Raw genomic sequence first — 57,671 nt, 5'->3', positions numbered from 1 at the left:
GAGAAAAGAAATAAATATGCTTCTGTAATACCGGTTTTGAATGAAGGACAAAAAATCTTAGACCAATTAGATAAAATGAAAAGTAAAAATATATTTAACATATCAGATATTTTTATATGCGATGGCGGCAGCAGTGATTATTCTTCTAATGCTGAAATAATGAAAAATTACGGATGTAAAGGTTTAATAATTAATATAAGTAATATAAAAGGACACGGTACTCAACTAAAACAAGGATATTATGAAGCATTAAAAGAAGGATATGATGGCATCATAACTTTTGATGGAAATAATAAAGATAATATAGAAGATACACTTAATGAATTTATAAAGAAATTTGATGAAGGATATGATGTAATACAAGCTACTAGATTTTCAATGGGAGGTAAAGGAATAAATACTCCATTATCAAGATATTTAGCAATTAAATTTATAGCATCACCTTTAGTAAGTTTATGTTCTGGATATCACTATACTGATCCTACAAATGGATATAAAGCATTTTCAAGAAAATATATGATGGATGATAGGATAGATTGGTTTAGAGAGGAATATTCTAAATATGAATACGGTTATTTTCCACTAGTGCATGCTAAAAAGCTTGGATATAAAATAACTCAAGTTCCAACAATTAGAAAGTACCCTATTGGGGAAGTTCCATCGAAAATAAAGGGATTTAGTTCTAATTTTAAATTATTAAAACAAATATTGAATAGTTTATTTAATAAACCGAAGTAATTTGAGGATTAAAATGAATAATATAAGAATAGGTTTTATAGGTGCTGGGCATGTATCTAATTCCATGTCTAAAGCAATTGATAATATAGAAGGTTTAGAAAAGTATGCTGTTGCTTCTAGGGATATAAATAAAGCAGAAAAGTTTGCAAAAGATCATAATTTTAAAAAGAATTATGGTTCATATAAAGAAATGTTAGAAGATGATAATGTAGAACTAGTTTATATAGCGACACCTGTATCCTATCATTATAAACATGTAAAGATGTCATTAGAATATGGTAAACATGTATTATGTGAAAAAACTTTTACTTCAAATTATCAAGAGGCGAAAGAATTAATTGATATTTCTAAAAATAAAAAACTTTTATTAGCTGATGCTATATGGACTAGATATATGCCATCAAGATATAAAATAGAAGAATTTCTAAATAGCGGCATTATTGGTGTACCTAAAATGTTAGAAGCAAATTTAGGATATATCCTTACGAATAAGGATAGATTATTCAATAAAGAATTATCTGGAGGTGCTTTATATGAAATTGGAATATATCCTATTAATTTAGCTTTATCAGTTCTAGGAAATAATTTTAAAGATGTTAATGTTGTATCTATTATAGATGATAACGGTATAGATTTGCAAAGTTCTGTAATATTAAAATATTATAATGGAACTATCGCCAATTTACTATATTCTATTAATTCAATGACAGACAGTAAAGCGGTTATAGCATGTACTAAAGGCTATATTATTATTGAAAATGTTAATAATCCTCAAAATATATATGTTTATTCACAAGAAAGGAAATTATTAGATAGTTATTCTAAAAATGATGGTATTAGAGGATATGAATATCAATTAAAATCCGTTGTAAAATCTATAAATAATGGGATGATAGAATGCAAAGATATGCCGCATAATGAAATATTAGAAGAAATGAAACTAGTTAATATTATAACAGAACAGAACAGAACAGAACAGAACAGAACAGAACAGAACAGAACAGAACAGAACAGAACAGAACAGAACAGAACAGAAATAATATTTTTTATTATATATTATTATTTAAAAAAGTCAATACATTTTTATGTATTGGCTTTTTTTATTTTAAAAAAATTCAGGAGTAAATTATGAATAATAATTGTTTAATAGGTTATACAGGTTTTGTAGGAAGCAATATATTATTGAAATCTGATTTTCATTTTAAATATAATTCAAAAAATATAAATGATATTAAAAATAATGAATTTGATTTATTAATTTGTTCGTCGATACCAGCTGATATGCAGCTTGCTAATACTAATCCTGAAAAGGATTTATCAAATATTAAAGAATTACTAAATATATTAAGTACCGTAAAAGTCAAAAAAGCTGTTTTAATATCTACTATAGCAGTATATCCGCAACCTGTTGTATATGATGAAATCAATGATAATTTTATTAGTGATTCTGATTATGGAAAAAATAGAAAAATAGCAGAAAATGAATTTGCCAATATTTTTAATAATTCTTACATAATAAGATTACCTGCTTTATTTGGTAAAAATTTAAAAAAGAATTTCATATATGATATAATCAATCCTGAACCAGCATTTTTTACAGAAAGTAAATTTGAAACAATAAAAGATAAAATTGTTTTTTCAAAAAAATATTATAAATTCGATTCAGAAAAAAATAGATATGTATTTGATAAGAATAATGCAATTGTAGACTGTGCCATAGATAAAATAAGAGAAGAATTATTTAATATTAATGAAACTTCTTTACAATTTACTAATTCTGAGAGTACTTTTCAATTTTATAATTTAGAAAATTTGTATAGTGATATATTAAAATCTATAGAATATGATATTCCTGTTCTTAATATATGTTCTGCTCCAATTTCATCAAAAGATATTATGAAAAAAATTTTTAATAGAGAATTTATTTCAAACAATGCAAAGTTATACAATTATAATATGAAAAGTGTATATGCTGATAAATGGGGAAATAATAATGAATATTTATACAGCGAAAAAAATATATATGATGATTTAATATCATTTTTTAAATTAAATGGAGTTTTATAATGAAATTGTGTATATCTTCTTTAGCATGGGATATTAAAAATAGATTAAATATTTACAAATTCTTGTCAAAAAAAGAAATAAAATTTATAGAAATCTTGCCATTTAAAATATCAAATTTGGGACTATATGATAATTATAATAATTATATAAAATTAAAAAGAGAGTGGGAGGATTTTGGATTACAAGCTGTATCTATGCAAAGTTTACATTTTGGATTAAATAATTGTTCATTATTTAATTCTGAAATGGAAAGAAAAAATTTATATGATTATACATTGAAAGCTATAGAAGTAGCATCTATATTAGGTATAAAACATATAGTATTTGGTTCTCCAAAATTAAGAATTGTACCAGAAAATATGATATATAATGAAGCTTATGATATAGCTTTTAAATTTTTTACAAAATTAAATGATGAAGCTGTTAAATACAATGTTGTAATTGGAATAGAACCTAATTCAAAAGAATATGGAACTAATTTTTTGACCAATACTAAAGATACATTCGAATTTGTAAATAAAATAAATTTAAAAAATATAAAAATAAATTTAGATTTAAGTACTATAATTTTAGAAAATGAGAATATATCACAATCTGTAAATTTATTAAATTTATTAGATTATAATTTTCATTGCCATATAAGTATACCTTATTTAAAAAATGATTATATAAATTATAAAAATAATATAATAGAATATTTATACAAATTAAAAACTTCTAAAGTTGCTCATTATTCAATAGAAACAGTAGTAAGCAATAATGATGAAATAGAAAATATTAATATTATAAATGGTATAATTGATTTTATCAAATCATTGTAAAAGGAAATATTGTAATATGTTCAGAGAAGTACCTGATTACAAAATAGAAGAATTTTTCAATAAAAGACATAAATACTGTGTAGGCATTCCTTTACTAAATGAAGGAGAAAAAATAAAAAAAGAACTAAAATCTATGTTAGATAATAACATAGCAAACATAGCTGATATTATCATTTTTGATGGCGGAAGTAATGATGATTCTACTAATATAGATTTTTTAAAAAGTGTAAATGTAAGAACTTTGCTTGTAAAAACAGGGGAAGGAAAACAAGGAGCACAATTTAGAATGGGATTTGATTATATTCTAAATCAAGGATATGAAGGTGTAATTACAATTGATGGAAATAATAAAGATGGAGTAGAATATATAAAAGATTTTATTAAAAAATTGGAAGAAGGATATGATTTTATACAAGGATCAAGATTTATAAGAGGAGGTATTCATAAGAATACTCCTCTATCAAGGTATTTTGCAGTTAAATTAATACATGCTCCTTGGATTAGTTTTATGTCAGGTTTTAAATATACTGATACTACTTCGGCATATAGAGGTATTTCAAAAAAATTATTATTGGGTGAAAATATAAATATATTTAGAAATATATTTTCTGGATATGAATTATTATTTTATATGTCTGTTATGGCACCAAAATTAAATTATAAAGTATGTGAAATACCTGTATCAAGAATATATCCTAAAAATGCGAAGGTACCAACGAAAATAACTTTTTTTGGAAATTTCAATATTATAAAGACTTTATTCAAATTAAATATTGGTTTTTATAATATTAAGAAAAAATAGATTTAATAATGAAGTTGTTATGAAAGTGATATCAAAGAATAGGAGATTTAAGTATAATTTTCTTTAATAATGATATTATAACATTCATTATTATTTTTTGTCATGGAGCCATAGATATTGTACTTTTACTTGCTATAATATTTTTGATTCTTTCTTTGATTGTAATATAACCTAACGAAGAAATCAATCTTTGATTGTTATAAAAATGTGTATATTCTTTTAATTTTTCTCTCAATAATTCTACTGTGATATTTTTATTTAATCGTGAATAAAATTCTCTTTCGTCTATGCCGTGTACTCTTTCTACTACGCCATTGTATCTTGGTGTTGCTATAGGAATATATCTCCTCTCTAATTTATTTTTTAAGCAGTATTCATCAAAAATATTTATTTTAGGAGTATTAATACAGCGATAAGTATATTCTATACCATTGTCCGTTTGTATAGCTTGTATCTTAAAAGGTGAAGTTTTTAAGACATATTTTAAGAAAGATAAAGCACTAGAAGGTGTTTTATCTTCATAGATTTCTCTCCAACTATAACGAGTAGCTAAATCTACAGCAGTGAACTGATAAACTCTTTTTCTGCCTAATTTGATATATTTAGTGTCTATTTGAACTATTTTGCCTTCTTTTTGTATTTTAGAGACAAATTTACGCTTATCATATCGCTTCTTTTTCTTTTTTGTTTTATATCTCCAAAGATTATTTCTTTTTAGTACATTCTCTATAGCTGTAACACCTATCTTAATGCCTTCACGATTTAAATATGCTTTAATATAATGCTTACCTCGATATTCTTTAGTATAGAGTTTAATAATTAAATTAATAGCTTTTTGGTTATTAAAGATATTTGGGGAAGTTTTTGGTCTAGTGCTAAAATTGGCGACAGTTCCAGTGTCTTTATATTTTTTAAGCCAAGCATAAAAAGCAGATTTGGGTATTTCTTCTATCTTTAAAAATCTTTTAATATTTTTAGTTTCTAATGCTTCATCCACTATAAATAATTTAAATTCTGTGCTATAATCTTTTTTCATAGTAGTATCCTTTATTTATTTTCTATATCAAAATATTATAACAAGGATACTGCTTTTTTTATACTAAAAAATGTCCAATATCTCATACTCCTAAACATTCATTATTATTTTTTAACTTGAAATTTATACATTATGTTATATGATATATACAATTATAATTTATAAGGAGTTAATAATATGTCTTTAATAGATGATATAGTAGCCAGAGAGATACTAGATTCAAGAGGAAACCCTACAGTTGAGGTAGATGTTTATTTAGATAGCGGTGTTATGGGTAGAGCAGCAGTTCCATCTGGAGCTTCTACAGGAGAACATGAAGCAGTAGAATTAAGAGATGGAGATAAAAGCAGATATTTAGGTAAAGGCGTTCAAAAAGCAGTTGAGAATGTTAATGAAATTATTTGCAATGAATTAATTGATATGGATGCTTTAGATCAAGTTGAAATAGACAGAACTATGATAGAACTTGATGGAACTGAGAACAAAGGAAAATTAGGTGCTAATGCTATACTTGGTGTATCACTTGCTGTTGCTAAAGCTGCTGCAGAAGAGTTAGGTATGCCTTTATACAGATACATCGGCGGTACTAATGCTAAAACTTTACCAGTACCTATGGCTAATATTTTGAATGGCGGTGCACACTCATCAGCTCCAATAGATTTCCAAGAATATATGGTTATGCCAGTTGGTGCTCCTACTTTCAAAGAAGGTATACGTTATGTAGCTGAAGTATTCCATAACTTAAAAACTATACTTCATGACAGAGGTTTAAGCACTACTGTTGGTGATGAAGGCGGTTTTGCCCCAACTCTTAAAGATAATGAAGAGCCTCTTCAAGTAATTATGCAAGCTATAGAAAAAGCTGGTTATAAACCTGGTGATGATATAATGATTGCTATGGACCCTGCTTCAAGTGAATTCTATGACAAAAACAAAAAGAAATATGTATTTAAAAAATCTGATAACAGAGAATTAACTCCTGCTGAAATGGTTGATTTTTATGTTGATTTATGCAATAAATATCCTATTACCTCTATAGAAGATGGTGTTGCTGAAGATGACTGGGATGGTTGGAAAATATTAACAGAAAAATTAGGTAAAAAAGTTCAATTAGTTGGTGATGACTTGTTTGTTACTAATGTAAAAAGACTTCAAATGGGATTAGATAAAGGTGTAGCTAACTCTATTCTTATTAAAGTTAATCAAATAGGTTCTTTAACTGAAACTTTAGATTCTATTGAACTTGCTAAAACTCATAACTATACTGCAGTAGTTTCTCACAGATCTGGTGAAACAGAGGATACTACTATTGCTGATATAGTTGTAGCTACTAATGCTGGACAAATTAAAACAGGTTCTGCTTCTAGAAGTGATAGGATTGCTAAATACAATCAGTTATTGAGAATAGAAGAAGAATTAGGCGACAGAGCAGTTTACTTAGGTAAAAAAGCTTTCTATAACTTTATAAAATAATTTAGCTTTAAAAAGCGATAATTAATGAGCTGGTAGCAATTATATTTATTGTTGCCAGCTTTTTTTTCTAGTTTATTAATTTTATAATTCTTACGCGTAGAATAAAATTTATTTATATATCTTTATTATATTTTTTTAAATTAAAAGCATCAACAATATTTATTAATTTATTTTTTATTTCATTAAAATCAGAGTTTAAGTCTAATGTATTAACTGCAAAATATCTCTCTTGTATTTTATATTCTTTATTAATATTGTCAGAGCATAATGGATAAAGCAAAACCCCTTTTATAGTTTTAAATTTTTCATTGACATTACTCATATAAGAAAACATTTGGTATAGATGGGAGCTTCTTATTGAAACTTTATTATTGTTTTTTATTAAAATATCTTTATAAAATTTGGTATCTATTATAAGACATTTTTCTCTATTATAAATCATAATATCAGTTTTCATTATAGGTATATATTCATTATTGTTTATTTTCCATTTAATAGATTTATTTTTTACTTTTATATTTTTATTATTTTTAAAATGTATTTTATAAAAGTTTAAAACAAATTTCTCATAAAGTATATGCATTCTTTTCTCTTCATTGAAATCAATAAAAGAATATTCATTACTATTTTTATTAACTATTAAATGTTTATTTATAAATTTACAAATATTAATTATAATTTTGTAATGTATATTATTCCTATTATATTTTAATGATTTGAAAGTGCTGTTATTAACATTTATATTTTTTATTTTTACAAAGTAATGATTTAGTTTAATTAATTTTTCAAGAATATCATTGTCTATATTTTTGTAATTGATAAGTTTGTTTAAAGTAGATTTTATTATTTGGTTAAAAAGTATATCATTAGATAGAATATTATAACTGCATACTAATTTTTTATAATTAATAGTATTTCTTTTTATAGATTTAGAAAAGTTAATTTTTCCTTTTAATATTGATAAATCTTCTTCTAAAGTTATATATCCTCTATAAAAACCTCTTTTAATTAATTTATCTAAAAACATATTTAGAATATAAGCCATAACATTATAAATATTGTCAAATTCTTCATCTCCAAAAATTTCTTTTTTATTATTATATTTATTATCTTCATCAATAATATTCCAAATATTCCAAGCATAAGAAAGCATGTAGTATATATTTTTAATAGGTATTTTTATATTGTTGTTCATTTATATTAAATTAGTTTTATTTCATTCAACTTTTTCCCGCCTTCGCGGTGCGGACTTCGTCAAAGTTGCAAAAAGTGCACATTATTAATATAAAATATTATTAAATTGCTTAAATATTCTATATATAATAAAAATGTAGTTCTTTTGGTTCTTTTATACCAATAAAAGAACTGGGGGGGCAAAGCCACTACAAATAATAAATTGCTAAACATCCAATAATTTTTCTATTTCCTTTTTTGCTTTCTCCTCATTATCAAACCAATATTCTCTTAATGTAGGAGCTATTTCATATTCTATAATATTTTTGTATTCTTTATCATCTAATTTATCACAAAAATAACTATGTCCTATAGTGTAACCTTTGCCGAGAGTTCTGTCTTTTTTTATAATATTATTCAAATCAGTAAATTTTTCAATTATTTTATCTATAAGTTTATCATCTATATTTTGATTTTTTAAATAGTTTTTAAATTTCTCATTTTCAAAAGCAGGCTCAATATCTATAAAACAAAATCTTCTTCGTAATGCATAATCAATAACAGCAATACTTCTGTCAGCAGTGTTCATCATACCAATAATATATAAATTATTAGGTACTGTAAAACTTTCATCATTGTAAGAGAGTGTAATTTCTGCATCTCTGTTATCTGATTCTATAAGCATCAAAAGCTCTCCAAATATTTTAGAGATGTTTCCTCTGTTAATCTCATCTATTATAAAGAAATAATCATTATCCATATCTGAAGCAGCATTCATACAAAAATCATAAAATACCCCATTTTTTAATTCAAAGTTTTTATCAGTAGGTTTATATCCTATAATAAAATCTTCATAAGAATAACTTTCATGAAACTGTACCATTTTTATTTTACTGTCATCAGCTTCGCCTATAATAGAATAAGCAAGTTTTTTAGCCATAAAAGTTTTTCCAACTCCGGGTGAGCCTTGAAAAATAATATTCTTTTTTCTATTTAATAGATTAACAATAGTATCATATTTTTCTTCGGATATAAAAACTTCGTTTAAAAAATCATTTTTTGTGTATGAGTTATCAGATTTATCATTAGTTTGTTGAATTTCTTTTTCGTCTGTTTCTTCATCTTCAAATAAATCATCAAAAGATATGTCTTTAATATTATTTTCTTTAATTATTTCTTTGCATATTTCTACTAAGCCATTAGATTTACTTTTGGTTGCTTTATAAGCATATTCTATATATTGTTTTGTAGATACCAGTGCTTTTTTTGATTCTTCAATTCCATGTGTTTTTCCTATTTTTTCAATAAAAAATTTCATAACAATATTCTTAAAATTTCTTGTAAATTTTCTACCATCTCTCATACATTTGTACATTTCATATAATAAATCATATGAACTAGAGCTATAAACTCCTTCATTATCTATTTTTAAACATTCATTTATACCTTCTATCCTTTTAATTTGAACATTATATATTTTTTCCATCATATCGTATATTGCTTCTAACTGTTCATTACTTAATCTTTCTTTCATTTGCTACTCCAAAAGGATAATAATTTATTTTATATTTTTATTATAAACTATTATGAAAATAATAAAACAATATGTATTTCTTTTTTATATTTTTTAATTTAACTTCTTTTATGAAACCTAATTTAGAATTGATAAAGAAGTTAATATAATAAAAAACATATAATTAATACAAAAAATATCCGAATAAATAAATATTATTAGTATTTTATATAATTTATTTTGTAATTTAAATATAGAAAAAATAAAAATTTTGATTATATTTAAATTAGAATCATATAAGAAGGATATTTATATGGAAGATACTATTCAAGAGATTAAATGGGAAAATAAGTTTAATACAGGTTATAAAAGGGTTGATGACCAGCATAAGGAATTAGTAAATATATTAAATAAATTAAATTTATTAGTTATGAATAAATATATATCAAAAGAAGATGTTGCAGAAGAGTTGAATGGTATTATTAAAGATATGATTGATTATGTTGTTTATCACTTTTCTACAGAGGAGGCTATAATGAAGGCTATAGATTATAGCGGATTTAAGGCTCATGTGGTAAAACATAGAAATTTTACTAATAAAGTTTTAGAAGAGGTAAATAATTATAAAGATGGTAAGCCAATAGATATAAAAGAACTTATTATGTTTTTGAGAGATTGGCTATTTAATCATATTGTAGTTGAGGATAAAGTTTTTATTAATGAGGTAAAATCTACTTTAGAAAGAATGGCTAGAGAAGAGTATAATAGATAATTATTGATAGTAATATTTATTTAAATATTTTTTAAGTTTTCAAATATATTATAGTTTAAAATTTCATTTTAAAAGTTACAGAGTTAATTTTGATTAGATGTTTATTGTTTTGCAATGCAAGAGTTTTATACAGCATAAATTTATAAACTATATATATTATTATTTATATTTTTACCTATCGAAATGATTTTTTATTTGATAAAAAATATATATTAATTAATTTAATTAAAAACATAATAGTTGATAAATATCTTTATTCATATATAATAAAAAACAATATTTAGGAGAATGATAATTTTTATGTCAATGATAGATAAACTTTCATCTGTAGAAAATACATATAATGATATAGTAGACAAATTAAATGATGCAAATATAAAAGACAATAGAATAATACAAGATTTAATGAAAAAAAAGTCAGAAATAGAAGATATAGTAAATGAATATAAAAGATTAAAAATAGTATTAAAAGAGATAGAAGATGCAAATGAGATGCTCAATAATTCTGACACCGATAAAGAATTAAAAAATATGGCATTAGCTGAAATAGAAGAATTAAATCAAAAAAAAGAAAATATTATTAATGATTTAAGGCTTTTACTTCTTCCAAAGGACAAAAATGACGGTAAAAACATAATAGTAGAAATAAGGGTTGGTACTGGAGGAGATGAATCTGCTTTATTTGTAGGGGATTTGTTTAGAATGTATAGCCGTTTTATAGAGAGAGCAAATTTCAAAATGGAGATAATAGATACTAGCCCCACGGAGCTTGGAGGATATAAAGAAGTAATATTTTCTGTTTCTGGAAAGAATGCTTATAGAACTTTAAAATTTGAAAGCGGTACGCATAGAGTTCAGAGAATACCTGCCACAGAATCAGGCGGCAGAATACATACATCAGCTTCAACTGTAGCAATTATGCCTGAAGCAGAAGAAAGCGATGTAATAATAAGAGATGAAGATATAAGAGTAGATATATTTCGTTCAAGCGGTCCGGGAGGTCAATCAGTTAATACAACAGACAGTGCTGTTAGAATTACTCATTTGCCTACTGGTTTAGTGGTGCAGTGTCAAGATGAAAAAAGCCAGCACAAAAATAAAGCAAAAGCATTAAAAGTATTAAGAGCAAGAATATATGAAAAGGAAGAAGCAGAAAGAAAGGCAAAAGAAGCTAAAGAGAGAAGAGATAAAATAGGTTCAGGCGACAGAAGTGAGAGAATAAGAACATATAATTTTCCACAAAACAGAGTTACAGACCATAGAATTAATGTTACATTATACAAATTAGATAGATTTATGGATGGTGAAATAACAGAAATTACAGATGCTTTGTTTAAAAAAGAGCAGGAGGAATTATTAGCTTCTTATTCAGACTAAGAAAAAAATTATGAAATACATAGAAAATATACTTGGCGACGAAAAAATATTACATAATATAAAAGATGATGATACTGCTATCAATTATATAAAAAGTTTTAGCGATGTTTTATATTGTGATTATTCATATAAACATAATGAAATTTCTTTAGCAGGACTTTTTGCTTACTCTAAAGATAATAAATATTGTTTTGGTGAGTTTGGTTTATTTAGAGAAAATAGATATGAATCAAAAATTGTTATAAGCGATTATCCTGAATACGCCACTCTAAACAATTATGAACTTACTAATGATAAGTTTATAGATGTGCTTAATTTACACAATATAACTTTAAACAACCTATTTAGCACAGCAAAAAAAGAATTTAATTCTATAGAAGCCTATCCATTAAAAAAAATATCATTAGATGATTATATAAAAATATTTCCGCATAGATATATTAATAATAGATTTAAAATATATGCTAAAAATAAATATAAAAAAATAAACATTAGAAATATTAATAAAGATTTTGTATATAGATGTCCATATTGTGCTTCTACTAATATCTTAAAAATAATAGATATTAATAATAATTCTTTTGAGAAAATGGATGTTTATGATTTTAATGATATGTATGATGATGTAGAAAATATTGAGCATGATGATTTTTATGTTTGTGCTTTATGTAATTTGGTTATAAGAAGCCCAAGAACTATTTTAGATTATATATGAGGTGCTTTTAATGAAATTTATTATAATTGTTGATGAATCATTTGAAAATGAGTATTCAAAAATATTTTTAAAAGATTTCTACAAAAAAATAGAACTCTTAAAAGAGGAGCTTAATTGCGATGCAAAAAATATAAATTCTGTTTCAAAGAGAGCAGAAGATTATTTGAACAATATATATAAAGAAACAGAAAACTATGACAATATAATATATATTCCAAATAATATGCCAATGTTTAATATAGATGAAACTATAAAGCTCACTAAAATACATGAAGAAAATATCTCATATTTTACATATGGAGAAAATTATCCAGAAGGAATCATACCTTTTATAATAAGAAGAAATGCTTTTGAAAAATTGTTTAATTGCATAAAAACAAAAAATATTAATATAACAGAAAATACTATAAAAGACATTGTATTTATTGACCCTAACTTTTTTGAAATAGAAATATTGGTGTCTGAATATGATATGAGATATTATAGGGTATCATTGTTTGCTAACAGTAAAAGAAATGCTTTAATTATATCAAAACTAATAAACTATAAAGATTATAATGATGTAACTAAAGCTATAAGAGAAGATGCCTCATTAAGGAGAACTTTACCTTCATATATTGAGATAGATATTAACAATAGGCAAAACTTAACAAACAAAAATCTATTATCATCTAATGTTTTTGCAAATGAAGCAAACAAAGAAGAGAAAAATTTAAGCCTAGAAGAGTTTAAAATAATATATGATAAACTCGTAGATTTTTGTGATGATTTTCATTTATCAATAGGAAGCTACTATGAACCTCTTTTAAATAAAGATGTTTTTGATATATTAGAATATGCTCTTTCAAATAAAAATGTAAATGTATATTTAGAGACAAATGCTGTTTTATTAGATGAAGAAAAGGCTAAAAAACTTCTTATGCTTCAAGAGAAAAATAATAATTTACATGTAATAATTCATTTAGATACAGTAGAGCAAAATGTATTTAATACAATATATAAAGAAGATTATTTAAAAACAATACTTTCTAATATAGATTATTATTTTATAAGAGAGCCGAAAAACACATATCTTCAAATTACAAAACAAAAGGATAACTTTGATTATTTAGCTTCATATTATAAATATTTTGATAAGTATAAAATAGAGATTATAATGCAGAAATATTATACTTATAGAGGAATTGTTGAAAACAAAAAAATTGGTGATATGACTCCTTTAATAAATGTTGGATGCTGGCATTTGGCTAGGGATTTATTTATAGATGCTTATGGAGACATTTATATTTGCAGGTTTGATATAAATAAAGAAAAATTTGCAGCATCTATATATAAAGAAACTATGGATAATATTTGGGCAACATTAGAAAACTACTATAAAGAAAATACTTTAAAAAGTTTAGACTTTTGTAAGAATTGTGATGAGTGGTATTTGTTTAATTTTTAATAATAATATTTTTTGAGTTTATGGAAAAATTAATTGTAGAATATTTAGAGCTTTTCTTTACTGCTTATTTAATTAAGTTTTTGTTTATAAGATTTATATCTGAGATTCCATATTTAAAAAAATATTATTATGTAAGAGAAATTTTACCTGGTGTAAAAAATTGGGATAATAGATTAAAAATGATTTATTATTATGAAATATTTTCTATATTTCAGAGTTTATTTTTAGCATTATTCGTAATGTTTTTTCATTATTTTTTATCAATAAATAATTATATAGAAATAATGATAGCTTTTTTAATATATTCCTTTATATCAATCTTTGAAAAGTTCAAATTTACAATAATTATGAGTGACTATCCTATTTCTCTTTTTATAATGAATACAATTCTAAGTACAATAATATTAATGATACAATTTTTTATAATGGCTCTAATAATTATTTAATTTTGTTCTATATCAATAGAAGCCCCCATATCCATAGAATTGGTTTTTCCTTTATAAATAGCATTCTCTGATATTATACAGTTTTCCATTAAAGCATTTGATATATTTACTTCTTCAAACATTATACAGTTTTTTAATATTGAGTTTTCTATGTTTGAGTTTTTACCTATATGCACATAAGGACCTATGACAGATCTATTTATTTTTACATTTTCTTCAATAAAAACAGGAGGTATTATAGCAGTATCTTTTACCCATTTGCTGAGTATGCTATGAGTAATTATAGTTCTATTTGTTTCTATCATAGTATTTTTTTCACCGCAATCATACCAACCATCAAGTTTGAATGTTTTAAATACACTTCCATTTTGTATCATATATTCTAGAGCATCTGTTAATTGATACTCATTTTTTGTTTTTATATCATTTTTAATTATATAATCTATAGCATCAAATAATTCTTTAGAGTTTACAATATTATACATTCCAGTTAAAGCCAAATTACTTATAGGCTCTTTAGGTTTTTCTACAAGCTTTGTGATAACACCATTGCCGTCAAGCAAAGCAACACCAAATCTGCTAGGATTATCAACCTCACATACTCCTAATGCATTTTCATTTTTAGCTACTACTTCTGATAAATTAAGTTTAAATATTGTATCTCCAAGTATAATAAAAATCTTATCATCATCTTTTATATAATCTCTAGTAAGTGAAACAGCATGAGCTAATCCTCTAAACTCTTTTTGCTCTACAAAAGTAAGTTTTACATCTTTATATTTAGAAGTTAAATATTCTGTCATTTTATCTTTTAAATATCCTACTATAAATATAACCTCTTCAAGATTCTCTAACTCTAATACTTCTTTCATAATAAAATCTATAATTGTAGAACCTGCTATAGGAAGTATAGGTTTTGGTTTTGTGATAGTATGCGGTCTTAATCTTGTGCCTTCACCTGCAGCTGGTATTATAACTTTCAATTTATATATCCTTATAAAAAATATCTTATATATTATAATATATTCATAAATGTAAATAAATCAATATATTATTTAATTAATGGTACAAGTAAACCTTTAGAAACTTCTTCATTATTTCCAATTAAATACTTTACTAACTCTAAAGCAAAAAATACTGTAGTAGCAGGACCTTTAGAAGTGATAACATTATCATTAATGACAACTAAATCTTTTTCAACATACTCTCCGCCTTTAACCATACTTTGACAGCTTGGATAGCAAGTATATTTACCTTTAAGAACTGCAGCCTCACCCAATACTACAGGAGAAGCACATATTGCAGATACTAACTTTTTATTTTTATACATTTTTTGAATTTTGTCTATAATTCTTTTATCATTTTTTAAATTATTCATTCCACCCATTCCGCCAGCAAGTGCTATAGCATCAAAATCTTCGTTTATAACTTTATCTAATGTAGTGTCTGCTTTTAATATTATATTATGTGAGCCTTTTACCTCTAAATTATCAGTTAAAGAAGCAGTTGTTACTTCTATATTTGCCCTTCTTAATACGTCTGTAATAGTTACAGCTTCTACTTCTTCAAAACCTTCAGCTAATGGCACTAAAACTTTTTTTGACATAATATTTGCTCTCCTTAATAAGTTGTGTTTTTTTAATAAATCATATTTTAATATTTATTTTGTTTTTTGCAATAAGATAAAGATTCTATGATATTTAACTGTGAATTTGTATATGATTATAAAAGTTTTTATACAAGCTTTTAAAAAATTATTATATTATTTTTATAAAATATATAAGTATATCAATACTAAAGTTTTTGACTAAAATGAATGTTTATTATATAAAAAAATAAAATTTAATATAGACTGTTTTTTTTATTTATATTAATATATAATTATAAAAAATAACGTTTTAAGAGAAATTTATTTATGAAAATTTTATTAGCTATAACAAGTTCTATATCAGCATACAAGATGCCGTTTCTTGTTAGTATGTTAAAAAAACAAGGTCATGAAATAATATGTGCCGTTACAAAAAATGCAGAATATATGGTAGGTGTAAAAGCATTAGAAACAATGAGCGGCAATCATGTTATAAGAGATATGTGGGAAGAAGAAGATCCGCTTACACATATAAATATTAGCAGAAAAACAGATGTATTTTTATTAGCTCCGGCGGATGCAAATACTATATCAAAAATAGCAAACGGCATATGTGACAATACTATTACTAGTATAGCCTGTGCCTATACAGGAAAGAAGATGTTTGCTCCTGCTATGAATCCTAATATGTGGTTTAACAAAGCTGTGCAGAAAAATGTACACTATTTAATTGATGAGCTTGAATATACTATGATAGGTCCTGAAAGCGGAAACATGGCTTGTAATGACACAGGTATAGGAAGGCTTGCAGATTTAGAAGAGATATTAGATAAAGTTGTTAATAACTTTAGTCATTTTAGTTTAAGATATGATAATATAAGATTTACAGTAACATCTGGTGCTACGAAAGAATGGATAGACCCTATAAGATATATTACAAACAACTCAAGCGGGAAGATGGGAGAGGCTATATATAATGAAATACATCTTGGAGGAGGTATTAGTACTTATATAGAAGGTGATGTTAATGAAGAGCTTCATGTGCATGCAAGCGATAAAAAAATAAAAATAGATACTACAGAAGATTTAAAAAATAATGTATTAGCTGAACTTGAAAATACTGATATTTTGCTTATGGCTGCTGCTCCTTTAGATTTTAGACCTGCTATTGTATATGATAAAAAAGTAAAAAAACAAAATATTAGTGCTATAGAATTAAAACAAAATGATGATATATTAGCGAGCACAAGGGATAAAAAGTCTAAAAACACTCTTATAGTTTCATTTGCGGCAGAAACGGCATTTAGCGATGAAGAGTTAAAAAATTATGCTATAGATAAAATGAACAAAAAGGGTGCTGACATGATAGTAGCTAATAATATAAAAGATGCTATTGGTAAAGATACTAATAAGATAAGTATTTTTTTCAAAGATGGAAGAGTGAGGAATTTTCCTACTTTGAGTAAAAGAGAATGTGCTAAAGAAATTGTTAGTATTTCTGTTGAAGAATGGAAAAATAAAAAGTTATAATTAAATAAATATAAAAATAGGATTAATGAATGAGTCATCTTTATGAAATAAATGATATTAGTAAGATATATGGCCATGGAGGGGGTGCCACTGAGGCATTAAAGTCTGTTAATCTTACTATAGAAGAGGGGAAACTTACAGCTATACTTGGACCGAGCGGTTCTGGTAAGAGTACACTTTTAAACATACTTGGGGCATTAGATAAGCCTACAGGAGGAAGAGTATTATTTTTGGGAGAAGATATTACTCATTATAGTAATAAACAATTAGCTAAGTTTAGAAGAGAAAATATTGGATTTGTATTTCAAAGCTATAACCTTCTTCCAAATTTAACTGCTTTAGAGAATGTTGAGTTTTCTACTGAAATAACAGGTCTTACAAGAGATAATGCTGAGAATGCCTTAAAACTTTTAGGTCTTGAACATAGAATGAAGCATTATCCTACGGAATTATCTGGTGGAGAGCAGCAGAGGGTAAGTATTGCCCGAGCTATAGCGAAAAAGCCAAAAGTTGTATTATGCGATGAGCCTACTGGTGCTTTGGATAATAAAACTGGTATTATGGCTCTTAGAATATTAAGAAACTTAAATAAGGATTTTGGTACTAGTATAGTATTAATTACACATAGTAAAGAGATTGCTAAAATGGCTGATACGGTTGTTAAAGTTTTAAGCGGAGAGGTGATAGAAAAATATGATGTAGAAAATCCTTTAAATCCTGAAGATATAGAATGGTAATAAAATAATTTTTTTAGTGGAAAAATAATGCTTAATATAAAAACGAAACTTTTATTTAGAAAAATTAGTAAACAGCTTGCGATATTTATATCTGCTATTTTTATAGTAACTTTAGCGGTGTTGTTTTTTGTGGCTGTAAAGACTGTATATAGAGATTTTAAACTTACTGCTGAAGAGTATTTTGATAATAATAATTTAGATGATTTAGTATTATTTGGAATGTTTAGCGAAGATGATATAAATACTATTGAAGAGATTAAGGGCATTGATATTGTAGAAGCTAAACATAGGTTTCAAGGAAAAATAGATGATATTGATGCTATTATATATAGTACAGAAGATAATAAAAGCAGAATAAATAAACCTTACATATATGATGGAAAAGATACTTTAGAAACTAATGAGATAGCAATTAATAAAAATTTTGCAGATGCTAATTCACTGTCTTTGGGAGATGAGGTTGAGGTTATATTCAATGATAAAACTAATTCTTTTAAAATAGCAGCTTTAGTATCATATCCTAATTATGTGTTTTTATTTAAAGACGGTGCTTCAACAGCTTCGGAAGCTAAAGATTTCGCTGTTATAGAAATGAATGATGAGAACTTTAATTATGTGCCTTACAATTCTCTCTATATAAAATACGAAGATAATGTAAATAGAAATAATATAGAACAGTTTATAAGAATAAAATTAAAACAAAAAATATTCTTTTTTACAGACAGAGAACAATCAGTAAATTATATAAACTATGAACAAACATTGCTTCAAATAGATTCTTTTTCATATATTTCACCATCTATACTTTTACTTATGGCAATACTTCTTTTATATATTATACAAAGAAGAAATGTTGCTGTTGAAAGAAAACAAATTGGTATAATGAAAGCTATTGGTCTTACAGATTTTTCTATTATGTTTATGTATATAAAATATTCTTTTTTGGTATCATTTTTCGGAATACTATTAGCTTTTATTGCAAGCAAAATTCTTTTGCCGCCTATATTTGAGTCCCTTGGGGCTATATTTGATATGCCTAATTTTAATTATAATGTATATTGGGATTTATGGATAATATCAACTTTAATAATATTGTTTGTATGTATATTTTCTAATTTGCTTGCGGCTATTTCTATATTAAAGCTAAATCCTGCTCAGTCTATGAGAGGAGAGCCTCCAAAGAGTTCTGGAAAAACATTGATAGAAAAATTCGGCATTTGGAATAAATTATCATTTAACAGCAGATACGCTATAAAAAATGCATCAAGAAGTAAAACAAGATATTTAGCATCGCTTTGGGGAATGTTTGCTGCAATTAGTATGACTATATTTGCTCAAGGGTTTAATAACTCTTTTGATTATTTCTTATACACTCTTTATGAGAAATTTGCTTTATATGATGCTTCTGTTAGTATTACTCCTACAAAATGGGAAGATAATACTGATATACTAACAAATGATAGTATAAAATATTATGATAAGGCTGCTATTTATCAATCAAGGCTTTATCCTGCTTTTAATGATGACAGTGAAAGTATTTATTTGCCTGCTTTAATATATAAAGATGGATTTTCTTCTCTTGACATACCATATAATGAAAATAGAGAAGATTCTGTAATGCTTCCTAAATATTTAGCAGAAAAATTAAAAGTAAAAGAAAATGACTATATAGGTATAGAATTATATACTCTTGGAAACAGCATATCAAGAAGAGTTAAAGTTAGCAAACTTGTTGAACAGCAGGGTATGTTTTATATATATATGGATAAAGATTTTGCAGAAGATGTTTTTGAAATACCAAATGTTTATAATACTTTATTTTTAGCTTCTGATGCTAGTCAAGATAATATAAAAACTATGTTAGATGATAGTAAAGATGTATCATACTACAGCTTTAGAAATGATGAATATCAGGCATATAAAAATCAAATAGCTACAATATATTTGCTAGTACAAATACTTATATTTATAGCGTTCTTGCTTGGAGCTACATCGCTTTATGGTGTTGGTGTTATTACTTTGGCTACAAGAAGATATGAGTTTACGCTTCTTAAGGTTATGGGCTACACTACTAAAGAGATAATGCTTGCTTCATTAAAAGAAACTGTTACTCAAGTGATAATAGCAATACCTGTGGGAATATTGGCTGGATATGGTATACTTTATTTGGTTAAGAAACCTTTTTCAAGCAAGTTATTTTCGTTTGTACCGCATGTTTATAATTATAGTTATTTATTAGCAATAGGGTTACTTGTTGTTGTTATATTCTTGGTGTCTTTGATGAGTATGCATTATGTCAATAAACTTGATATGGTTGAGGGCTTAAAAGACAGAGAAGAGTAAAAACTTTTACTAAGATAAAGCTTTTAATTATTTTTGATAATAGTTATACATACTGAAAATTTTTAAGTTTGTCAAAATATTTTTTATTTTTTATTTATGGTGGCTTTGCCCCCTGTGAAGCGTGCCCGTAGGGTACATACCCCCACTTCTTTTACGACCAAAGGGAGTCCTTCAGGGCGACCATAGGAAGTGCCTTTAGGTATTGGCACAAAAAAGCAAAAAGGCTGCATTTTTTAAGCTAAATTTAGGTGTTTTATTACATTTAATACATATTTTTTAAATATAAAGTTATAGCACTTGCGTTTTTTGCAACTTTTTGACGAAGTCCGCACAGCGAGTGCGGCAAAAAAGTTGATAATATTTATATAATATGCAGTAGTTGACAATTTAAAATTGTTTAGGTATATATAAATAATAAACTATAAAAAATATAATCAATTAAGTTTTAATTTCTTGCTTATTTTATCTGTGATTTTCTTTGTTCCTTTTGGACCTACTGCTGTGAGAAAAAACTTTTTGTTTTGAAATATATCTTCTATTGCTTTATCTATATCATTTATATTAATTTTGTCTATTGTATTATACAAATCTTTGTAATATACATATTTAGAAAAATAAAGTTCATTTCTTGCATTTTTGTTCATAGCAAAACTTGCACTAAACTTACTAAAAGACATAGAACTTTTATAGCTCTCTTTTGCCTCTTCAAGCTCTTCTTTAGTTATTCTCTCGTCTAATAATCTTTCTATTTCATTATATATGCTTGTTACAGTTTTTTCATAACGGTCTAAGCTAGTTGAACCAAATATGTCGAATGTTCCTCCATTTAGAAAAGCTGAATTATTGCTGTATATACTATAACATAATGCTTTATTTTCCCTTATAGATTGAAATAATCTTGAATATGAACTTCCGCCGAATATATCATTTACAATGTTCATAGTGTATTTTCTTTTATCTTTTGCATTATATGACGGTGTTATTAAGGCAAAATATACTTGATTTAAGTCTGCTTTTTCTTTTGATACTGATTTGTAAAAAAATGGAAGTTCTTCCTCTGCGGGTAATATATTTTTTTTAAGCTCTATTGAAGATAATTTATCTATTGCTGATTTTACATCAAAATTTCCTGCTATTGATACTATTAAATTATTTGAATTGAAATGACTTTTAAAATAATTTAATATTTTATCTCTGCTGATATTTTTTATGTTTTTTATATTACCGCCTATAGGAAACTGCATAGATGTTCCTTTATAGGCTTTTGCAAAAAATTGATTGGTCATTATTTCTTCAGGATAGTCCGATGTCATTTTTAACTCTTCTATAATAACCTTTTTTTCTTTTTGTATATCTTCTTCTCTAAATGCTGAGTTTAATGCTATATTAGATAATGTATCTATTGCTCTGTCAAAATATTTTGATATTATATTAACATAAAAGGAGGTAAAATGTCTTGAAGTATAAGCATTAAACATTCCGCCTACACCTTCTATATATCTCACTATCTCTTTAGAGGTCATATCATTAGTGCCTTTAAATAGCATATGTTCTATAAAATGTGAATATCCATTTTCTTTTTCAGTTTCATTAGCACTTCCTGTAATGAAAAAAAATCCAACTGAAACCGTTTCTAACATTGGCATATATTCTAAAATTATTCTTATGCCATTTTTTAAGGTTAATCTTTTTACCATTTTTTTATTTCCTAGTTTATTGAAGTTAGATTATAATGTATAATATAAGTATTTGCAAATGTTTTAATGATAATTAAAATATTAGTCGATACTGTTATTAAATATTTTTAGGAAATAGTCATGCAAAAATTATTTCTGTTTTTTTTATTATTATTTTTTACATTTTCTTGTGCATCAAATATGAAAACAGCAAACAGAAACTATAATAATATATGGATAAAAAAGGTAAAAGGAAAAAGAGTAGTTGCTCCTAATGGATATTTATATACTTTTTTGGACAATGGAGATGTGGAATATAGTTTATTTGGAAAAAAACGCGGTGTTGGTAAGTTTGATTATGCAGAGAGTGAAACTAACGCCTATTATTATGAGGTAACACCTTTAAAAAAGATTGCCCGCAATGTAAAAACTACTTCAGAGATACCTAATAAAAAAGTAAATATGTATGTAAGTTTCATTCTAGATGGAAATAATATATCAATGACTTCAGACTATACTAAAGCATATTATAATAGATTAAATATTTGGAATAAAAATAATTTAAATCTATATGGTTTTCTTCGTGAAGATAAAGATATGTCTGAGTACCCTATACCTAACCCTGATGAGGTAGAGTTTAATAAACCTATTAACTTTGGCGTATTAAGATAATTATTTTTAGTATATTATTTTATTTTTTATATTAAAAACTGTTAAATATAGTATAAGAATATTTATTAATTAGGAGATTTTTTTAATATGAATAAGAAAAAAGCCGTTTTAATAGTTGTAGATAGCTGCGGTGTGGGTGCTTTACCTGATGCTAAAGATTTTGGCGATGAGGGAGTGAATACTTTAGCTAATTTGGCTAAGGCATCTGGCGGAATAAGTCTACCTAATATGGAAAAAATTGGGCTTGGAAATATTATAGATATAGAAGGTGTATCAAAAGTAGATAATGCTGAAGGATATTACGGTAAGGCAATGGAGACTTCTAAAGCAAAAGACACAACTACTGGACACTGGGAGATAGCTGGTTTAGTTTCTACAAAGCCTTTTAACACTTATCCTAATGGTTTTCCTGATATTACAATAAAAGAAATAGAAAAAATGTCTGGAAGGACTGTTGTATGCAATAAACCTTATTCTGGAACTGAGGTTATAGATGATTATGCAGATGAGCAATTAAAAAATGGCTCTTTAATAGTGTATACTTCTGCAGATTCTGTACTTCAAATAGCAGCCCATGAGGATATTATACCTGTAGATGAACTTTATAGAATATGCGAAAAGTCTTTAGAGATATGCAATAAATATTCACCTGTTGCAAGGGTTATAGCTCGTCCTTATATTGGTACTAAGGGTAATTATAAAAGAACAGAAAGACGTCATGACTATTCTGTACCTCCAAGCGGTGAAACTATGCTTGATAGACTTAAAAATAATAATTTGCCTGTTATCGGTATAGGTAAAACTAGTGATATATTCGCTGGTGTTGGAATTACTGAAAACAGATTAACTAATAAAAACAATCTTGACGGCATAGAAAAAACTATTAAGGCTATTAAAGAAGTTGATAATGGTCTTATATTTACTAATTTAGTTGATTTTGATATGCTTTACGGACACAGAAGAGATTATATAGGATACAAAAACGCTTTAGAAGAACTTGATAAATATATACCAGATATGATTGATAATTTGAATGATGATGACTTACTTATAATAACAGCCGATCATGGATGCGACCCTACCTATAAAGGAAGCGACCACACGAGAGAGTATATACCGATACTTGCTTTTGGAAAGAAATTAAATAAAAATATTAATATAGGTGTAAAAGAATCATTTGTTTCTATAGCCGCTACAATAGAGAAATATTTGCTTGGACAAACAAAGCTAGAAGGTGCTTTTATATAATTTAGTTTTGTAATGTGCTTAAAATATTTTTTTAGTTGAAGTATATACTTACATAAAACATAATTAATATGATTTAGTATTATTTTTATATTTGCACTTTTTGGTTCTTTTTGCGGCGGGAAAAAGAACAATAAAATTTTTATGTTTTTATATTTGCAGGGCTTTGCCCCGCACCCCACTTCTTTTGTTGCCACAAAGAAGCAAAAAGGCTGCATTTTTATTGAATATAGTCAAAAACGTATGTTATCATTATATTTATTTCTTAAATATAAAATTTTAATATTTGTACTTTCGCTAAGCGTGCCCGAAGGGCGAAAACTTTTTGCTACGGGAAAAAGTTGTATAAAAACAAAAACTTACATTACAAAATATAGTTATTTAGGTATTTAATATAATTTTAATTATTAAACTCATTGTTATAATATTCTATAGTGTTAATCATTGCTTTTATTTGTGATGATGATAGCATAAACTCTTGATACTCTCTTCCAGATATTCTTAAGCCAACTTCTTTAGCATTAGTAAGTATTTTATAAAGCTCTTTTACTTCTGCTTCGCTAAGTTGTATTATGGCGTTTTCCAAATAGCTTATTTGACTCGGTATATAGGCATATTCATTAATTACAGCGGCGGTTGTAGAGATATTCCTTGAAACATTACTTAGAGTAAATGTTATTTTATCGTATGTTTTGGCATCAAATATATATGCAGTGTTAGCATAAATTAAATTTTGCATAGCTTTAGTACCAATATATAGCCACCAAGTAATTTCTTTATTATTATTTATTTGGAAATATAATTTAGCTCCGTATTCATAATATTCATCTGCATAAGTATAAGTTTGTATGCCTGTGAGTTTATCATCTTTTATTTTAAGAGAATAATTAGCACAGGATATGCTTACAAATAATAGAGTTATAATAAATAAAATGTTTCTCATATAGTATTATTATAATAATTTCTATAACTCTTGCAACTATATATTTTATAAATTTGATCCAATAATATCAGATATTAAATTAAAATATTTATTTGTTATTTTCTTTATATGTTCTCTGGCATTAATTTGAACATATCCATCATATTTTTTTATCATATCTATGTCGTTGTTTGAATCTCCAGCTACTAAGATTTTTTCTATATTTTTATCTTTTAAAATATTTTCCAAATTTTTTATTCCTGTAGCCTTACTTATATTTGCTTTTACTATATCTATAGCCGTAATATTTCCATAAGCTATTACTGTGTTAAATTTATTGTTTATTTCATCTTGTATAATTTCTGTTTTATTTACATCTGGGCTTATTTTATTTATTTGAGTAATGCTTTTTATATTTTTTGCTTCTTCTATTGTTATTTTTTTATCTACTTTAAAAGGTAAATTATGTTCTCCTTTTTTAGGAATTATAGAGAAAGTTTCATTTTCATTTGAAATTTCAACGCTTCCTTCATAAGTATTATATAAAAAATTAATAATTTCTATAGCATTATTTATATCTATTTCTTCTTTTAATATTAGATTAGTATTACTATCAATAATTAAAGCTCCATTATTAGCTATAATATAATCAAACTCTATATTATTGTTATCAGTTTGTTCCAATATTGAAAATTTGTTTCTCCCAGTAGCAATAGCAAATATATTTCCTTTTTCTCTCCATTTTTTTATAGCATTAATTACTTTATCATCTACAATATAATTAATAAATAAAGTCATATCATAATCACTAACAAATAATTTCATTTTATTCTCCAATAATTTTGATGAGTACTCTTTTGTTTCTCATACCATCATATTCCCCATAAAAAATTTGCTCCCAAGTACCAAAATCTAACTTACCATTAGTAACAGCCACAACAACCTCTCGCCCCATAATCTGTCTTTTCAAATGAGCATCAGCATTATCTTCGTATCCATTATGTCTATATTGGTTATGAGGTTTTTCTGGAGCTAACTTTTCAAGCCAAACTTCAAAATCATTATGAAGCCCGCTCTCATCATCATTGATAAATACACTAGCGGTAATGTTCATAGCATTACATAAAACTAACCCCTCTTTTATGCCACTTTCGTCTAAACATCTTTGAACTTCATTAGTGATATTAATGTATCCTCTTCTCTTTGGGTAATTTATCTCTAAAACTTTTCTATATGATTTCATTTTGCACAATCTCTTTTTTATTATTATTTATTATTTTTATAAAAAATTATATCAAAATAAAAGTCATTTGTCAAAAATATTTTGTTGGTTTTTTTGTTGAAATAAATTTTTTATATGATATAATGAATATTCAAATTATAATAAAAATGGGAGTGTATATGCCTTCAGGAAGAAAAAGACTTCGTCAAAAGATGGCTACGCATAAACGCAAAAAACGTTTACGCAAAAATAGGCATAAAAAGAAATAATCACTTTTCATCTCTTTATTTAGAGTTGTAAAAATGCAAAAGGACGAGATAAAAACCGTTATAGAAGTATGTGTAGGGCTTCATTGTTCTATGAGGGGTTCATATGCTCTTTTAGAATCAATTAGGGCACATTATGATTTGAAAATCGGCATTCCTTCTTATGACGGTATGCTCCTTAAAGAGGTGGAGTGTATGCATAATTGTAATAATGCCATTTCTGTATTAATTAACGGCGTAGAATGCAATGATTCTTCTTTTGGCAGCGTTATTAAGTATATAGAAGCTGTACATGTTAAAGTGAGATGAAAAAATTTGTTCTATATAATGATTATGCTGCAAAAAATATCAAAGATTTTAAAGACAATTTCGGTGATTATTTGCATACTATTGTTGATGAATATGATGAATTGCTTGATGAGTTAAAGGTTGCTAATATATGCACGAGAAATGTATATAAAAAATCTTTATATAATGTTTTATCCAATAAAAATAATGATAATCAAACTTTAATTATAAATGCATATTCTTTTGACTATTTAGTATTTAAAGACAAATTCTTTATAAACAATAATCCGCACCTTATTTTAGATTCTGCTGTATTAATTGCTAAAATTTTAAATATAAAAAATATAGATATTTTAATTAGAAACTATTACAATAAAGAAATATTAATTAATGCAATAGTAGAGGCGGAAGATTGCTACAAATTTGAAAATGAAATCAATATAAATGTTTATGATGAAAATAATTATAGAGAAAATGTGAATATTTATTTTCTTGAAAGACAAAAATATGTATTAGATTTGGAAACTGTTATACAATTTGGATATTTTGCTCATATGGGATTAGATAATTTTTCTAAGTATGGAAATGATAATAATAAAGGCACATGTTTAATTTCTTTTTCTGGGGACATTCCAAATGTAGACTTATATGAGTTTCAATTTGGCACTTCATTTGACGAAATAATAAAATCCAGTGGATATATTTATTATAATAATGATATAAAATGTGTGTTTACAAATGGTTTTCTTAATCCTCCTACTACTTTAGAGAGTTTAAGCAGTAAGAGTTTGTCTTATGAAGATATAAATATTGGAAATGGCGGAGTTTGTTTTATAGCAGAAAATAGATGCATGCTTAGAATTGTGATGAAGATTATTCAATTTGCTAAGAGTATTTCTTGTACAAATTGTATGCCTTGTAATTATGGTTTTAATTTATGCGAGTATTATTTAAATAAAATTATATTAGGGAAATCTAATAATAATGATTATAATAATTTAATAAATACTGTTGAGATGATTATTAAAGGTTCTTCTTGTTTATATATATATCATATGGCAAAATGCATATTAGAAACTATAAAGATGTTTGAATACGAGTTTATATATGCTTTGGATAAAAAAATAACTCTTTATAGTTTTATCAATAAATAGGGTGATTATAAATAGATTATGATAGTAAGATTTAATTTTAACGGACGAGAGATATTATCACAAAGCGGATTTACAATATTAAAAGCTTTATCATATGTTGGAATAGATATAGCACATTTATGTTATTATAAATTAGACAGAATAAAAGATTTTGACGAAGAAAAAGAAAATGATTTACTAAAATGCAAACTTTGCTTGGTTAAAGTAAAAAAGAAAGATGAAGAGGAGTATAGTTTTAAATATGCTTGTAATGAGGCAGTTGAAAATGGAATGGATATTATAAGCAATGATGAAGATATTATTGAATATAGAAAGTCTTTGCTTAAGGCTATACTTTATATGCATAAACCATTTTGCGACAAATGCAGCAGTTATTATGATTGTAGATTAAAAAAATATATTGATTTTTACCAATTAAAGATAGAAAGATTTGATGGAGATAATGATTCAAAAATAGAAGAGATAAAAAACATTATAGACAGTTTAAATTTAGATGAAAATATAAAAATTGATTATGATAAATGCATTAATTGCGGAGTTTGCAGTAGATACGAAACTATATCTGGTTATAAGAACATGATAGTAGATTTATGCCCCACTAAAGTGTTTAGAGTTGATAGAAAAATTGATAATGAAGAGCAGATAGAATATAAAAAAATAAACAGCTTTTGTATAGGATGCAGCAAACTTTGCGAATGCAGTTATTTTTATAATGAGAAAACTATAATAGATATACAATCTCCAGAATTAAAAAAGTACGGCATATGCGATTTTGGACGTAATATGCTATTTTATTCAAATAAAACTTTTGAATATCCTCTAATAAACGGCATAGAAGATGATTTTAATAGAGCTAAAGATTTATTTCATAAGTTTTTGGAAGAAACAGATAAGAAAGATATTTTAGCAATTTCTTCTAGTCTTTACAATATAGAAGATTTGGAAGCTTTTAATGATTTTATATATTCACTAGGCATTACAAACTTTATATATAAAAAAAATGTTATAAAAACTACATCTAATGTTATTAGAGAAAATTACATTAATATAAACAAACATTCATCAAAAAATTATAAATATAGTTTAAAAAAAATAGATAATATAAATAATTTTAATAAATTTATTATATTAGAAGACCCTTTATTTGAAATAGATAATAGAATGGATTTTATACAGCAAAACAGAAGAAATTACATAGTATTTACTTCATATCCTTCTATTTTAGCATATAATTCTTATTTAGCTTTTCCTATTGCTGGATTTGGAGAGTTTGAGGGGGAATATATAGATTCTCATGGTAAAAATAAATATATTAAAAGTTTTTTAGAGAAAAATAAAAACAGATTAGAGTTTAAGAATTTAATAAAATATTTGTATTTGTAAAAATTTATTATATAATATATATATAGGTTTATGATTGAGCTTTATTATAAGGAGTTTATTAATGGTAAATTCAAGATATAATATACTCTCTAATCTTAAAGATAAAACTTATGATCTTTTAATTATAGGTGGCGGAGTAATAGGTGCTACCATCGCTATGAAAACAGCGAGAGTAGGAATTTCAACACTTCTAGTAGAAAAACATGACTTCTCATTTGGTTCATCTTCTAGAACTTCAAAAATGCTTACAGGCGGTTTTAATGATATGACTGCTAATAACTTCATATCTACAATTTTTAAAGTTAGAGAAAGAAATAATATCATTAATAAATCTTCAGCCTCTGATTTTGGCATATTATATCCAATATATTTTAGTGGCGGTACAAATGGTAATTCAGGTTTGATAAGAAATGAATTAAAAGCTAGTATATATGATTTAATGTCAATTTTTGGAAAGACTAAAAAACATAAATCTCATAGCAGAAACTCAGTATTAGAAACTTTACCTGATTTAAATAATAATGATGTAATAGGTGCTACAGAGTTTTTTGAAGGTAAAATAGATGACAGCAGATATGTTTTAGAATTATTATTAAAAGCTAAAGAATATGGTGCTGATATACTTAATTATGCAGAAGTAAAGGCTTTTGATTATAATGAGAATCAAATAAATAAAACTATAGTTTCAGATAAAATAAAAGGCAGAATATATGAAGTAAGTGCTAAAAAAATATTAGTGGCGGCTGGAGCTTGGGGAGATAGTATAGTATCTATGCTTCCAAAGTCTAATTTTACTGATAAAGTAAAATATGTAAAAGCTACTAATTTTATAGTTGATAGTAATATAATTCATATTAATAAATCTGTTGTTTTGCCAAAAATAAAAGATAGGCCGAATGTTTTCTTAACAAAATGGAAGGATATGACAATAATAGGTCCTGTAGTAAAAAAATATAATGGTAATTTAGATTGTATATATTCAACAAGCGATGAGATAGAATATTTGCTTGATATTTATAATACTTATTTTAGCTCTATAGTTAATAAAAATCATATAGTTACTTCACAATCTGGAATGATGACTGTTAATCCTATGGATATGAAGATACATTCACACCCTGTATATGATTTATTTATGGTTGAGGGCGGAAATTTTACTATGTCTTCTCATCTTGCTATTAAAACTTTGCTTAAAATGTATGGTAAGCCTTATAAATGGTTTAGTGTTAAGAAATTTATGAATAATCGAATAGATAAGGCGGTAGATTGGGTATTAAATAAAGATACTGTTAAATTTTTAATGGATTATTTCGGCTCTGTGGATATGGTATTAAGATTAAATGAATTTTGTAAAGATGATTCTTCTTTGCTTGTTTCTGTGGGGCTTGATAATAGAATACCGAGGGGCTTAATAAAATATTTTATTGAAGTAGAATATGCAATGCATTTAGATGATATAATGATGAGAAGATTAAGATTTATACTCACAGAAAATGACTGCGGAACATTATTAGCAGAACATATTGCTCAAGAGATGGGTTATATTTTAGGTTGGGATAGTAAAAAGGTGGAATACGAAATAAAAAGATATAGAACAGAGATAAAAAGAAATAGGGTTTCTTTATATTAATACTTTATTTTGTAAATAAAATTTACTTTCATAGTTGATTTTTAGCTATTATACAAATTTTATGTGTAAAATGTATAATAAATATCTATAATTTAGTAAATTTAAGTAAAAAAATAGTAAATTTATTGTAAAAAATATTGACAATTATCCTTAAATTTGTTATATTATAATTATAAAGATAATTTACAATCACTATTTAAGGAGTTATTTATGACTAAATTTTTAACTTTATTAATTTCATTAACAATTTTTGCTAGCTCTAGTTTATTTGCTGATTGGGTAGTACCTGCTTCTTCATTGCCTCAAAAATCAAGAGCTTTCATACAGAGAGTTTATCCTAATGCTCAGATATGGAAGGTTGAGAGAGACGGAGGAAAATTTGAGGTAAAACTTTCTAATGGTGCTTCTATTGATTTTTTGGCTAATGGAGATTGGGTAAGCATAGACGGAGAATATAACGGAGTTCCTTTTTCTGCTTTACCTGATGCTGTAAGTGCTGCTGTAAAAAAAGCATATCCTCAAGCTATGATAATAGACGTTGAGAAAGAGTGGGGTAATTACAAAGTAAAATTAAACAATATGATGGAGTTATTTATATCTTCAAATGGACAGCTTATGGGACAGAAATTTGATGATTAAGAATATTGAATTTACCAAAAAGCCTCAAATTGTACTAGGATTTGAGGCTTTTATTTTTTTTGTAAATGTATTATCAACTTTTTCCCGCCGCAAAAAGTTGCAAAAAGTGCAAGTATTTTAACTTCATATATTATGAATATATATTAAATATAATGTAATTTTATATTTAAAATTTTAACATATTCAAAAATCAACTCATCTAAAATTAAAATAAACCTGTAATCTTGCCGTTTTCATCTATATCTATATTGCATGCTGCAGGCACTTTTGGAAGCCCCGGCATATCAATAATTCCGCCTGCCATAGCAATGATAAAACCAGCACCTGAAGCAAGTTTTATTTCATCAATGTTTAGAGTATAACCTTTAGGAGCATTTAAAAGTGCTGGATTATCTGATATTGATTTTTGTGTTTTTGACATACATATAGGCAAGCCTCCAAAGCCAATAGATTCTATTTTTTTCATCATTTTATTAGCTTTATTAGAGAATTTTATCTCTCCTGCTCCATATATTTCTTTGCATATGCATTCTATCTTTTCTTTTATAGGTTTATCTAAATTATATAATGGCTTATAATTTGATTCTTCAGAAGTTGCTTTTACAATTTTTTTTGCTAAATCCTCTCCGCCTTCTCCTCCTTTCTCCCACACTTCGCATAATGATATATCAACGCCCATATCTTCACAATGTTTTTTAATTAATTCTATTTCTTTTTCAGTATCTAAAGAGAATTTATTTATAGCAACAACCACAGGCACACTATATTTTTTCATGTTTTCAATATGTTTATCTAAATTTTCAAAACCTTTACTCAAAGCATTCAAATCTTCTTTATTGAGTTCTAAAGCTCCGCCATGATGTTTTAAAGCTCTTATAGTAGCTACTAACACTATACAATTAGACTTAAGTCCGGCAATACGGCATTTAATATCAAGAAACTTTTCAGCTCCCAAATCTGCAGCAAAACCAGCCTCTGTAATAGTATAATCAGAAAGTTTTAATGCCAACTTTGTAGCAAGTATTGAATTACATCCATGAGCAATATTAGCAAAAGGTCCCCCATGAACTATAGCAGGAGTATTTTCAAGAGTTTGAACTAAATTAGGTTTTATAGCCTCTTTAAGCAATGCACAAGCAGCCCCCTCAACTTTTAAATCTTTTACTTTTAGAGGATTATCATTAATATCATAAGCAAATACAATATTTCCTATTCTCTCTTTTAAATCCATTAAAGAATTAGACAAACAAAGTATAGCCATAATTTCTGAAGCAACAGTTATTTGAAAAGATGATTGTCTTGTAACTCCATTCTCACTCCCTCCAAGACCTATAACAATATTTCTTAAAGCCCTATCATTCATATCAACAACTCTTTTAAATACTATCTTATTAGTATCAATCTTTAATTCATTGCCTTGTTTAAGATGATTGTCAATACAAGCTGCTATTAAATTGTGGGCAGAACCTATAGCGTGAAAATCGCCGTTAAAATGCAAATTAATATCTTCCATAGGAACAATTTGTGCATATCCGCCTCCGCAAGCTCCTCCTTTAATTCCAAATACAGGACCAAGTGAAGGCTCTCTTAAAGCTGCAACTGCATTTTTGCCTATTTTGTTTAAGCCTTGTGTTAGACCTATTGTAACAGTGGATTTTCCTTCTCCTGCTGGGGTTGGGGTTATTGCTGTTACTAATACCAATTTACCGTCTTTTTTATCTTTTAATTTATTTAAAACTGATAAATCTATCTTTGCCTTATATTTACCATAAACTTCATACTCTTCATCTGATAGATTAAGCATTTTAGCTATTTCGTCTATTCTTTTTAGTTTACATTCTTGTGCTATTTGTATATCTGTTTTCATAAATATGACTCCTAAGCAATAAATTAGATTTATAAATATATTACTATATTATAAAAATATTTAAAATATAAAAAACAGATTTTAAAAAATATTTTAGAAAAAATATTAAAATTTTTTTAAGTTTGTCAATTTTTGTTGTTCTTTTTCCCGCGTACGAGCTGTACCACCTTACCGCACGGTAATGCTATGCTTTAATTATAACTTCTTAGTCGTGCGGGGGAGTGCATTTTAATGTACAATTAAATTATAAAATTTATAATAAAAATGCAGTTCTTTTGGTTCTTTTATACCAATAAAAGAACTGGGGTGCGGGGCAAAGCCCTGCAAATAACTGAAATAAAAAAGTCAAAAATTTTTAATATATATTAAAACTATTATTTTATATCAATTTTTTGTTGTTCTTTTTCCCGCCGCAAAAAGAACCAAAAAGTGCAAGTGCTATAGCTTTATATGTTTGGAATATATAAAAAGATAATACCAACATTCCAAGCAAAAAATGCAGTCCTTTTGCTTCTTTGGGTCACCAAAAGAAGTGGGGGTGTGGGGGCTAGTCCCCACAAACAGCAAAACTAAAAATTGTTCTAATTTATCTCATAATTCTCTATGTAAATCTTTACTTCTTTGCTGCCATTAAATCTATTTATTTTTATCTTGTATGAAATATTTATAAAATTTGATGCTTCAAATTTAGAGCATTCTTCTTCAGATGAACTCCAAATTATAGCATTAACTCTAGTACTGTTTTTTTGTAATTGCAATTTTAAATGAATCTTATTATTTTTGTTTATTTTCTCTATAGAGTTTATAGTAACCCTATTTGTAAAAAATACAGGCTCTTCATTAGCAAAACCATAAGGCTCAAATAATTCTAAATGCTCAGCAAATTGCATATTAATGTCTTTAAAATCCAATTCCAAATCATAAGTTTTTTCATCTTTTGAAGTGTTAAAATTCTCTTCAGAGGCATATTTGATAATTTTTTTAGCAAACTTTTCAAAATTATTTATACTCACAGTAAACCCAGCAGCATTTTTATGCCCTCCAAACTTATCTAAATAAACACTAGAATATTCAAGCATATCACGAGCATTGTCATCGCCCTTGCTTCTAATACTTCCTGTACAAACTCCATCTTCTTTAGATTCATAAAGTATAACAGCAGTCTTTCCATATTGACTTAAAACCTTGCCAGCTATAAGCCCCGTTAAACCTCTATCTATCAAATCACTTTTTACTATTATGATAGGATAAGACATGCAATTATTTTCTTTTATATATTCGCAAACTATATTAAAATTGCTTTCTGTAAGAGATTTTCTTGTTTCATTTAAATTATAAACTTCTTCAGATAATTGAAAAGCCTCTTCTCTAGTTTCAGAAGTTAAAAGCCTTAAAGCATATTCGGGCTTTCCCATTCTTCCAGCTGCATTAATAAAAGGAGCAAGCCTCCAACTTACAGCCTGAGTATCAACTTTAGTGTTTAGTAATTTTATTCTCTCTAATATCACATTATATCTTATATGATTAGGCTTTTCTAATTCCGCCAAAGCACATTTTATATAAGCTCTATTCTCTTCAATAAGCGGCACAACATCGGCAACAGTGCCAAACAATACAAGTATAGATTCTCTTTTTATATAGTTTTGCAATTGCTTTTGACTTAAATAATACATTCTCTTAAAAATTTCCATTTTTATTATTAAATCTCTATAAAGAATATCATCATATTTATATATATTAACTTTAAGAAGCAAAGCAAACTCGTCTAATGTTTTTACGGATTTTATATTAACTCCCCCATAATTAGCACCCAACTGAAGCAAATCATAAACATTATCATATTCAGGCAAAAAGAGTTCATATTTTTCATATAGTCTAAGAAGTTTTTTAAATCTCATCTCTCCGCCTGTAAGAACCAATACAACATTTTCTCCTTCAAACATATAAGTAGCCAACTCTTCTAAAACTTCATCTTCTGATAAAAACTCTTCATAATAATCTAAATAAATAGATTTGTAAGCATTTTCATTATTTACAAGCTCAAACCCAAATATATCATCACTATAAACAAAATTAATAGCCTTCAATGCCCTTATTCTTTTTAATTTATCAGTATTTTTATCTATTTCATAATCCAATACAATAATGTCTTTGTTATAAAGTTTAGTATAAGAAAAAACAAATGCCTGCATAAGTTTAAAAGCAACAGCACAGCCAGAAAAATTTTTTGATACAAAACCAGTATTTGAAAGTTTAGGATTAAATATTAAATAAGCATTAGGAAGTATTTCAGGTATATCATGATGGTCTGTTACTATAATATCTATAGAATGCTCCCTTGCAAACTCAACTTCTTCTACATTCGATATACCGCAATCAACTGTGATGATTAAACTCACCCCAGAATTAGCATACTCTTCAATAACATCTTTTGAAAGCCCATAACCCACTTCATGATTAGGTACAAAAGCCCCAACATTTTTTGTAACAGCCTTAAGAGTATTATATATTATAGAAGCAGCAGTAACCCCATCAGCATCTTTATCACCATATATCAATATTTTTTCATTATACTCTATAGCCTCTTTTAGCCTGTCTACAAAAGCATTCATATCCCTAATATTAAATGGATTAGAAAGCGAATATATATCTTGAAAGAAAAAATCAAATATATCTTCTTTTGAAACTATACCCCTTAATTTTAACAACTCTTCTATAATGGGATTTAAATTGTCTATGTCGATTTTTTGCATAAAAGCCTTTATTTATTATTTATAAATTATAACAAACAGTATATTTTATTTATTTCAATGTTTCAAGTGTTATTAAGCTTCATTTTTAGTAGCAGAATGACTAGCTATATTAGCTCCTTTTTTCCAATGCCCAGTAAAATAATAAATAAGTATAAGCGACATACTAATAAAGTTTACAATAGCCATAGCAGTCCATACTCCCCATAACCCCATTTTTGTAGATAAGAAATGTGCAAGAGGAATCCTTATAAGTATATGAGCCACAAAGGCAAATATCATAAGTATAAAAGTTTTTCCTGCTCCATTAATAACTCCATTAGTTGCAAACATCACAGAAAGCATTATTATAGAAGGCATAACAACATATATATAACTTTTTGTATATTTTAATACACTCATATCTGAAGTAAATAATCTTACTATAAGCTCTGGAAATAATACAGAAAAAACTGCCATAAATGTAGAAAGCCCAATTCCTATTTTAAGTCCGGCTTTATATATCTCTTTTACTCTATCCATTCTATTAGCACCTATATTTTGAGCAACCATAGTAGCAATACCTGCAGATAAAGCTAAAAGCGGTAAAAATGATAAAGAGTCAACTCTCATAGACACAGCAACCGAAGCAGAAGCCTCTTCTCCATAAGTGTTGATAATTCTATTTAAAAATAACCAGCTTATAGAAATTATTAATTGCATAGCAGCAAAAGGCAAACCTATCTTAAACATTAATTTAGTTATATTAGCATCAAAAACTATTCTAAGAGGATTAGCACGAACTATACTATCTTTAATTTTTAAATATGTTATGCTTACAACTACAGAAAGAATTTGAGAAAACACAGTAGCATAAGCAGCACCATCTAAGCCCATAGCAGGAAAACCCAATAACCCCTTTATCATTATAGGGTCTAATATTACATTAACAATAGAAGCTATAGCCAAAAATATAAGAGGTCTTACAGTATCTCCTATACCTCTAAGCAAAGCAGATACCAAAAAATAATAAAACAAAAATGGGAAACCTATCATACTAATTCTAAAATAACTAACAGAATATTCCATTATGCTGTCAGCTGCATTTAAAAATCTCATTAACATAGGTGCAAATATATATCCTAATATAGCCAAAACTAAAGAAAGTATTACACTCATAGTAGTAGAAACCCTAGAAATATAAAGTACAGAATCTTTATCATTAGCACCAAAATATTGACCAATCAAAACATTCGCAGCAACTGTAACACCAGAAGCTATAGCTTGAAGTATTAATATTATAGGAAAACTCACAGCAATGGCTCCAAGACCTCTAGGTCCTATCATCTGACCTATCCAAATTGTATCAACTATATTGTAGGCTATATTTAAAAGGTTACCCAGTATCATAGGTACTACTAAATTAATAAGCCCCCTGTTCACATTTCCTTCTGTAAGCTCTAATATCTTATTTTTTTCCATAATTTTCCTCATTATTAAATTAAAATATTATTATTTTTTGATATTAATATTTTTTATTTCATCAAAGTTTTGTAGTTTCGACAAAAAATAAAATAATAAATCTGTATAAAAACAATGTTTGAACAATTACAGCTTCTTTTTTGCTTGCGTTTTAAAAGCTTTATATAATATAAAAAAGCTTAATACAATTAGATAAAATAAAAATATTTAAGATAAACAGTAGAAAATATTATATCTACAAAAAAATAAAGTCAATACATAAAAACTATATTTTTTGTTTAGGAGCCATAGATATTGTACTTTTACTTGCTATAATATTTTTGATTCTTTCTTTGATTGTAATATACAATAACGAAGAAATCAATCTTTGATTGTTATAAAAATGTGTATATTCTTTTAATTTTTCTCTTAATAATTCTACTGTGATATTTTTATTTAATCGTGAATAAAATTCTCTTTCGTCTATGCCGTGTACTCTTTCTACTACACCATTGTATCTTGGTGTTGCTATAGGAATATATCTCCTCTCTAATTTATTTTTTAAGCAGTATTCATCAAAAATATTGATTTTAGAAGTATTAATACAGCGATAAGTATATTCCATACCATTGTCCGTTTGTATAGCCTGTATCTTAAAAGGTGAAGTTTTTAAGACATATTTTAAGAAAGATAAAGCACTAGAAGGTGTTTTATCTTCATAGATTTCTCTCCAACTATAACGAGTAGCTAAATCTACAGCAGTGAACTGATAGACTGTTTTTCTGCCTAATTTGATATATTTAGTGTCTATTTGAACTATTTTGCCCTCTTTTTGTATTTTAGAGACAAATTTTCGTTTATCATATCGCTTCTTTTTCTTTTTTATTTTGTATCTCCAAAGATTATTTCTTTTTAGTACATTCTCTATCGCTGTAACACCTATCTTAATGCCTTTACGATTTAAATATGCTTTAATATAATGCTTACCTCGATATTCTTTAGTATAGAGTTCAATAATTAAATTAATAGCTTTTTGATTATTAAAGATATTTGGAGAAGTTTTTGGCTTAGTGCTAAAATTAGCGACAGTTCCAGTGTCTTTATATTTCTTAAGCCAAGTATAAAAAGTGGATTTATTTATTCTTTCCATCTTTAAAAATCTTTTAATATTTTTAGTTTTTAATGCTTCATCCACTATAAATAATTTAAATTCTGTGCTATAATCTCTTTTCATAGTAGTATCCTTTTATTTGTTTTGTATTCAAAAAATATTATAACAAGGATACTGCTTTTTTTATACTAAAAAATGTCCAATATCTCACACTCCTAAACAATTGATACTAAGACAAATTATTGACAAAAATAAGTAATAATATATATTCATATGCTATGAGAAAAAAATATGTATTTATTTTTTTGATATTTTCTATATCAGTGTTACATGGTCAGCTTCAAATTTTTAAACCATTTAGAAAATTATATACAATAAATACAGAGAAATTTGAAATTATATTTCCTATTGAGTCTAGAAGAAGTGCTGAAAAATTAGCTTCTATTGCTGATGATATTTATGAAGAATATTCTACAATATTAAACAGCAAAGTATATGGTAAAATTCCAGTAGTTATTACACCTGATATAAATTTATTTAATTCTGTAGCAGTTCCTGTGCCTTATCCTAGAGTAATATTATTTGACACGGCAGAATCTGGAGAGCTTACTATAGATGAAGATAATTTTAAAGGTACATTTATACATGAGCTTGTGCATTTGCTTAGCTTAAACTCTGAAAAAGCTGGTTTTCAAACAAGAATTTTTGGCAGTTGGGCTTCACTTGTTTTTATAAATACACCTGCGTTTATGCTTGAAGGTGTTACTGTGAGTATGGAAAGCTATAAGGGATTTGGCAGAGCTAACGACCCTTTAGTAAAACAAGGATTAAGACAAGATATATACGAGGGAAAATTTAAGACACCTATGCAGGCTAGCGACCTTTGGAGAAAAAGACCTTATGGAACTGTGTATTATGAATATGGGGGGCTTTTCTCAAAATATTTGCAAGAGCGTTTTGGAATGGAAAAGTATAATGAGCTTTGGGATACTATGAGGCATAAATTCTCTTTTTCTTTTAATGTATATAATGCTGGGTTTTATGGAGCTTTTAAAAAAGTTTATAATATAGATTTTCTTGATGTGTGGGCTGAGTTTCAAAATTATATTATGATTAAAAACATTAATCCAAGTGAAGATTTAATGGTTAATGATAGAGAAACATACATTGAAGATATAGATTCTTATAATGATACGCTTTATTATATAGATTCTAACCTTGGTGCTTTATATTCATATAAAAAAACAAGAAATAATGAAAACAATAAAAAAGATTTAAAATTTGAATTTTTAATAGATAAAAGTTCTGAAAGTTTAGATATTTCTGCAGATGGAAAAAGGGCAGTGATTGTATCTTATACTTACAACGCTGGGCTTTATAGATATATAATAAAAGAATATGATTTAGAAACAAAAAAAAGAACAAAAAGAAAATGGTATGATTTGCAATATGCCAATTTTTTTAGAGGCGGCATAATAGGTATAGGTAAAGATTTGCATAATACTACTTTTGTTTATATTGATGAAAATAACAATAGAGAAGTATTGCTTGAGCCTAATGATACCATTACTTACACTTCTCCTACTGTTATAGATGATAATATAATAGCTTTAATTGTTATAGACAATGGCATTAAACATATAGCAATTTACGATTATAATAATAAAACTCTTAAATATGTAGATTCATCAGATAACACTCTTAATTATGTGCGTTATTTGAGATATTCGAATAATAGACTTTTATTTTCTTATAACAATGATGATAGTTTTTACAGATTAGGAGAATTAGATTTAAATGCTAATACAATAAGGCTATATAATAAAAATTATTCTGGGGGTGTATTATCATCGGTTAATGTTTTAGAAAATGGAGAGAATGTTGTTTATTATAAAGGCAGATTTTCTGAATATGACAGATTAATGACAGAAGATACTGCTATTAATCCAGAAACAAAAAATATAACTCTCACAGATAAAACAATAGAAAAGTATGATTTTACTCCTCAAATGGAATTAGGAAAACATAATCCTTTTAAGTATATTAAACCATGGTCTTTATGGTTTCCTTTTCCATTATTTAATGATACTTTTCAATATTTCTTTAATGGTATAGGATTAGCTACTGCTGTGTCTTCTGTAGAGTTTGATAATCTTTCTATATTGATGATTGGTTATGATATACCTTCGCAGTTTTTACAAACTCAATTAGATATGAGATTTTATGATTTACTATATCCTATACAATTTCAATTTGGAAGTGATATAGTTTATTCAACATACAGTAAATATTGGAGAGTAAGCAGTTCTATTAATATGCAATTTAATATTTTTACAGAGAGTGATAAGGTATTATTTTATATAGCTCCTACAATATCTACAGCATTATTTTCTGATACAATATATTATAACAATCCTCTTTATTATCAAAGTGCTTTTAATTGGAAATTTTCTTCTTGGACTTTAAATACGACATTAGCTGCTATTTTTAGATTTAAATCCTCTTCTGATAAGCCATATTTTAATGACTTAGTTCAAATAGCACTTTATCCTACTTATTCTGTGAGGTATAATAAATTTGCTCTAGATTTTAAAACATTATTTCAAACAAGATATGCTCCTATTAGAGCGAGTTTTTACGGCTCTTATACATTTGACACTCCTGCGGCATTTAATGGTGCTTCAAGAGTTTTCGGCGGAAGATATGTAGCAGCACCTCAAGAGTTTTATAGTTATGTGAGTAAGCAAAAATATATTGATAATTATTTTCTCGCGGGGGATATAGAGCTTTTTGGTTATTTGGATGCACAATTTAATTTGAGTCATTTATATTTTGAGAACTTCTTTGCTTCTATTTCTTATAGGGGAGCTTATTATGCTAAAGATTATATGCAGTCTATAGCATTAAAGGCGGGCTGTGATTTAAGCGTGCTTGTTTTACCGTATAATGTGCTTACTGGTCAGCCTTATATATCTTTAGCATTAAAAATGCCGGAAAGAATGACTGATAACATATCTGTTAATGATTTATATATAAGTTTCGGCTATCAGTTTGCTTGGTAGATTCTTGTAACTATTTTAGAATATATGGATAAAAATTAATTATAAAATTTTTATGTTTTTTATTATTCGCGGGGACTAGCCCCCGCACCCCCACTTCTTTTATTGGTATAAAAGAAGCAAAAAAACTGCATTTTTATACAAAGATAAATCTATCATATTATACTTTATAGATATTAAAAAAACGTATAAAACTATAGTAATTGCACTTTCGCGAAGCGTGCCCGAAGGGCGAAAACTTTTTGCTGCGGGAAAAAGTTGAATAAAATAAAAACTTACATAAACAATAAAACTAAAACAATGTAAATATAATTCAGCTTTCAAACAAGTATATCATTTACTAAAATAGCTTTCCAATTTATCTTCGTCTATGTTTAGAGAAATAAGTTTTTTGCTGCTTTTCTCGCCCTTTAATATTTCTACATCTTTTTTCTTTAAATTAAGTTCACTTGATAAAAAATCTACTATAGCCTTATTTGCTTTGCCTTCTATGGCTTTGGCGGATATTCTTATATAATAAATTCCATTTTCTTTTTTAAAGCTGTTGGATTTGGCTGATGCTGTTACTTTTACTTCTATATTCATAATATTATTTTTCTATACTCTTGGTATTGTAAATCTAAAACCAAGAAGCACTTCATTATATATTTTTGGGTTTATGTCTATTAAGAATTTATATCCCACTTCTAAAGCAACCCAGCTTGTAATATGATAAACAAAACCAATACTAGCTCCAAGAGCAAGAGCATCTTGACCAGTTTTTACTTGTTCAGTAATCTCTTGATTTATAATGCTTCCAACAGAAACTCCAAAATAAAGAGAAAGTAAGGGATAATTTCTAAGTAAAATATCAGCCCTAGTATCAAAATCTAATTTTCTATCTGTAAAATAAAAGTTAATGTCATAATAAAAACTTCCAAGTATATAATGCTGCCTATATGTGTTGTCAACTAAAATACTTTGAAGAAAAGAATATTCAAATTCAAATCTAAAAGGAGATACTTTATTTATGGAAGGTACTCTATATCCTAGAGAAAAACCTCCTCCTACAAAATTAGCAAAATTAATTGTTTCACCGCCAACATTATACGCTCTATTAATATCAAATGCATAATTAAATTTAGGAGTAATATATAATTCTGCAAATATTATTTGAGGCAATATTAAAAATAAAATAACAATATATTTCTTCATCATAATCCCCTAAAAATTTAATCTCATAGAAAGCAGCACATCATGATTGAGATTAATAGCCGTATCTAATAATAATCTATATCCAATATCTAAAGTGATTGTTGGATTTAAATGAAAACCAAAATTAATATTAGGTCCATACAAAAAAACAAAATTATCATTATAAGAATAATTCTTTACAAGCCCAAATTTTTCATTAAAAGAAGATGATAAACTATAATCAATATTTCCTCCTACAGAAAAACCTAAAGATATAGTCATTATATGCCTTTTTCCGTTTCTATATATATTATTTTCTTCTCCGTCATAATTTATATAAACTAAATTAATATCATAATAAAGATTAAAAAGCATGCTATGTATATTAATATTATCTATATTGTTTGGATAATTATTAACTTCTAATCCGTTTTTATATAAATATTCAAATTCAATCCTTATAGGGGAATATCTTGAAAGTATATTAAAATTATAACCAATGCTTGCCCCAGCCCCAACAAACATATTGTTATTTCCTTTTATAGAATAGATAAATTTAGGGGCTACATAAACACCATTTTGAAAAGAATATGATATATTAGCAAATGATAAACATATTATTATAATTATTAATATTTTTTTTATCATAATGTTTCCTTAATACAAAAACTAAAATAAAACACCAACAGCAATTCTCGGAAGCGGTATAAATCTAAGTAAATATGAATACGATAAGCCTATATCAAGTAGAGATATGTCTATAAATGGTCGCACTCCCGTATCAATACCCATACCTCTAGATAAATCTATTCTAAAGCCCATCTCTCCGGCAATATAAGCATCAAAAGATATTCTATCTTTATTTATTTTATTTACTATTCCAGCTTCATTTGTAGAGTATTCTTTAGTTTTATCTATATTAATCGTAGCTCCTACTTTTGGCATTAAAAAGAAACCAGAAGCTCTGTTTCTCTTATTAAAATAAAACCTCATACCAACAGATAAAGGTATAGAATAGGTTTCAGTAAATTGAGGATTAGCAATATTAGTCATAAAGCTGCTTGCTATATAATTTCCTAAATCTATATCTAATTCCATTTTATTCATTATTCTATATGTATATGTTAATCTAAAACCAAATTTACCTTCAAAGTTTTGCTGTTTAGCATCTTTTACTATTTGAAAAGGTAAGCTAAATAAAATAGGTCTTGTTGTTGTTATAAATAAAGTTGTACCGAAATCTATGCCAAGAGAATGTATATGCGATTTTAATCCATTTTCAAATAAAAGTATTTCAGCATTTTTATCATTGGTTAATGTTACATATGAAGGAATTTTATCTGAAGGCACTATATCTATAACATCATAATTCATTATAAAATCGGATTGAGCAAAGATAGTGCTGCTATATAAGAATAAAAAACATATTAATAATTTTTTTATCATTATAAGTCCTTAAAACCGTATAGTTACTCCAATTCTTGGAAATATAGAAAATTTTAATGATGTTACAAAATCAATTGCTGTTGGAAAAGTATCCCAAAGAGGCAGGAACTTAGTTATATCAACGAGTCCGCTTCCAAAAAAACCAACTCCCTCTCTAACATCTCCATACACTCCAGACATAGATGAAGTAATATAATAACCAATCTCAAATAAAGAAATATCCAAATAAGTTCTAACCTTCCAATCTTTTTTTGGAAATAAATCAATACTCCATCCCAACTCATATGATACATAAAAAGTAGGGTCTATAGTAGAGCGTTTAGTTTTTAATCCTGTTAGACCGTTTTGAGTTACTATATCATATATTACAGTTTCAACTCCTACTCGAATAGTATTAACAAACTCTCCATTTTTACCCGATAAAAGCTTAAAGCCTATTGTTATTGGTAGATAATAAAAACTTCCTTTAAAAACTGTATCTCCAGCAAGTAAAGAAGCTACATCTCCTATATTTCCTGGCAGAGTTGGAACTTGAGCATGATTAGTAGCTAATTTTAATGCATTTTCTGCTGTAATTGTTAATGAATATTCCAAATGCTGAAGTCCTGCCGATATTTCTAGACCTATTCCTTTGTATAAATAAAATGTATAAGATATATTAGGCACATACCAAAAATTACCTTTTATATCTATATAGTTTAGAAAATCTTTATAATTATTTATATTTATTTTTGCTATGGATGCAAATGTTTCAATATTATATAGCAAATTATCTGCCAAAGGCGGAAAAATAACAGAATAACTTGGAATAGCATTTATACTTATAGACTGCCTTTTTTCTTTCCATTCATATTGATCATTATACGAAAATGGATGCAATATGTTTTGATATATAATTATTATGAAAGGTACATAAATAAATATACAAATAAAACACTTTTTCATAAATATTATTAAACATATCACCCCGCTAAAAAATAATTAATATAATTTCTTTTTTATTTTCTATTTTTTACTAGGGTATTTTTCATAACTATTAGCTTCTCCTTTGCCATTTATTATATAGAGATATTTTTGTATTTCCTCTTTTTCTTTATCACTAACATTAGCATTTTTTACAACCTCATCAACATTTGTATTTCCATTATTTTTACCTATGCCAGTAATTACTCCTAATGCATTTTCTTCTCCAACTATGTCTGTAATACCATTTATAGCATCTTTTCTTTCTTCATCAACTTTTACAGTATGCAGATTGCTTCCGTCAGGCACCGCTATAATATAATCTCCATTATTTTTATCATCTTTATATATTCCGCCAAGACCGCCTATTGTGCTGTCTAATGTGTAGCTGCCATCGCCAAGTCCGCCTGTTATAGTAATAGTATTGCCGCTTACACTAACCCCTTCCCAGTTGCCTTTTGCTAATTTATTTAGAAAGAAATCATCTCCGGGACCTGTTTTAGTTAAATTTGTTTGCCTGCAGGATAATATGCTAATTAATATAAAAATTATATAAAATATTTTTTCTATTTTCATTAAGGATATCCTAAAAAATTATTTACTATATATTAATATACAATTTTTATAAATAAAAACAATATTTTAATAGTATAATAATCGACTTTATAAATTAAAAAATTAATTTACATATTTTACACTTGACAGAAAATTTGAATTGAAGTAAAATTTATATAATAGTAAAAAATATTTTTAAGGTTTAGAAAATTGTATTCGCAAAAAAACAGCAAACATACTACGTATATTGTTAATTATCAAGAAACTTTTAAGAGAATTATTATAAATAAATCTTATAAAATGAATAGATATTCTATAGACTTCTTTGTGGCAGGATATAAATATAATGATGGGAAGGATATTATAGAATTATTATCTAGAAATGAACCTATTAATCTTATAAGAGAATATTTTATTGGTTATGATCCATTCGCTATAGCAGTTTATGATGAGAGATGTGAGATAAGATTAGGATATGTACCTAAAATAATAGCTCCTCTTCTAGCATACAAAATGGAAGATGAAAATTATAAAATAAGAGCTATAGTAAAAAATGTAAAATTAGAAGAAATAGATGATTGTAAATTAGAGATAAGAGTTTTTATAGAGAGAGCTTTGAAAAAGGCTAATTAAAAGATTATTATGATTGATAGAGTAGTAGTTAAAACAGAGTCAGATTTTAAAAAAATAAAAGATTTATATATTAAAGAGCCTTTTAAATATTCAATATATATACTTACAGGGAAAGAGAGATTATTTAAAAAGGCATTTATTACTTCTATGCATTCTCTTGTTTTTAAAGATGAGGGTGATAGTGAGATGAATTACAGCGTATTTTATGATAAAAATGATGCTGTAGGGTATTCGCCTTTAGATGTAGCCGATACTCCGCCTTTTGGCTCTAATATAAGGCTTGTTGTAATATACAAATATAATAATTTCCAAGATGATTTTTTGGAATATTGTATCAATCCTTCAAAATCTTCTATAATAATATTAGAAACAGAAAATAGTTTAGAAGAAGATAGTATATACAAATATTTTTCAAAGAAACAAAATGCAGATTATATTCATTTTATAGATTTTCCTATTCCTGATGAGAGGGATTTCCGTTCATTAATTACAGCGTATATAAACAAAAATAATAAAAAGATTTCTAATGATGCTGTTGATTATATAGTTAATAATATTAATTTAGATTATGATTCACTTTATTCTGAATTGGATAAAATATGCAGTTATAATGATAAAGAATATTTGAATGTTGAAGATATTATGGATTTTACTTATGTATCCAAAAATAGAAATATATTTGATTTTTTAGATTCTGTATTTGAAAGGGACAGAAAAAAATGCTTTTCTATTATGCATAGATTAGATCAAGATGCATCTTCTTCTCTCACTTTGATGATGAATAATTTTTTAGCATTATATTATATGAAAATATTTCCACCTCAAACTACTTTAAATGATATTAGCAAATTAACTAAAATACCTTCATTTATATTAACAAAAAAGAAATCTGTATTAAAACTTTATTCGTTAAATGAAATAGTAAATATAATTTCACAAATATCCAAATTAAATACATTAAGTGTTACAACTCCAAATAATATTTTTAAAGCACATTTTGAGCTTTTTTTATTTTCAATTACAAAATAATTAATTGTATATATATGTCATAAATCATAATAAATATTTGCATATTTAAATAAAGAAAAAATGACATTTCTGAACAATTTTTTATAAAGTTATCTTGTCTTATTTGTATATGATGATAGAATACAAAAATTGATATTAATTTTTGATATTGTGGAGTTATATATGAAAAAATACTAATTACAATCATTTCTATTGTTTCATTTTCTACCTGTCTATTTCCTTTAAGTTCTTTTAATTTATCTTTATCTGTACCTGTTGGCGGAAGTTTTCCTACTTTTCAAAACAATAATAAAAATTTAAATAATGGAATAAATTATCGTCCAGAAACAGCTATTGAAATAGGGGTATTATTAAAACCTAAATTTAATTTTGAAATTACAAATAATCATATAATATCTGCAGGAATTGAATTAGGATATTATAGAGATACTTTTCAATTTGATTATGATTATAATAATATAACAGTTCCTCAAGAAGACCCTGCTGCAGTGTCTGTAAAAGCTAATAATCAAATAATACATGTATTTGACAGTTTTAATATAGGGGGTACTTTTGAATATCAATATTTGAATTTCTTTTGCGGTATTGGACTTGGATTTAAAATTCCTTTAGCTGGTGCTTATTGGTATGAAGAGACAGAAAAAAGATTGAGTTTAGGACTTTTATATGGTGCTTATAGAAATGCATTTATATTTATACCATATACAAAAATATTTGCAGGTCTTAATATTGGTATAATAAATGTGAGTGCTTATCTTAATTTTGATTTACCTTATGTTGAAACAAGAAGTGAACTTACTGTAGATTCACAAACATATTCATCTGCAAGCGGTAAATTATCTTCTGTAGATTTAGGAGTTCAAATATCTCTAAGTTTAGATTTATTTAACGATAGTAAGTATTAAATAATATATTTTTATAAATAAGAGTTTATTATTAGGCTCTTATTTATATTGATATTTATATATAATAAAATATAATAAAAAAAATACATTATTATGAGGTAATAGAATAGTGAAAACTTCTGTAATTATTATGGCTGGAGGCATAGGGGAAAGATTATGGCCTTTAAGCAGAGAAAAAAAACCGAAGCAATTTTTAAAAATAATTGACAATAAATCTCTTATAGAACAGACAATAGATAGGGCTTTACAAATTACAGAAGAAGATAATATATTTATTATAACAGGGAAAAGATATAAAGATGCTTTCTCTACTTATATACCAAACTTTAAAAAAGATAATATAATATATGAGCCTGTTGGCAGAGATACTGCTGCAGCTGTAGCTTTAGGAGTATTAGCTGTAAAAGAAAAGATAGGCAATTCAAACGTAGTAATAATTCCTGCTGACCCAATAATAAGAGAAGAAAACTTATTTATAAATACAATAAAAGAGGCTATAGAAGCAACTATGAAAACTAAAAATATAGTAGTTGTGGGAATAAAACCAACTAGAGCTGAAACTGGATATGGATATATTAAGTTAGATAAAAATATAAAAGGCAATGAATATATTGTTCATAGATTTGTAGAAAAGCCAAATTTAGAAAATGCAAAGAAGTTTTTAGAAGATGGCAATTACTTATGGAATAGCGGTATGTTTATATGGTACAGTGAAAGCATATTAAACAGTATAAACAAATTTATGCCTGATACATTTAATAAAGTAAATGATACATTAAAAAATATTAATAATGAAAATAAAGCATTAGAAATATTTAACAGTATTGATAAAATTTCTTTCGACTTTGGTGTAATGGAAAAGATAAAAGATATTATATGCATAAAGTCAGAGTTTTTTTGGGACGATTTGGGAGCTTTTTCGGCACTTGGAAGAATACACAGTAAAGATGAAAATAATAATGTTGTAATAGGGCAGGTATATCTTAAAAACTCTAGTAATAATATTATAATAAATGATGATGATGATTTACTTACTTTAAATGGAATTAATAACACAACAATTGTTAAATCTAATGGCGTTTTTTTAATGTATCCAAATAATGAAGATTCTAAAATAAAAGAGATATTAAAAGACATTAGAGAGAAAAATGAATTAAATAAATATAAAGAATTATTATAATTTTATATTTTTTTATTAAGAATAGTTTCTTTATATATTTTTTCTTTTGCTTGTTTTATTTTTTCTTTGCTTTCTTTTTCTTTTTTGCTTTTTTGATTATCTTCTATAAGTACTCCGTTTATTAATACATTTTTTAAAACTATATTTTCATTGTTAATTAATTCATGAGGCAAAGTTATACCTTTTATTTCAACATTTTCTAATTTTAAGCTTTTATGAAAAATAAGGTTTCTAAAATCTGCATCCTTTTCAACTACTATATTCTCTAATGAAAAATCATCTTTTAAGTTCACATTTAATAAACTTAAATTATTGCTAAAATGAACATGATTAAAAACAGATTTTTTTATAAAGTCAGAATTAGTAAAATTAGCATTACAATTAATTTTGGCATTATATAAATTAATGGATTCAAAATTAGACATTGAAAAGTTTAAATCCATATTTATAGTAGTGTTTTTCATTATAATTTCTTTGCTTATATTAGACATTTTTATAAATATGCCAGAATCAAATAAAGCATTAGTAAAATCAAGCGATATATCTAATTTTAAATTATTAATATTAAATGGAGCATAAAATGAAGCATCAGAAAAATTAAAATTTGAATCTTTTTCTATTTTTAAGCCTTCAAAGCTAAAGCCTTCATAGCTAATCATATGAGAAAAGTTATAGTATCCTCTATATATATCATCTCTTATAATGTTTCTAAATAGATTAGCAGGTTTATTTTCTGATTTATGATGTATGATGCATAAATCATCTTTATAAACTTCTCTGCCGCACTTTTCTGTGTTTGATATTAATTGTTTACATATACTAGGCATAATTATTAAAACATAAAGCTTAAACCAAAATCATGCGAAATATTGTTTTTATTAAACTCATCAAATATTATAGCATAATCAAGTCTAAACAAATCAATATATAATGAAAGCCCCAAAGAAACTCCATTATTTTCAATACCAAGTCTTGCTAAAACCCCGCTAGGCAATTTAGTAGAACGTCTTTTTTGCATAGCACTAGGTTCATCTAACACACTCTCAGGCAAATCATCAAACCAAGAAGATGATGAATTATCAAATAATCCTAATTTATTAAAATCTATTATCATAGCTTCAAGACCCAAAGATATATTATGAGTGATAGAAGGAACTCCTACAGAATAATTAAGCGAAACAGATACTGTAGAATCTTCTTTGGCATAAGCAACTGAAGCTACTATGTCAGTATCTATATTGCCAAATACATTATCGTAAAAACCAAAATTCCTAATACCAGCACCAATTTTAAACACAGGAGTAAAAATAGATTGCATATAATATATATCTAAAAATCCGCCGAAAATATTTTTGTCTAATGAATTATTTAATACTCCTTTAATATTTCCACCTATAAAAGATTTATCATTGACAGCATAGGCAAAAGCAATATTAGCTAAATAAACTCCGTTATATATACTATCTTTTTTGTTTCCAAGCGCGTCATAAGATTGTATTTTGTTTATTTCTGAAGCGAATCCTAAACCTATGGCATAGGAATTACCTGTATGAGAATATGATGCATTAAATATATACTCGTTTTTAAAATCTGGTGATAAGGTGTAATTTATATTAATGCTATCCCTAATAACTCCCATTAATGAAGCAGAGTTTACAAATAATGCAGAAGAATCATTTCCTATTAAAAAAGTGCTGTTCATCATTCCTCTGCTTCTTGTGCTTGTATAATTTAAAATAGATAAAGAATGTCTTGAAGATAATGTATCAGCATATAATAAAAAGCTAAATACAAAAAGAATAATAAAAATAAAACTTAATTTTTTTATCACGATAAAACTCTAATCAATAATTTTTGTAATTATAACATATAAGAACCCTTAATACAATAAATTAAGTGTTTTTAAGAATAAATTATTGTATGCTTAAATGGGTATATTTTATTAGTTTTTGTTTTATTCAACTTTTTTACGCCTTACACGTTGTGGACTTTGTCAAAGTTTTATATTTCGCATACGCTTCTAGAAAGATGCAATTTTTTTGTTGTTCTTTTTCCCGCCGCAAAAAGAACCAAAAAGTGCAAGTGCTATAGCTTTATATTTTTGGAGCATATAAATCTAAAATAATGTCTATATTTTGTATATATATGAAAAGCTAAACTTATTAAATGCAGTTCTTTTGCTTCTTTTATACCAATAAAAGAAGTGGGGGTACGGTGGCTAGCCCCCGAAAACAATAAAAACATAAGAACTAATTTTTTGACAAACTTAAAAAATTAGCTATATTTTTACTTATCTATTACTAAACTCATAATACAAAATATATTGTTCTATCAAATATTTTTCGCCATAATAAATTAATGCTATATAATATTTTTTATTTCTGCTAAAGTTTATATTGTCAATTCTATTTATGCTTTTTCTTATATAATTATGATTTTCATCAAAAAGTATAATCTCTATATCTTCTTTATATTCTAAGATAATATTTATATAAGAATCTATATCTGTGTAGTTTTTTATTTTATAAAAATCTATATCTATAATATTTTCATTTTTTAAATATTGTTTAATCTTTTCATCTAAAGCTAACTCTTTTTTAATAAAAAATCCATTTATTTTTTGATTAGGATATTCTATTTCTTCAGCATAAAATATATTATCATTATACTCATTTTCATTTTTATATTTATAATCTTCAGAAAAATTTAGTTTTAAGTTATAATCAATTTCATCTTGAGAAGTTAATTTCAATAAATATTCATTTTGCTTTAATACTATATTTTTTAATTCTATATGTCCAAAATAATTTTTTGCCTTTTGAGTTTCAAATCTAAAAATAATATCTTTATTTTCTTTATTATAAAACTCTAATACAATATCAGAGTTATTGTTAGCATAAAAACCGAAGTTCATTATAAAACCGTTAGTAGGCTTAATATGATAATAGTCTATATCATCAATATTAAGACTTCCTTTCAAACTAATATTAGACTCTATAAATTGAGCATACTCTTCATCGTCATTAGGTTCTATTTCATCAACTGTAGTTATATTATTATTTTTATTACAAGAAATTAATAATATAAGCATAAAAATTAATATAATCTTTTTTATCATAAAATAATTAATCATTCCATAGCAACAATTTTTAAGTAATGCAAAAACTCTTTATCATCGCACATAGTTTTGCCTTCATCATCAGACAACTTAGCAACAGGTTTTCCATTAACCATTTGAAGTTTCATTACAATATTTAAAGGCTTAGCAATAGGTTCAAAATCATTCATAATAAATGTACCTATTCCAAATGTAACTTTAGCTTCGTTTTTGAATTCTTTATATATATTAAAAGCCTTGTCAAAATTAAGACTGTCAGAAAAAAGAAGGCTTTTAGTTTTAGGGTCAATTCTTAAGTCTTTATAATGCTTTATAACTTTGTATCCCCATTCAATAGGATCTCCAGAATCATGTCTTATGCCGTCATATAGTTTTGCAAAATATAAATCAAAATCTTTTAAGAATTTATCCGTACCTAGAGTATCTGATAATGCAATACCTAAATCTCCTCTATATTCATTAACCCAAGATTGAAGCATGAATTTTTGACTCTCTGCAAGTCTTACTTTATCTAAAGCCTGACCAACTTGATAATATTCATGAGCATTAGTACCAACCGCAAGTAAATTATACTTTTGAGCAAAATATACATTGCTAGTGCCTACCAAACAATCTGAAGGAACTTTCTCTTTTAATATAGAAATAGCTCTATTTTGCCACTTAAAAGAAAATCTCCTTCTAGTTCCAAATTCAGAAAATTTAAACCCTTTATCAGAGTTGTATGTTGGAAGCAATTTCTCATCTAACTTTTTTATTAGATTTAATTCACCTTGCTTGTAAACTTCTTCTTCACCATTAGTTTTACAAATAGTGTATTGATAATATATTTCACTAATCATTGCAAGCACAGGTATCTCCCAAAGTATAGTTTGATACCAAGGTCCTTCTATAGAAACGGTTAATTTGTTATCGTCAAAAGAAGCGTTAATATGCTCTTCCAAAGGTCTGTATAACTTTAAAAACTCTATATAATCCTTTTTTATAAATCTAAGCGAAGACAAATATTCAAGTTCATGTTTTTGAAATGTTAAATTGCAAAAATGTTTTATCTGTTTTAAAAGCTCTTCATGCATTTCTTTAGTCCATTCTAACACATTTCTGCTTCTAAAGATATATTTTACCCAAACATTAGAAAATTGCCTTAAAGCACATTGCTGCATTGTGAATTTATATAAATCAGTATCAAGTAAACTATTTATTATATTATCCATAAATAAATCCTTAAAAACCTTATCTATTTTTTATTTCTTTCTATAATTTTAGAAAGCTGATAAAGTCTGTATATACCAGATATAAAGCCAAAAAATATACCAGCTATAGTAAATAATGGAGAAGTATTTAATTTTTTATCAGCTAAGTTTCCAACAAAAGCAAGTCCCAGAATTATACTTCCAAACTCAATACCCAAAGCAGTGTATTTTATTCCATTTTTTATATTATTGCTCTTCATAATTAAGCGTTGTAAAAATTAAAGGATTAACATATTCAGAAGCTAATTTTAATTCATATTCAAGTTCGCCTGTTTTGGCATTTCCTATAATATCACCCTTTTTTACATCAACATTTGTTCTTACAGAAGTAGTGGCTAATCCTTTATAAGTAGTTATGATACCATATCTATGATAAATAACTATGCTTACTCCTTCATCTTTATCGTATACTACACTATTAATTGTACCAGAGGCTGTTGCTCTAACAAGTGTACCTGCTATTGTTTGAAAGCCTATGCCTTTTGATAAGAGAGAGTCTTTTTGATATGGTTTTGATATAACGGCATATCTGGAATCTATTGGTGTAATTGTAGGCACATATTCTAATGCATTATTTTTAGAATTAATATTAGCTTTTAATTCTTCTAAATAATTTTTTAAGTTTTCAAACTCTTTAGCTCTAGCATTTAAAAGTGTTATATTATCAACATTATTTGTATTTAATAAGTTAGTATTTTCTATTTTAAATTTATTCATCATATTAGACATATCTTCCCTATAAGAATCATTAGAAAATACTGAATTAAATAAGTTTTCTAAAGAATTAATCTCTTCAAGTCTCTCTTGATAGCTTCCTGTAAGAACAAGTGTTTTACTAGCAATAACAGTATTTTTGGTAAGAGATGAGAATGTTATTAAAAGAGCAACTGTTATAATTAAGAGTATTATCAAAAGTCCGTATATGGGTATAGATAAAGTTTTAGTTTTCTTTTTGGAATGCGGTATAAACATAAAATAGAGTCTATGTGAGAGTATTTTATGCAATTTGCTAAAAAATGAAGAATTATTAGGATTATTCTTTTTATAAAAATTATTTTTATTCTTTTTTTTATTTTTATACATACTTAAAAATTATAACAATAATATAAAATTATATCAATATTAAATGAATATTTGTTGTGTTTAGGAGTATGAGATATTGGACATTTTTTAGTATAAAAAAAGCAGTATCCTTGTTATAATATTTTGAACATAAAACAAATAAAAAGGATGCTACTATGAAAAGAGATTATAGCACAGAATTTAAATTATTTATAGTGGATGAAGCATTAAAAACTAAAAATATTAAAAGATTTTTAAAGATAGAAGAAATACCCAAATCTACTTTTTATGCTTGGCTTAAAAAATATAAAGACACTGGAATTGTCGCTAATTTTAGTACTAAGCCAAAAACTTCTCCAAATATCTTTAATAATCAAAAAGCTATTAATTTAATTATTGAACTCTATACTAAAGAATATCGAGGTAAGCATTATATTAAAGCATATTTAAATCGTGAAGGCATTAAGATAGGGGTTACAGCTATAGAGAATGTACTAAAAAGAAATAATCTTTGGAGATACAAAATAAAAAAGAAAAAGAAGCGATATGATAAACGAAAATTTGTCTCTAAAATACAAAAAGAAGGCAAAATAGTTCAAATAGACACTAAATATATCAAATTAGGCAGAAAAACAGTTTATCAATTCACAGCTGTAGATTTAGCTGCTCGTTATAGTTGGAGGCAGATCTATGAAGATAAAACACCTTCTAGTGCTTTATCTTTCTTAAAATTGCACGGGTGCCAAACATATTGCAGTTAGGAATTCCTTAATTTATTAAAGTATAGCATAGGTGTATCATAATTTAAAGCAGAATGTATTCGTTTATAATTGAAAAAATAATTATATTTTTGTATGTTTTTATTTGCTTTCTCTAAGGTTAATTCTTTAGTACAAAAGTCATAAAATTCTTTTTGGTCTAGCCTATGTGTACTCTCTACTACGCCATTATACCAAGGTGATGCAATTGGACTATAAACCCTTTTAATATAGTTTTTCTTACAAAATATATCTAATGGGTGTTCTGTGTCAAATGAATGTTTACGGTAAGTAAATTCTGTACCATTATCGCTTTGAATACAATGTATTCTAAAAGGAAAATAATCTATAAGCCGTTTCATAAAATCAATGGTACTGTATGGACTTTTTTCATCGTATAAATATCTAAAGCTCATTCTAGTAGCTACATCTACAGCAGTAAATTGATAATAGCATATTTCACCAAAAAAAGCATATTTGACGTCTATTTGTACCTTTTCCCCTGCTTCCTTGATATAAATTGCATGCTTTCCTTTATGCTTTCTCTTAATTTTTTTCTTTTTGCTCCTATACAAATTATTTTCTTTTAGGACAGTTTCTATAGCTGTTGTTCCTACTTTAATGTCTTCTAACTCTAATTGTTTTTTTATTTTTAATTTACCATAACCATATAATTTTCTTATTTCAATTATTCTTTTAATAATCTTTTTATTTTTCAATTTATTTTTATTATTCTTAGGTTTAGTAGATTTAGGTTTTATAATAGAATAAGTTTCTAATTGTCTTTTCCAATAGTAATATGTTCTAATACTAATCTTATATTTTAAAGCTAATATTTCTTTATTCTTAACTTTATTAATTTTTAGAACTATCTTTTTTCTTTGATTTGAAGTATATTCTTTCATAGGTATTCCTTTTGTTTTATTTTAGTTAATTAAATTATAAGGAATACCTACTTTTTTAAACTAAAAAACGTGCAATATGTATGGCTCCTAAACATATCTTTCTTAAAATATGTATTGAAAACTTCACCTTTTAGGATACAATCTATACAGACCGATAATGGTATGGAATATACTTATCGCTGTATTAATACTCCTAAAATAAATATTTTTGATGAATACTGCTTAAAAAATAAATTAGAGAGGAGATATATTCCTATAGCAACACCAAGATACAATGGCGTAGTAGAAAGAGTACACGGCATAGACGAAAGAGAATTTTATTCACGATTAAATAAAAATATCACAGTAGAATTATTGAGAGAAAAATTAAAAGATTGATTTCTTCGTTATTGTATATTACAATCAAAGAAAGAATCAAAAATATTATAGCAAGTAAAAGTACAATATCTATGGCTCCATGACATCTTAAAAACTTCACCTTTTAAGATACAAGCTATACAAACTGCGACCGAAGGAAGTGCCTGTGGCAACAATGGTATAGAATATACTTATCGCTGTATTAATACTCCTAAAATAAATATTTTTGATGAATATTGTCTTAAAAATAAATTAGAGAGAAGATATATTCCAGTAGCAACACCAAGATACAATGACGTAGTAGAAAGAGTACACGGCATAGACGAAAGAGAATTTTATTCACGATTAAATAAAAATATCACAGTAGAATTATTGAGAGAAAAATTAAAAGAATATACACATTTTTATAACAATCAAAGATTGATTTCTTCGCTA

The 57,671-nt window shown here is 26.2% G+C and carries 54 protein-coding genes (1 of these 54 running past the window's edge); 28 read left to right on the top strand and 26 right to left on the bottom strand.

The genetic code is table 11. The annotated features are described in order from the left end of the window. The 5 genes in view from EPJ72_RS08345 to EPJ72_RS08325 are tightly spaced (at most 16 nt apart) and all read left to right on the top strand, a layout consistent with a single transcriptional unit that may run on beyond the window. Positions 1 to 738, top strand: partial view of a glycosyltransferase family 2 protein gene (locus EPJ72_RS08345; protein ID WP_147731719.1) — the 3' portion only. Its footprint begins 57 nt before the window's first position; 738 of the gene's 795 nt are visible here — the last part of the coding sequence; its start codon lies off the left edge, out of view; it ends in the stop codon at positions 736 to 738. A 13-nt stretch (positions 739 to 751) separates the two neighbouring features. Further along, positions 752 to 1,870 carry a Gfo/Idh/MocA family protein gene (locus EPJ72_RS08340; protein WP_147731718.1) on the top strand — a complete coding sequence of 373 codons (1,119 nt, stop codon included), beginning with the start codon at positions 752 to 754 and terminating at the stop codon, positions 1,868 to 1,870. Further along, positions 1,867 to 2,805 carry a hypothetical protein gene (locus EPJ72_RS08335; RefSeq protein WP_147731717.1) on the top strand — a complete coding sequence of 313 codons (939 nt, stop codon included), beginning with the start codon at positions 1,867 to 1,869 and terminating at the stop codon, positions 2,803 to 2,805. The genes EPJ72_RS08340 and EPJ72_RS08335 overlap by 4 nt, the downstream gene beginning before the upstream one ends. Beyond that, positions 2,805 to 3,626 (top strand): sugar phosphate isomerase/epimerase family protein, encoded by an 822-nt coding sequence (locus EPJ72_RS08330; RefSeq protein WP_147731716.1) that lies wholly within the window; start codon positions 2,805 to 2,807, stop codon positions 3,624 to 3,626. The genes EPJ72_RS08335 and EPJ72_RS08330 overlap by 1 nt, the downstream gene beginning before the upstream one ends. A gap of 16 nt (positions 3,627 to 3,642) precedes the next feature. Further along, complete coding sequence (locus tag EPJ72_RS08325; protein WP_147731715.1) at positions 3,643 to 4,428, top strand: glycosyltransferase family 2 protein; 786 nt, start codon at positions 3,643 to 3,645, stop codon at positions 4,426 to 4,428. Positions 4,429 to 4,528: 100 nt separating this feature from the next. Here EPJ72_RS08325 and EPJ72_RS08320 read toward each other — a convergent pair whose 3' ends face one another. Then, positions 4,529 to 5,464, bottom strand: a complete 936-nt coding sequence (locus EPJ72_RS08320) for a DDE-type integrase/transposase/recombinase (RefSeq protein ID WP_147731714.1) — start codon at positions 5,462 to 5,464, stop codon at positions 4,529 to 4,531. 177 nt (positions 5,465 to 5,641) lie between these two features. Here EPJ72_RS08320 and eno point away from each other — a divergent pair, with 177 nt between their 5' ends. Continuing rightward, on the top strand, positions 5,642 to 6,937 hold the full coding sequence (gene eno, locus EPJ72_RS08315; RefSeq protein ID WP_147731713.1) for a phosphopyruvate hydratase: 1,296 nt from the start codon (positions 5,642 to 5,644) through the stop codon (positions 6,935 to 6,937). A gap of 112 nt (positions 6,938 to 7,049) precedes the next feature. On the opposite strand, the gene mcrC is transcribed toward eno, so the two are convergent. Both mcrC and EPJ72_RS08305 read right to left on the bottom strand, forming a co-directional pair. After that, positions 7,050 to 8,132, bottom strand: a complete 1,083-nt coding sequence (gene mcrC / locus EPJ72_RS08310; RefSeq protein WP_147731712.1) for a 5-methylcytosine-specific restriction endonuclease system specificity protein McrC — start codon at positions 8,130 to 8,132, stop codon at positions 7,050 to 7,052. Between the two features lie 204 nt (positions 8,133 to 8,336). Next, entirely contained in the window at positions 8,337 to 9,644 is a 1,308-nt protein-coding gene (locus tag EPJ72_RS08305; RefSeq protein WP_147731711.1) for an AAA family ATPase, read from the bottom strand. A 292-nt stretch (positions 9,645 to 9,936) separates the two neighbouring features. On the opposite strand from EPJ72_RS08305, the gene EPJ72_RS08300 reads away from it, so the two are divergent. The 5 genes from EPJ72_RS08300 to EPJ72_RS08280 all read left to right on the top strand — a co-directional run bounded on the left by EPJ72_RS08300 (position 9,937) and on the right by EPJ72_RS08280 (position 14,380). Continuing rightward, positions 9,937 to 10,395: a bacteriohemerythrin gene (locus EPJ72_RS08300; RefSeq protein WP_147731710.1), complete on the top strand. Its 459-nt coding sequence runs from the start codon at positions 9,937 to 9,939 to the stop codon at positions 10,393 to 10,395. Positions 10,396 to 10,695: 300 nt separating this feature from the next. Then, a complete protein-coding gene (gene prfA / locus EPJ72_RS08295; RefSeq protein WP_147731709.1) occupies positions 10,696 to 11,772 on the top strand; it encodes a peptide chain release factor 1 in 1,077 nt (358 codons plus the stop codon). 10 nt (positions 11,773 to 11,782) lie between these two features. After that, positions 11,783 to 12,487: a hypothetical protein gene (locus EPJ72_RS08290; RefSeq protein WP_147731708.1), complete on the top strand. Its 705-nt coding sequence runs from the start codon at positions 11,783 to 11,785 to the stop codon at positions 12,485 to 12,487. A 10-nt stretch (positions 12,488 to 12,497) separates the two neighbouring features. Further along, positions 12,498 to 13,934 (top strand): spiro-SPASM protein, encoded by a 1,437-nt coding sequence (locus EPJ72_RS08285; RefSeq protein ID WP_147731707.1) that lies wholly within the window; start codon positions 12,498 to 12,500, stop codon positions 13,932 to 13,934. 20 nt (positions 13,935 to 13,954) lie between these two features. Then, entirely contained in the window at positions 13,955 to 14,380 is a 426-nt protein-coding gene (locus EPJ72_RS08280; protein ID WP_147731706.1) for a hypothetical protein, read from the top strand. On the opposite strand, the gene EPJ72_RS08275 is transcribed toward EPJ72_RS08280, so the two are convergent. Together EPJ72_RS08275 and EPJ72_RS08270 are read right to left on the bottom strand one after the other, a co-directional pair. Next, positions 14,377 to 15,363, bottom strand: a complete 987-nt coding sequence (locus tag EPJ72_RS08275) for a sugar phosphate nucleotidyltransferase (protein ID WP_147731705.1) — start codon at positions 15,361 to 15,363, stop codon at positions 14,377 to 14,379. The two genes, EPJ72_RS08280 and EPJ72_RS08275, sit on opposite strands and share 4 nt — an antisense overlap. Positions 15,364 to 15,431: 68 nt before the next feature. Next, a complete protein-coding gene (locus EPJ72_RS08270) occupies positions 15,432 to 15,986 on the bottom strand; it encodes a DJ-1 family glyoxalase III (RefSeq protein WP_147731704.1) in 555 nt (184 codons plus the stop codon). 309 nt (positions 15,987 to 16,295) lie between these two features. Between EPJ72_RS08270 and coaBC the strand changes: the two genes are divergently transcribed. Genes coaBC through EPJ72_RS08255 form a run of 3 tightly spaced genes read left to right on the top strand, consistent with a single transcriptional unit; the run spans position 16,296 to position 20,578 of the window. Next, positions 16,296 to 17,498, top strand: coding sequence for a bifunctional phosphopantothenoylcysteine decarboxylase/phosphopantothenate--cysteine ligase CoaBC (gene coaBC / locus EPJ72_RS08265; protein WP_147731703.1), 1,203 nt, complete (start codon positions 16,296 to 16,298; stop codon positions 17,496 to 17,498). A gap of 29 nt (positions 17,499 to 17,527) precedes the next feature. Continuing rightward, a complete protein-coding gene (locus tag EPJ72_RS08260; protein WP_147731702.1) occupies positions 17,528 to 18,235 on the top strand; it encodes an ABC transporter ATP-binding protein in 708 nt (235 codons plus the stop codon). Positions 18,236 to 18,262: 27 nt separating this feature from the next. Then, a complete protein-coding gene (locus EPJ72_RS08255) occupies positions 18,263 to 20,578 on the top strand; it encodes an ABC transporter permease (RefSeq protein ID WP_147731701.1) in 2,316 nt (771 codons plus the stop codon). A gap of 434 nt (positions 20,579 to 21,012) precedes the next feature. Here the strand turns inward: EPJ72_RS08255 and EPJ72_RS08250 are convergent, their stop codons facing one another. Then, the gene (locus tag EPJ72_RS08250) at positions 21,013 to 22,275 is read right to left on the bottom strand and encodes a M16 family metallopeptidase (RefSeq protein WP_147731700.1); all 1,263 of its coding nucleotides are present in this window, start codon (positions 22,273 to 22,275) and stop codon (positions 21,013 to 21,015) included. A gap of 120 nt (positions 22,276 to 22,395) precedes the next feature. On the opposite strand from EPJ72_RS08250, the gene EPJ72_RS08245 reads away from it, so the two are divergent. Further along, positions 22,396 to 22,926 carry a hypothetical protein gene (locus EPJ72_RS08245; protein ID WP_147731699.1) on the top strand — a complete coding sequence of 177 codons (531 nt, stop codon included), beginning with the start codon at positions 22,396 to 22,398 and terminating at the stop codon, positions 22,924 to 22,926. A gap of 87 nt (positions 22,927 to 23,013) precedes the next feature. Beyond that, complete coding sequence (locus tag EPJ72_RS08240) at positions 23,014 to 24,174, top strand: phosphopentomutase (protein WP_147731698.1); 1,161 nt, start codon at positions 23,014 to 23,016, stop codon at positions 24,172 to 24,174. Positions 24,175 to 24,571: 397 nt separating this feature from the next. Here EPJ72_RS08240 and EPJ72_RS08235 read toward each other — a convergent pair whose 3' ends face one another. From EPJ72_RS08235 to EPJ72_RS08225, 3 genes are read right to left on the bottom strand one after another with little or no spacing between them, the layout of a single operon-like run. Further along, positions 24,572 to 25,114: a hypothetical protein gene (locus tag EPJ72_RS08235; protein ID WP_147731697.1), complete on the bottom strand. Its 543-nt coding sequence runs from the start codon at positions 25,112 to 25,114 to the stop codon at positions 24,572 to 24,574. 45 nt (positions 25,115 to 25,159) lie between these two features. Next, positions 25,160 to 25,918 carry an HAD-IIB family hydrolase gene (locus EPJ72_RS08230; protein ID WP_147731696.1) on the bottom strand — a complete coding sequence of 253 codons (759 nt, stop codon included), beginning with the start codon at positions 25,916 to 25,918 and terminating at the stop codon, positions 25,160 to 25,162. 1 nt (position 25,919) lies between these two features. Beyond that, positions 25,920 to 26,336 (bottom strand): secondary thiamine-phosphate synthase enzyme YjbQ, encoded by a 417-nt coding sequence (locus tag EPJ72_RS08225; protein WP_147731695.1) that lies wholly within the window; start codon positions 26,334 to 26,336, stop codon positions 25,920 to 25,922. 281 nt (positions 26,337 to 26,617) lie between these two features. On the opposite strand from EPJ72_RS08225, the gene EPJ72_RS08220 reads away from it, so the two are divergent. The 5 genes from EPJ72_RS08220 (at position 26,618) to EPJ72_RS08200 (ending at position 31,675) form a co-directional block, all read left to right on the top strand. Continuing rightward, entirely contained in the window at positions 26,618 to 26,890 is a 273-nt protein-coding gene (locus EPJ72_RS08220; protein WP_147731694.1) for an NAD(P)H-dependent oxidoreductase subunit E, read from the top strand. After that, positions 26,887 to 28,023: an NADH-ubiquinone oxidoreductase-F iron-sulfur binding region domain-containing protein gene (locus tag EPJ72_RS08215; protein WP_147731693.1), complete on the top strand. Its 1,137-nt coding sequence runs from the start codon at positions 26,887 to 26,889 to the stop codon at positions 28,021 to 28,023. Before EPJ72_RS08220 ends, EPJ72_RS08215 begins: the two co-directional genes overlap by 4 nt. Before the next feature lie 18 nt (positions 28,024 to 28,041). Then, positions 28,042 to 29,406: a 2Fe-2S iron-sulfur cluster-binding protein gene (locus EPJ72_RS08210; RefSeq protein ID WP_147731692.1), complete on the top strand. Its 1,365-nt coding sequence runs from the start codon at positions 28,042 to 28,044 to the stop codon at positions 29,404 to 29,406. Between the two features lie 61 nt (positions 29,407 to 29,467). After that, complete coding sequence (locus EPJ72_RS08205; RefSeq protein ID WP_147731691.1) at positions 29,468 to 31,036, top strand: FAD-dependent oxidoreductase; 1,569 nt, start codon at positions 29,468 to 29,470, stop codon at positions 31,034 to 31,036. A gap of 210 nt (positions 31,037 to 31,246) precedes the next feature. Further along, positions 31,247 to 31,675, top strand: coding sequence for a PepSY-like domain-containing protein (locus EPJ72_RS08200; protein ID WP_147731690.1), 429 nt, complete (start codon positions 31,247 to 31,249; stop codon positions 31,673 to 31,675). A 205-nt stretch (positions 31,676 to 31,880) separates the two neighbouring features. On the opposite strand, the gene EPJ72_RS08195 is transcribed toward EPJ72_RS08200, so the two are convergent. From EPJ72_RS08195 to EPJ72_RS08180, 4 genes are all read right to left on the bottom strand, one after another. Then, entirely contained in the window at positions 31,881 to 33,542 is a 1,662-nt protein-coding gene (locus EPJ72_RS08195; protein ID WP_147731689.1) for a formate--tetrahydrofolate ligase, read from the bottom strand. 581 nt (positions 33,543 to 34,123) lie between these two features. Further along, complete coding sequence (gene recJ / locus EPJ72_RS08190; RefSeq protein ID WP_147731688.1) at positions 34,124 to 36,295, bottom strand: single-stranded-DNA-specific exonuclease RecJ; 2,172 nt, start codon at positions 36,293 to 36,295, stop codon at positions 34,124 to 34,126. Positions 36,296 to 36,367: 72 nt separating this feature from the next. Beyond that, the gene (locus tag EPJ72_RS08185; RefSeq protein ID WP_147731687.1) at positions 36,368 to 37,753 is read right to left on the bottom strand and encodes an MATE family efflux transporter; all 1,386 of its coding nucleotides are present in this window, start codon (positions 37,751 to 37,753) and stop codon (positions 36,368 to 36,370) included. Positions 37,754 to 38,018: 265 nt separating this feature from the next. Continuing rightward, entirely contained in the window at positions 38,019 to 38,966 is a 948-nt protein-coding gene (locus EPJ72_RS08180) for a DDE-type integrase/transposase/recombinase (RefSeq protein ID WP_147731686.1), read from the bottom strand. Positions 38,967 to 39,121: 155 nt separating this feature from the next. Here EPJ72_RS08180 and EPJ72_RS08175 point away from each other — a divergent pair, with 155 nt between their 5' ends. Continuing rightward, on the top strand, positions 39,122 to 41,905 hold the full coding sequence (locus tag EPJ72_RS08175) for a TreP protein (protein WP_147731729.1): 2,784 nt from the start codon (positions 39,122 to 39,124) through the stop codon (positions 41,903 to 41,905). Positions 41,906 to 42,235: 330 nt separating this feature from the next. Here EPJ72_RS08175 and EPJ72_RS08170 read toward each other — a convergent pair whose 3' ends face one another. From EPJ72_RS08170 to EPJ72_RS08145, 6 genes are all read right to left on the bottom strand, one after another. Then, entirely contained in the window at positions 42,236 to 42,487 is a 252-nt protein-coding gene (locus tag EPJ72_RS08170; RefSeq protein ID WP_147731685.1) for a DUF167 domain-containing protein, read from the bottom strand. A 12-nt stretch (positions 42,488 to 42,499) separates the two neighbouring features. Beyond that, positions 42,500 to 43,096 carry a tia invasion determinant gene (locus EPJ72_RS08165; protein WP_242004969.1) on the bottom strand — a complete coding sequence of 199 codons (597 nt, stop codon included), beginning with the start codon at positions 43,094 to 43,096 and terminating at the stop codon, positions 42,500 to 42,502. Between the two features lie 9 nt (positions 43,097 to 43,105). Further along, a complete protein-coding gene (locus EPJ72_RS08160; protein WP_147731683.1) occupies positions 43,106 to 43,723 on the bottom strand; it encodes a tia invasion determinant in 618 nt (205 codons plus the stop codon). Between the two features lie 21 nt (positions 43,724 to 43,744). Further along, the gene (locus EPJ72_RS08155) at positions 43,745 to 44,449 is read right to left on the bottom strand and encodes a hypothetical protein (RefSeq protein ID WP_199749278.1); all 705 of its coding nucleotides are present in this window, start codon (positions 44,447 to 44,449) and stop codon (positions 43,745 to 43,747) included. Positions 44,450 to 44,530: 81 nt separating this feature from the next. Then, positions 44,531 to 45,466, bottom strand: coding sequence for a hypothetical protein (locus EPJ72_RS08150; RefSeq protein WP_242004968.1), 936 nt, complete (start codon positions 45,464 to 45,466; stop codon positions 44,531 to 44,533). 60 nt (positions 45,467 to 45,526) lie between these two features. Next, positions 45,527 to 46,060, bottom strand: coding sequence for a hypothetical protein (locus EPJ72_RS08145; protein ID WP_147731681.1), 534 nt, complete (start codon positions 46,058 to 46,060; stop codon positions 45,527 to 45,529). Positions 46,061 to 46,339: 279 nt separating this feature from the next. On the opposite strand from EPJ72_RS08145, the gene EPJ72_RS08140 reads away from it, so the two are divergent. From EPJ72_RS08140 to EPJ72_RS08125, 4 genes are all read left to right on the top strand, one after another. Further along, a complete protein-coding gene (locus tag EPJ72_RS08140; protein WP_242004967.1) occupies positions 46,340 to 46,672 on the top strand; it encodes an HIRAN domain-containing protein in 333 nt (110 codons plus the stop codon). A 9-nt stretch (positions 46,673 to 46,681) separates the two neighbouring features. Then, positions 46,682 to 47,701 carry a DNA polymerase III subunit delta gene (holA, locus tag EPJ72_RS08135; protein WP_147731679.1) on the top strand — a complete coding sequence of 340 codons (1,020 nt, stop codon included), beginning with the start codon at positions 46,682 to 46,684 and terminating at the stop codon, positions 47,699 to 47,701. A gap of 488 nt (positions 47,702 to 48,189) precedes the next feature. Beyond that, positions 48,190 to 48,606: a hypothetical protein gene (locus EPJ72_RS08130; RefSeq protein WP_147731678.1), complete on the top strand. Its 417-nt coding sequence runs from the start codon at positions 48,190 to 48,192 to the stop codon at positions 48,604 to 48,606. Between the two features lie 109 nt (positions 48,607 to 48,715). Continuing rightward, positions 48,716 to 49,786 carry a mannose-1-phosphate guanylyltransferase gene (locus EPJ72_RS08125; RefSeq protein WP_147731677.1) on the top strand — a complete coding sequence of 357 codons (1,071 nt, stop codon included), beginning with the start codon at positions 48,716 to 48,718 and terminating at the stop codon, positions 49,784 to 49,786. A 2-nt stretch (positions 49,787 to 49,788) separates the two neighbouring features. Here the strand turns inward: EPJ72_RS08125 and EPJ72_RS08120 are convergent, their stop codons facing one another. From EPJ72_RS08120 to EPJ72_RS08090, 6 genes are all read right to left on the bottom strand, one after another. Beyond that, positions 49,789 to 50,613, bottom strand: coding sequence for a hypothetical protein (locus tag EPJ72_RS08120; RefSeq protein ID WP_147731676.1), 825 nt, complete (start codon positions 50,611 to 50,613; stop codon positions 49,789 to 49,791). Positions 50,614 to 50,618: 5 nt separating this feature from the next. Then, on the bottom strand, positions 50,619 to 51,617 hold the full coding sequence (locus tag EPJ72_RS08115; protein ID WP_147731675.1) for a hypothetical protein: 999 nt from the start codon (positions 51,615 to 51,617) through the stop codon (positions 50,619 to 50,621). A gap of 459 nt (positions 51,618 to 52,076) precedes the next feature. Further along, entirely contained in the window at positions 52,077 to 52,904 is an 828-nt protein-coding gene (locus tag EPJ72_RS08105; protein ID WP_147731674.1) for a DNA-binding protein, read from the bottom strand. An 11-nt stretch (positions 52,905 to 52,915) separates the two neighbouring features. Further along, the gene (gene pncB / locus EPJ72_RS08100; RefSeq protein WP_147731673.1) at positions 52,916 to 54,115 is read right to left on the bottom strand and encodes a nicotinate phosphoribosyltransferase; all 1,200 of its coding nucleotides are present in this window, start codon (positions 54,113 to 54,115) and stop codon (positions 52,916 to 52,918) included. 23 nt (positions 54,116 to 54,138) lie between these two features. Continuing rightward, entirely contained in the window at positions 54,139 to 54,357 is a 219-nt protein-coding gene (locus EPJ72_RS08095) for an AtpZ/AtpI family protein (RefSeq protein ID WP_147731672.1), read from the bottom strand. Further along, positions 54,341 to 55,237 carry a M23 family metallopeptidase gene (locus EPJ72_RS08090; protein WP_147731671.1) on the bottom strand — a complete coding sequence of 299 codons (897 nt, stop codon included), beginning with the start codon at positions 55,235 to 55,237 and terminating at the stop codon, positions 54,341 to 54,343. The genes EPJ72_RS08095 and EPJ72_RS08090 overlap by 17 nt, the downstream gene beginning before the upstream one ends. 155 nt (positions 55,238 to 55,392) lie before the next feature. Between EPJ72_RS08090 and EPJ72_RS08085 the strand changes: the two genes are divergently transcribed. Then, complete coding sequence (locus EPJ72_RS08085) at positions 55,393 to 55,977, top strand: transposase (RefSeq protein WP_147731670.1); 585 nt, start codon at positions 55,393 to 55,395, stop codon at positions 55,975 to 55,977. On the opposite strand, the gene EPJ72_RS08080 is transcribed toward EPJ72_RS08085, so the two are convergent. Further along, a complete protein-coding gene (locus EPJ72_RS08080; RefSeq protein WP_147731669.1) occupies positions 55,974 to 56,879 on the bottom strand; it encodes an integrase core domain-containing protein in 906 nt (301 codons plus the stop codon). The genes EPJ72_RS08085 and EPJ72_RS08080 overlap by 4 nt on opposite strands. 114 nt (positions 56,880 to 56,993) lie before the next feature. On the opposite strand from EPJ72_RS08080, the gene EPJ72_RS13200 reads away from it, so the two are divergent. Further along, on the top strand, positions 56,994 to 57,257 hold the full coding sequence (locus tag EPJ72_RS13200) for a transposase (RefSeq protein WP_199749277.1): 264 nt from the start codon (positions 56,994 to 56,996) through the stop codon (positions 57,255 to 57,257). Positions 57,258 to 57,671 lie beyond the last annotated feature (414 nt).

The sequence above is a fragment of the Brachyspira pilosicoli genome (assembly GCF_008016535.1).
Taxonomy (GTDB): domain Bacteria; phylum Spirochaetota; class Brachyspiria; order Brachyspirales; family Brachyspiraceae; genus Brachyspira; species Brachyspira pilosicoli_A.
Note: the sequence above shows the minus strand (reverse complement) of the source record. Positions and strands in the feature narration are given on the sequence as shown.

Coding starts and splice junctions, on each gene's coding strand:
- EPJ72_RS08340 (WP_147731718.1), top strand. CDS start 752: ATGAATAATATAAGAATAGGTTTTATAGGTGCTGGGCATGTATCTAAT.
- mcrC (WP_147731712.1), bottom strand. CDS start 8,132: ATGAACAACAATATAAAAATACCTATTAAAAATATATACTACATGCTT.
- EPJ72_RS08205 (WP_147731691.1), top strand. CDS start 29,468: ATGGTAAATTCAAGATATAATATACTCTCTAATCTTAAAGATAAAACT.
- EPJ72_RS08200 (WP_147731690.1), top strand. CDS start 31,247: ATGACTAAATTTTTAACTTTATTAATTTCATTAACAATTTTTGCTAGC.
- EPJ72_RS08325 (WP_147731715.1), top strand. CDS start 3,643: ATGTTCAGAGAAGTACCTGATTACAAAATAGAAGAATTTTTCAATAAA.
- EPJ72_RS08280 (WP_147731706.1), top strand. CDS start 13,955: ATGGAAAAATTAATTGTAGAATATTTAGAGCTTTTCTTTACTGCTTAT.
- EPJ72_RS08155 (WP_199749278.1), bottom strand. CDS start 44,449: ATGAATTATGATGTTATAGATATAGTGCCTTCAGATAAAATTCCTTCA.
- holA (WP_147731679.1), top strand. CDS start 46,682: ATGATTGATAGAGTAGTAGTTAAAACAGAGTCAGATTTTAAAAAAATA.
- EPJ72_RS08270 (WP_147731704.1), bottom strand. CDS start 15,986: ATGTCAAAAAAAGTTTTAGTGCCATTAGCTGAAGGTTTTGAAGAAGTA.
- EPJ72_RS08230 (WP_147731696.1), bottom strand. CDS start 25,918: ATGAAATTATTTGTTAGTGATTATGATATGACTTTATTTATTAATTAT.
- EPJ72_RS08145 (WP_147731681.1), bottom strand. CDS start 46,060: ATGAAAATAGAAAAAATATTTTATATAATTTTTATATTAATTAGCATA.
- EPJ72_RS08165 (WP_242004969.1), bottom strand. CDS start 43,096: ATGAAGAAATATATTGTTATTTTATTTTTAATATTGCCTCAAATAATA.
- EPJ72_RS08220 (WP_147731694.1), top strand. CDS start 26,618: ATGCAAAAGGACGAGATAAAAACCGTTATAGAAGTATGTGTAGGGCTT.
- EPJ72_RS08195 (WP_147731689.1), bottom strand. CDS start 33,542: ATGAAAACAGATATACAAATAGCACAAGAATGTAAACTAAAAAGAATA.
- EPJ72_RS08175 (WP_147731729.1), top strand. CDS start 39,122: ATGAGAAAAAAATATGTATTTATTTTTTTGATATTTTCTATATCAGTG.
- EPJ72_RS08260 (WP_147731702.1), top strand. CDS start 17,528: ATGAGTCATCTTTATGAAATAAATGATATTAGTAAGATATATGGCCAT.
- EPJ72_RS08150 (WP_242004968.1), bottom strand. CDS start 45,466: ATGAAAAAGTGTTTTATTTGTATATTTATTTATGTACCTTTCATAATA.
- EPJ72_RS08085 (WP_147731670.1), top strand. CDS start 55,393: ATGAAAAGAGATTATAGCACAGAATTTAAATTATTTATAGTGGATGAA.
- recJ (WP_147731688.1), bottom strand. CDS start 36,295: ATGCAAAAAATCGACATAGACAATTTAAATCCCATTATAGAAGAGTTG.
- prfA (WP_147731709.1), top strand. CDS start 10,696: ATGTCAATGATAGATAAACTTTCATCTGTAGAAAATACATATAATGAT.
- EPJ72_RS08170 (WP_147731685.1), bottom strand. CDS start 42,487: ATGAATATAGAAGTAAAAGTAACAGCATCAGCCAAATCCAACAGCTTT.
- EPJ72_RS08305 (WP_147731711.1), bottom strand. CDS start 9,644: ATGAAAGAAAGATTAAGTAATGAACAGTTAGAAGCAATATACGATATG.
- EPJ72_RS08245 (WP_147731699.1), top strand. CDS start 22,396: ATGCAAAAATTATTTCTGTTTTTTTTATTATTATTTTTTACATTTTCT.
- EPJ72_RS08320 (WP_147731714.1), bottom strand. CDS start 5,464: ATGAAAAAAGATTATAGCACAGAATTTAAATTATTTATAGTGGATGAA.
- EPJ72_RS08185 (WP_147731687.1), bottom strand. CDS start 37,753: ATGGAAAAAAATAAGATATTAGAGCTTACAGAAGGAAATGTGAACAGG.
- EPJ72_RS08250 (WP_147731700.1), bottom strand. CDS start 22,275: ATGGTAAAAAGATTAACCTTAAAAAATGGCATAAGAATAATTTTAGAA.
- EPJ72_RS08255 (WP_147731701.1), top strand. CDS start 18,263: ATGCTTAATATAAAAACGAAACTTTTATTTAGAAAAATTAGTAAACAG.
- EPJ72_RS08140 (WP_242004967.1), top strand. CDS start 46,340: ATGAATAGATATTCTATAGACTTCTTTGTGGCAGGATATAAATATAAT.
- EPJ72_RS08225 (WP_147731695.1), bottom strand. CDS start 26,336: ATGAAATCATATAGAAAAGTTTTAGAGATAAATTACCCAAAGAGAAGA.
- EPJ72_RS08105 (WP_147731674.1), bottom strand. CDS start 52,904: ATGATAAAAAAGATTATATTAATTTTTATGCTTATATTATTAATTTCT.
- EPJ72_RS08235 (WP_147731697.1), bottom strand. CDS start 25,114: ATGAGAAACATTTTATTTATTATAACTCTATTATTTGTAAGCATATCC.
- pncB (WP_147731673.1), bottom strand. CDS start 54,115: ATGGATAATATAATAAATAGTTTACTTGATACTGATTTATATAAATTC.
- EPJ72_RS08330 (WP_147731716.1), top strand. CDS start 2,805: ATGAAATTGTGTATATCTTCTTTAGCATGGGATATTAAAAATAGATTA.
- EPJ72_RS08285 (WP_147731707.1), top strand. CDS start 12,498: ATGAAATTTATTATAATTGTTGATGAATCATTTGAAAATGAGTATTCA.
- EPJ72_RS08210 (WP_147731692.1), top strand. CDS start 28,042: ATGATAGTAAGATTTAATTTTAACGGACGAGAGATATTATCACAAAGC.
- eno (WP_147731713.1), top strand. CDS start 5,642: ATGTCTTTAATAGATGATATAGTAGCCAGAGAGATACTAGATTCAAGA.
- EPJ72_RS08080 (WP_147731669.1), bottom strand. CDS start 56,879: ATGAAAGAATATACTTCAAATCAAAGAAAAAAGATAGTTCTAAAAATT.
- EPJ72_RS08240 (WP_147731698.1), top strand. CDS start 23,014: ATGAATAAGAAAAAAGCCGTTTTAATAGTTGTAGATAGCTGCGGTGTG.
- coaBC (WP_147731703.1), top strand. CDS start 16,296: ATGAAAATTTTATTAGCTATAACAAGTTCTATATCAGCATACAAGATG.
- EPJ72_RS08215 (WP_147731693.1), top strand. CDS start 26,887: ATGAAAAAATTTGTTCTATATAATGATTATGCTGCAAAAAATATCAAA.
- EPJ72_RS08090 (WP_147731671.1), bottom strand. CDS start 55,237: ATGTATAAAAATAAAAAAAAGAATAAAAATAATTTTTATAAAAAGAAT.
- EPJ72_RS08120 (WP_147731676.1), bottom strand. CDS start 50,613: ATGCCTAGTATATGTAAACAATTAATATCAAACACAGAAAAGTGCGGC.
- EPJ72_RS08160 (WP_147731683.1), bottom strand. CDS start 43,723: ATGATAAAAAAAATATTAATAATTATAATAATATGTTTATCATTTGCT.
- EPJ72_RS08300 (WP_147731710.1), top strand. CDS start 9,937: ATGGAAGATACTATTCAAGAGATTAAATGGGAAAATAAGTTTAATACA.
- EPJ72_RS08180 (WP_147731686.1), bottom strand. CDS start 38,966: ATGAAAAGAGATTATAGCACAGAATTTAAATTATTTATAGTGGATGAA.
- EPJ72_RS08290 (WP_147731708.1), top strand. CDS start 11,783: ATGAAATACATAGAAAATATACTTGGCGACGAAAAAATATTACATAAT.
- EPJ72_RS08335 (WP_147731717.1), top strand. CDS start 1,867: ATGAATAATAATTGTTTAATAGGTTATACAGGTTTTGTAGGAAGCAAT.